Source organism: Amycolatopsis roodepoortensis, from assembly GCF_014873915.1.
Taxonomy (GTDB): domain Bacteria; phylum Actinomycetota; class Actinomycetes; order Mycobacteriales; family Pseudonocardiaceae; genus Amycolatopsis; species Amycolatopsis roodepoortensis.
Window position 1 is genome coordinate 3,305,626 of record NZ_JADBEJ010000005.1, and the last position, 57,671, is coordinate 3,363,296.

The 57,671-nt window shown below is 66.7% G+C and carries 48 protein-coding genes, 2 tRNA genes, 3 rRNA genes and 1 other RNA gene (2 of these 54 only partly in view); 18 read left to right on the forward strand and 36 right to left on the reverse strand.

All coding sequences use genetic code 11. The features are described from left to right. A protein-coding gene (hutH, locus tag H4W30_RS34725; RefSeq protein ID WP_192746434.1) for a histidine ammonia-lyase crosses the window boundary here: on the reverse strand, positions 1-1,129 show its 5' portion. The gene continues 398 nt to the left of window position 1, outside the view; 1,129 of the gene's 1,527 nt are visible here — the first part of the coding sequence; its start codon is at positions 1,127-1,129; its stop codon lies beyond the left edge, outside the window. 355 nt (positions 1,130-1,484) lie between these two features. On the opposite strand from hutH, the gene H4W30_RS34730 reads away from it, so the two are divergent. Continuing rightward, on the forward strand, positions 1,485-2,270 hold the full coding sequence (locus tag H4W30_RS34730; protein WP_192746435.1) for an IclR family transcriptional regulator: 786 nt from the start codon (positions 1,485-1,487) through the stop codon (positions 2,268-2,270). On the opposite strand, the gene H4W30_RS34735 is transcribed toward H4W30_RS34730, so the two are convergent. The 3 genes from H4W30_RS34735 to ssrA form a co-directional block, all read right to left on the reverse strand. Beyond that, positions 2,258-2,473, reverse strand: coding sequence for a hypothetical protein (locus H4W30_RS34735; RefSeq protein WP_125680489.1), 216 nt, complete (start codon positions 2,471-2,473; stop codon positions 2,258-2,260). The genes H4W30_RS34730 and H4W30_RS34735 overlap by 13 nt on opposite strands. 135 nt (positions 2,474-2,608) lie before the next feature. Beyond that, positions 2,609-3,346 carry an alpha/beta fold hydrolase gene (locus H4W30_RS34740; RefSeq protein WP_192746436.1) on the reverse strand — a complete coding sequence of 246 codons (738 nt, stop codon included), beginning with the start codon at positions 3,344-3,346 and terminating at the stop codon, positions 2,609-2,611. Between the two features lie 67 nt (positions 3,347-3,413). Then, positions 3,414-3,786, reverse strand: a transfer-messenger RNA (tmRNA) gene (ssrA, locus tag H4W30_RS34745). Between the two features lie 155 nt (positions 3,787-3,941). Between ssrA and H4W30_RS34750 the strand changes: the two genes are divergently transcribed. The 5 genes from H4W30_RS34750 (at position 3,942) to H4W30_RS34770 (ending at position 8,184) form a co-directional block, all read left to right on the forward strand. After that, positions 3,942-4,619 carry a sensor domain-containing protein gene (locus H4W30_RS34750; protein ID WP_192746437.1) on the forward strand — a complete coding sequence of 226 codons (678 nt, stop codon included), beginning with the start codon at positions 3,942-3,944 and terminating at the stop codon, positions 4,617-4,619. Beyond that, the gene (locus H4W30_RS34755) at positions 4,616-5,755 is read left to right on the forward strand and encodes a sensor histidine kinase (RefSeq protein WP_192746438.1); all 1,140 of its coding nucleotides are present in this window, start codon (positions 4,616-4,618) and stop codon (positions 5,753-5,755) included. Before H4W30_RS34750 ends, H4W30_RS34755 begins: the two co-directional genes overlap by 4 nt. Positions 5,756-5,807: 52 nt before the next feature. Then, entirely contained in the window at positions 5,808-6,449 is a 642-nt protein-coding gene (locus H4W30_RS34760; protein WP_192746439.1) for a response regulator transcription factor, read from the forward strand. Between the two features lie 82 nt (positions 6,450-6,531). Next, positions 6,532-6,765: a hypothetical protein gene (locus H4W30_RS34765; RefSeq protein WP_126737130.1), complete on the forward strand. Its 234-nt coding sequence runs from the start codon at positions 6,532-6,534 to the stop codon at positions 6,763-6,765. 93 nt (positions 6,766-6,858) lie between these two features. Continuing rightward, entirely contained in the window at positions 6,859-8,184 is a 1,326-nt protein-coding gene (locus H4W30_RS34770) for an acyltransferase family protein (protein ID WP_192746440.1), read from the forward strand. Here the strand turns inward: H4W30_RS34770 and H4W30_RS34775 are convergent. The 8 genes from H4W30_RS34775 to H4W30_RS34810 form a co-directional block, all read right to left on the reverse strand. Next, the gene (locus H4W30_RS34775; protein WP_192746441.1) at positions 8,174-9,070 is read right to left on the reverse strand and encodes an amidohydrolase family protein; all 897 of its coding nucleotides are present in this window, start codon (positions 9,068-9,070) and stop codon (positions 8,174-8,176) included. The two genes, H4W30_RS34770 and H4W30_RS34775, sit on opposite strands and share 11 nt — an antisense overlap. Continuing rightward, positions 9,067-9,549, reverse strand: a complete 483-nt coding sequence (gene smpB, locus H4W30_RS34780; RefSeq protein WP_192746442.1) for an SsrA-binding protein SmpB — start codon at positions 9,547-9,549, stop codon at positions 9,067-9,069. Before smpB ends, H4W30_RS34775 begins: the two co-directional genes overlap by 4 nt. A 51-nt stretch (positions 9,550-9,600) precedes the next feature. Next, the gene (gene ftsX, locus H4W30_RS34785) at positions 9,601-10,494 is read right to left on the reverse strand and encodes a permease-like cell division protein FtsX (RefSeq protein WP_192746443.1); all 894 of its coding nucleotides are present in this window, start codon (positions 10,492-10,494) and stop codon (positions 9,601-9,603) included. Between the two features lie 51 nt (positions 10,495-10,545). Beyond that, on the reverse strand, positions 10,546-11,235 hold the full coding sequence (gene ftsE / locus H4W30_RS34790) for a cell division ATP-binding protein FtsE (protein WP_005168409.1): 690 nt from the start codon (positions 11,233-11,235) through the stop codon (positions 10,546-10,548). 135 nt (positions 11,236-11,370) lie between these two features. Beyond that, positions 11,371-12,474, reverse strand: coding sequence for a peptide chain release factor 2 (gene prfB / locus H4W30_RS34795; RefSeq protein WP_037345950.1), 1,104 nt, complete (start codon positions 12,472-12,474; stop codon positions 11,371-11,373). A 66-nt stretch (positions 12,475-12,540) separates the two neighbouring features. Continuing rightward, positions 12,541-13,041, reverse strand: coding sequence for a PadR family transcriptional regulator (locus H4W30_RS34800; RefSeq protein WP_034322153.1), 501 nt, complete (start codon positions 13,039-13,041; stop codon positions 12,541-12,543). A gap of 272 nt (positions 13,042-13,313) precedes the next feature. Continuing rightward, positions 13,314-13,387: transfer RNA gene (locus tag H4W30_RS34805), tRNA-Met, on the reverse strand. Positions 13,388-13,470: 83 nt separating this feature from the next. Next, entirely contained in the window at positions 13,471-14,064 is a 594-nt protein-coding gene (locus H4W30_RS34810) for a TetR family transcriptional regulator (protein WP_192746444.1), read from the reverse strand. A 93-nt stretch (positions 14,065-14,157) separates the two neighbouring features. Between H4W30_RS34810 and H4W30_RS34815 the strand changes: the two genes are divergently transcribed. Continuing rightward, complete coding sequence (locus H4W30_RS34815; RefSeq protein WP_192746911.1) at positions 14,158-15,615, forward strand: FAD-dependent monooxygenase; 1,458 nt, start codon at positions 14,158-14,160, stop codon at positions 15,613-15,615. A gap of 230 nt (positions 15,616-15,845) precedes the next feature. Here H4W30_RS34815 and H4W30_RS34820 read toward each other — a convergent pair. Both H4W30_RS34820 and H4W30_RS34825 read right to left on the reverse strand, forming a co-directional pair. Beyond that, a tRNA-Met gene (locus H4W30_RS34820) sits at positions 15,846-15,919 on the reverse strand. 67 nt (positions 15,920-15,986) lie between these two features. After that, positions 15,987-18,983: a UPF0182 family protein gene (locus H4W30_RS34825; RefSeq protein WP_318780719.1), complete on the reverse strand. Its 2,997-nt coding sequence runs from the start codon at positions 18,981-18,983 to the stop codon at positions 15,987-15,989. A gap of 155 nt (positions 18,984-19,138) precedes the next feature. Between H4W30_RS34825 and H4W30_RS34830 the strand changes: the two genes are divergently transcribed. Further along, a complete protein-coding gene (locus tag H4W30_RS34830) occupies positions 19,139-19,687 on the forward strand; it encodes a PPA1309 family protein (RefSeq protein ID WP_192746445.1) in 549 nt (182 codons plus the stop codon). Positions 19,688-19,816: 129 nt separating this feature from the next. Here H4W30_RS34830 and H4W30_RS34835 read toward each other — a convergent pair whose 3' ends face one another. Continuing rightward, on the reverse strand, positions 19,817-20,821 hold the full coding sequence (locus tag H4W30_RS34835) for a YlbL family protein (RefSeq protein ID WP_192746913.1): 1,005 nt from the start codon (positions 20,819-20,821) through the stop codon (positions 19,817-19,819). Between the two features lie 203 nt (positions 20,822-21,024). Between H4W30_RS34835 and H4W30_RS34840 the strand changes: the two genes are divergently transcribed. Next, positions 21,025-22,374 (forward strand): zinc-dependent metalloprotease, encoded by a 1,350-nt coding sequence (locus H4W30_RS34840; RefSeq protein ID WP_192746446.1) that lies wholly within the window; start codon positions 21,025-21,027, stop codon positions 22,372-22,374. A 6-nt stretch (positions 22,375-22,380) separates the two neighbouring features. Here the strand turns inward: H4W30_RS34840 and H4W30_RS34845 are convergent, their stop codons facing one another. Beyond that, positions 22,381-22,944: a M48 metallopeptidase family protein gene (locus H4W30_RS34845; protein ID WP_007033866.1), complete on the reverse strand. Its 564-nt coding sequence runs from the start codon at positions 22,942-22,944 to the stop codon at positions 22,381-22,383. A 163-nt stretch (positions 22,945-23,107) separates the two neighbouring features. Here H4W30_RS34845 and H4W30_RS34850 point away from each other — a divergent pair, with 163 nt between their 5' ends. The 3 genes from H4W30_RS34850 (at position 23,108) to H4W30_RS34860 (ending at position 26,614) form a co-directional block, all read left to right on the forward strand. Then, on the forward strand, positions 23,108-24,142 hold the full coding sequence (locus H4W30_RS34850) for a hypothetical protein (RefSeq protein ID WP_192746447.1): 1,035 nt from the start codon (positions 23,108-23,110) through the stop codon (positions 24,140-24,142). A gap of 77 nt (positions 24,143-24,219) precedes the next feature. Continuing rightward, positions 24,220-25,560, forward strand: a complete 1,341-nt coding sequence (locus H4W30_RS34855; protein WP_192746448.1) for an ABC1 kinase family protein — start codon at positions 24,220-24,222, stop codon at positions 25,558-25,560. A gap of 142 nt (positions 25,561-25,702) precedes the next feature. Continuing rightward, positions 25,703-26,614 carry a hypothetical protein gene (locus H4W30_RS34860; RefSeq protein WP_192746914.1) on the forward strand — a complete coding sequence of 304 codons (912 nt, stop codon included), beginning with the start codon at positions 25,703-25,705 and terminating at the stop codon, positions 26,612-26,614. Positions 26,615-26,617: 3 nt separating this feature from the next. Here the strand turns inward: H4W30_RS34860 and H4W30_RS34865 are convergent, their stop codons facing one another. The 6 genes from H4W30_RS34865 to H4W30_RS34890 form a co-directional block, all read right to left on the reverse strand. Further along, positions 26,618-26,800, reverse strand: a complete 183-nt coding sequence (locus tag H4W30_RS34865; protein ID WP_378234879.1) for a hypothetical protein — start codon at positions 26,798-26,800, stop codon at positions 26,618-26,620. Further along, positions 26,794-27,663, reverse strand: a complete 870-nt coding sequence (locus H4W30_RS34870) for a class I SAM-dependent methyltransferase (protein ID WP_192746450.1) — start codon at positions 27,661-27,663, stop codon at positions 26,794-26,796. The genes H4W30_RS34865 and H4W30_RS34870 overlap by 7 nt, the downstream gene beginning before the upstream one ends. A gap of 105 nt (positions 27,664-27,768) precedes the next feature. Then, positions 27,769-28,020 (reverse strand): hypothetical protein, encoded by a 252-nt coding sequence (locus H4W30_RS34875; protein WP_126737722.1) that lies wholly within the window; start codon positions 28,018-28,020, stop codon positions 27,769-27,771. Continuing rightward, positions 28,017-28,400 (reverse strand): WhiB family transcriptional regulator, encoded by a 384-nt coding sequence (locus H4W30_RS34880; RefSeq protein ID WP_126737721.1) that lies wholly within the window; start codon positions 28,398-28,400, stop codon positions 28,017-28,019. Before H4W30_RS34880 ends, H4W30_RS34875 begins: the two co-directional genes overlap by 4 nt. A 167-nt stretch (positions 28,401-28,567) precedes the next feature. Continuing rightward, positions 28,568-28,834, reverse strand: coding sequence for a hypothetical protein (locus H4W30_RS34885; protein WP_192746451.1), 267 nt, complete (start codon positions 28,832-28,834; stop codon positions 28,568-28,570). 216 nt (positions 28,835-29,050) lie between these two features. After that, positions 29,051-31,138, reverse strand: a complete 2,088-nt coding sequence (locus tag H4W30_RS34890; protein WP_192746452.1) for an ATP-dependent DNA helicase UvrD2 — start codon at positions 31,136-31,138, stop codon at positions 29,051-29,053. A gap of 63 nt (positions 31,139-31,201) precedes the next feature. Between H4W30_RS34890 and H4W30_RS34895 the strand changes: the two genes are divergently transcribed. Further along, on the forward strand, positions 31,202-31,930 hold the full coding sequence (locus H4W30_RS34895; protein WP_192746453.1) for a DUF4191 domain-containing protein: 729 nt from the start codon (positions 31,202-31,204) through the stop codon (positions 31,928-31,930). A 105-nt stretch (positions 31,931-32,035) separates the two neighbouring features. Beyond that, complete coding sequence (locus tag H4W30_RS34900; protein WP_192746454.1) at positions 32,036-32,989, forward strand: hypothetical protein; 954 nt, start codon at positions 32,036-32,038, stop codon at positions 32,987-32,989. A 64-nt stretch (positions 32,990-33,053) separates the two neighbouring features. Here the strand turns inward: H4W30_RS34900 and H4W30_RS34905 are convergent, their stop codons facing one another. Continuing rightward, positions 33,054-33,539 (reverse strand): RDD family protein, encoded by a 486-nt coding sequence (locus H4W30_RS34905; RefSeq protein ID WP_185927434.1) that lies wholly within the window; start codon positions 33,537-33,539, stop codon positions 33,054-33,056. Positions 33,540-33,711: 172 nt separating this feature from the next. Here H4W30_RS34905 and glnA (H4W30_RS34910) point away from each other — a divergent pair, with 172 nt between their 5' ends. Continuing rightward, positions 33,712-35,136 carry a type I glutamate--ammonia ligase gene (gene glnA / locus H4W30_RS34910; protein ID WP_007033879.1) on the forward strand — a complete coding sequence of 475 codons (1,425 nt, stop codon included), beginning with the start codon at positions 33,712-33,714 and terminating at the stop codon, positions 35,134-35,136. 91 nt (positions 35,137-35,227) lie between these two features. On the opposite strand, the gene H4W30_RS34915 is transcribed toward glnA (H4W30_RS34910), so the two are convergent. The 5 genes from H4W30_RS34915 to H4W30_RS34935 form a co-directional block, all read right to left on the reverse strand. Then, complete coding sequence (locus H4W30_RS34915; RefSeq protein ID WP_044856402.1) at positions 35,228-35,662, reverse strand: acyl-CoA thioesterase; 435 nt, start codon at positions 35,660-35,662, stop codon at positions 35,228-35,230. A gap of 128 nt (positions 35,663-35,790) precedes the next feature. After that, a complete protein-coding gene (locus tag H4W30_RS34920) occupies positions 35,791-38,763 on the reverse strand; it encodes a bifunctional [glutamine synthetase] adenylyltransferase/[glutamine synthetase]-adenylyl-L-tyrosine phosphorylase (protein WP_192746455.1) in 2,973 nt (990 codons plus the stop codon). A 106-nt stretch (positions 38,764-38,869) separates the two neighbouring features. Further along, positions 38,870-40,000 (reverse strand): inorganic phosphate transporter, encoded by a 1,131-nt coding sequence (locus tag H4W30_RS34925; RefSeq protein WP_192746456.1) that lies wholly within the window; start codon positions 39,998-40,000, stop codon positions 38,870-38,872. A 93-nt stretch (positions 40,001-40,093) separates the two neighbouring features. Continuing rightward, positions 40,094-40,849 carry a type 1 glutamine amidotransferase gene (locus H4W30_RS34930; protein WP_192746457.1) on the reverse strand — a complete coding sequence of 252 codons (756 nt, stop codon included), beginning with the start codon at positions 40,847-40,849 and terminating at the stop codon, positions 40,094-40,096. An 84-nt stretch (positions 40,850-40,933) separates the two neighbouring features. Further along, a complete protein-coding gene (locus H4W30_RS34935) occupies positions 40,934-41,386 on the reverse strand; it encodes a rhodanese-like domain-containing protein (RefSeq protein ID WP_192746458.1) in 453 nt (150 codons plus the stop codon). 107 nt (positions 41,387-41,493) lie between these two features. Here H4W30_RS34935 and H4W30_RS34940 point away from each other — a divergent pair, with 107 nt between their 5' ends. Beyond that, positions 41,494-41,940, forward strand: a complete 447-nt coding sequence (locus tag H4W30_RS34940) for an Lrp/AsnC family transcriptional regulator (RefSeq protein ID WP_192746459.1) — start codon at positions 41,494-41,496, stop codon at positions 41,938-41,940. A gap of 122 nt (positions 41,941-42,062) precedes the next feature. Here H4W30_RS34940 and rrf read toward each other — a convergent pair. The 6 genes from rrf to H4W30_RS34970 all read right to left on the reverse strand — a co-directional run bounded on the left by rrf (position 42,063) and on the right by H4W30_RS34970 (position 51,889). Then, positions 42,063-42,179: ribosomal RNA gene (rrf, locus tag H4W30_RS34945) — 5S ribosomal RNA — on the reverse strand. Positions 42,180-42,263: 84 nt separating this feature from the next. Beyond that, a 23S ribosomal RNA gene (locus H4W30_RS34950) occupies positions 42,264-45,399 on the reverse strand. Positions 45,400-45,722: 323 nt separating this feature from the next. Beyond that, a 16S ribosomal RNA gene (locus H4W30_RS34955) occupies positions 45,723-47,239 on the reverse strand. The 16S, 23S and 5S rRNA genes sit together here, the layout of an rRNA operon. Before the next feature lie 395 nt (positions 47,240-47,634). Next, positions 47,635-49,197, reverse strand: coding sequence for an amidase (locus H4W30_RS34960; RefSeq protein WP_192746460.1), 1,563 nt, complete (start codon positions 49,195-49,197; stop codon positions 47,635-47,637). A gap of 14 nt (positions 49,198-49,211) precedes the next feature. Next, positions 49,212-50,555, reverse strand: coding sequence for a type I glutamate--ammonia ligase (gene glnA, locus H4W30_RS34965; RefSeq protein WP_016331613.1), 1,344 nt, complete (start codon positions 50,553-50,555; stop codon positions 49,212-49,214). 68 nt (positions 50,556-50,623) lie between these two features. Then, the gene (locus tag H4W30_RS34970) at positions 50,624-51,889 is read right to left on the reverse strand and encodes an MFS transporter (RefSeq protein WP_192746461.1); all 1,266 of its coding nucleotides are present in this window, start codon (positions 51,887-51,889) and stop codon (positions 50,624-50,626) included. 88 nt (positions 51,890-51,977) lie between these two features. Between H4W30_RS34970 and H4W30_RS34975 the strand changes: the two genes are divergently transcribed. After that, entirely contained in the window at positions 51,978-52,646 is a 669-nt protein-coding gene (locus H4W30_RS34975; RefSeq protein WP_192746462.1) for an LppX_LprAFG lipoprotein, read from the forward strand. Between the two features lie 78 nt (positions 52,647-52,724). Here the strand turns inward: H4W30_RS34975 and H4W30_RS34980 are convergent, their stop codons facing one another. Both H4W30_RS34980 and H4W30_RS34985 read right to left on the reverse strand, forming a co-directional pair. Further along, positions 52,725-54,284 (reverse strand): alpha/beta hydrolase, encoded by a 1,560-nt coding sequence (locus H4W30_RS34980; RefSeq protein ID WP_192746463.1) that lies wholly within the window; start codon positions 54,282-54,284, stop codon positions 52,725-52,727. A 52-nt stretch (positions 54,285-54,336) separates the two neighbouring features. Continuing rightward, positions 54,337-55,908 (reverse strand): alpha/beta hydrolase, encoded by a 1,572-nt coding sequence (locus tag H4W30_RS34985; protein WP_192746915.1) that lies wholly within the window; start codon positions 55,906-55,908, stop codon positions 54,337-54,339. A 149-nt stretch (positions 55,909-56,057) separates the two neighbouring features. Between H4W30_RS34985 and secA2 the strand changes: the two genes are divergently transcribed. Further along, positions 56,058-57,671, forward strand: partial view of an accessory Sec system translocase SecA2 gene (secA2, locus tag H4W30_RS34990; RefSeq protein WP_192746464.1) — the 5' portion only. Its footprint extends 714 nt past the window's final position; 1,614 of the gene's 2,328 nt are visible here — the first part of the coding sequence; it begins with the start codon at positions 56,058-56,060; its stop codon lies beyond the right edge, outside the window.

Genomic DNA, 57,671 nt, shown 5'->3' on the forward strand with positions numbered 1-57,671 from the left:
CGAAGGCGAGGAACGGCGGCAGGCCGTGCGACCGGGCCTTGTCGAGCATGCGGTCCGTGCGGCGTTCGGCGATGCTCGCGACGTCCGCGAGCGGGATGGCGAGGAAGTCGAGCACGTACGCGACCGGGGCGCCGTGGAAGTTTCCGTTCGACTCGACACGGCCGTCGGACAACACGACCGGGTTGTCGACCGCGGAGTGGAGTTCACGCTCCGCGACGAGTTCGGCGTGCGTGAGGCTGTCGCGTGCGCCGCCGTGCACCTGGGGCGCGCAGCGGAGGGAGTACGCGTCCTGGACGCGGTTGCAGTCGGGGCCGCGGTGGCTCTCGACGATCTTCGAGTCCTGGAGCGCCGTCCACATGCGGAGCGCGCTCCTTGCCTGCCCGGGATGCGGACGCAGCGCCTGGAGATCGGCCGCGAAGGCGCGGTCGGTGCCGAGGAGCGCTTCGACGCTCATCGCCGCGGTGATGTCGGCGGTGTCGAGAAGCTTGCGAAGGTCGGCCGCGGCCAGCAGGAGCATGCCGAGCATGCCGTCGGTCCCGTTGGTGAGGGCGAGGCCCTCCTTCTCCGCGAGAACGACAGGCTCGATGCCAGCGTGCTTCAGCGCTACGCCCGCCTGGACGACTTCGCCGTTGTACTCGACTTCGCCCTCTCCCATCAGCGCGAGCGCGACAGCGGCCAGAGGCGCGAGGTCGCCGGAGCAGCCGAGGGACCCGTATTCGTGAACGAGCGGCGTGATCCCGGCGTTGAGCAGGGCCGCAAGCGCTTGCGCGGTCTGCGGCCGGATGCCGGTGTACCCGCTGGCGAGGGTGCGGAGGCGCAGCAGCATCAGCGCGCGCACGACCTCGGTCTCGACGACCGGGCCCGCGCCCGCCGCGTGCGACCGGATCAGCGACCGCTGAAGCGCGGTGCGGCTTTCGAGCGGGATGTGCCTGGTCGCGAGCGCCCCGAAGCCCGTCGAAACGCCGTACGTCGGCGACTCGGCGTGCGCGAGGTTGTCGATGTGCTGCCGCGTCGCGGCGAGGTTCTTCTCGGCCGCTTCGCTGACCGCGACGGGCGAGTGGTCACGGGCGACCGCGACGACCTGTTCGGGCCGAAGCGGTTCGGAGCCCAGAAGTACGGTTTCCGGCATAGCCCCATTGGACAACGCCATGCCCGCTGGTGGGCGGCGCCAACCGGTGGTTGTGTCTGGTATCCAAGACACGCACGGTGGGAGCAAGGGACCTTTGCTACCGCTTTCGCCATCGAGGTCGAGTTGTGTGGAAATAGAGACGTTGAGTGTCCCTATATCCACACACCCCGCACTCCGCGTAGCGGCGCCTACCGACCGTGTGGATTTTGGTGCGTTGGATGACCCGAAACCCACACAGTCACCGCTCCCACCTGCGAAAAGAGAGCAAGGGACCTTTGCTACCGCTCTCTCAACGTTGAGGCAAGTGGTAGCAAAGGTCCCTTGCTCCCCCGCCGAAACGAAACAGGAGGTCGACATGGGCGAGAGCAGCGAAGTACCAGCCCTGCGACGCGGCCTCGGCATCCTTCGCGCCCTCGCCGCACGGCCGGGCCCGGTGTCGGCGGCCGCGATCGCGCGCGAGCTCGGCCTCCCGCGCTCGACGACGTATCACCTGCTCGCCGAACTGGAGGCCGCCGGATTCGTGACGCACTTGCCCGCGGAGCGCCGCTACGGCCTCGGTATCGCCGCGTTCGAACTCGGCTCGGCCTACCTGCGGCACGACCCGTTGGAGCGGCTCGCGCTCCCGCTGCTGCGCAAACTCGCCGACCGCGTCGGCCACACCGCGCATCTGGGCGTGCTTCACGGCAACGAGTCGCTCTACCTGGTCAAAGAGCGCCCCACGCGCCCGGAAACGCTGGTGACCGAGGTCGGCGTCCGGCTGCCGGGCCAGCTCACGGCGTCGGGCAGGGCGATGCTGCGGCATCTGCCGTCGCCGCATGTCCGCGCGCTCTTCCCGAACGCGTCGGCTTTCGTCCTGCGCACCGGTCGCGGCCCGCGCACCCTCGCCGAGCTGCGCCGGACGCTGAACGCGGAGGGCAGGCTCGGCTGGGCGGTCGAAGACGGACACGTCACCGAAGGATTCGCCTCGGTGGCCTGCCCGGTCTTCGACCACGGCGGCCGGCCGATGGCCGCGATCAGCGTGACCCTCCGCCACCTCTGCCCGGGAGCCGAGGGGTGTGAGGAGACTTGGCCGGACCTCGCCGAGGAGGTCCGTCTGACCGCGGCCGAACTGACCACCCGGATCGGGGGTCAGATGCGCTGAGCGTGCTTCTTCTGGACTCCCTCGAGCCCGAGCATCGCCAGCAGTTCAGCACAGTCGAGGGCGTCCGAAGCGTGCCCTGCGACGGTTCGAGCGGCTCGGCCGTTCTGCAGCGTGAGGCGGACTTCTTCCTCCGCTCGCACACCGGCCATCCGGCTCTGGTCTTCAGCGGGGTCGGGACGACTGGAATGCCTAGCCCAGGTCATCTGCCACCTTCTTCCGGCCCTCCGGCGACACGGGGTCGTTTCGAAAGAGGGCCATGGTCGGACACTCAGCATGACATCCCACCCCGCGACAGTTCCCGGCGCGGGTGAATTGAGACAAAAAAGATCTAGATTTCGCTACTCTCCGTGATTCAGAAATTCTTCCAAAAGCCGGTTGAACGGCGCGCCGGTGTCGGGCACCAGATGCCCCATCCCCCGCACGACGTCCCGGCGCGCTCCGGTCCCGTCCGCGATCGCGTCGGCGATGATTTCGTACTCCGGCCGATGGTCCCCGGTGATCACGAGCATCGGGAAACCCGCGGACGCCAGCACATCGAGCGGCAGCTCCGCGTCTCCCGGCGGCCGCATCCCGACCAACGCGCGGGCGCCACGCCGCAGCGTCTCCGGTACCGGATCGGGGATCGGCAACGGCACACCGGCCAGCGGGAAGAACGCCTTGAACACTTCGCGAGGATCGTCGAGCGGCCCGTCGAGGAACCTCCGCAGCTCGGCGTCCCACGCGTCGACGACCTCGTCGCCACGGACGATCCCGGCCGCTGGCGGTTCGACCACGGTGAGCGTCCGGACCATCTCCGGCCGCCGTGCGGCGGCGAGCATCGTGACGATCGCGCCGTACGACAGCCCGACCAAATGCGCGGGCTCGTCGAGCACCTGCTCCGCGATCAACTCCGCGTCGGCTTCGAAATCCTGTACGCCGTCCGGCGATTTCCCGTGCCCGGGACGATCCGGCGCGAGCAGCGTCCACCGCTCGGTCAACGGGCGCTGAGCCCGCCACGCCTCCCGGCCGCCGAGCAGCACGCCGTGCACGAGTACGACACGCGGACCGGATCCCCACTGGTGCACATGAAGGCGCATGCTCAGGAGCCTAGGCCGACGCAAAGAAGCGGCCTCACCCCCTCAGGGGCAGGGCCGCTCCGTCGACCAGTGGAGGTGCCGGGAATTGAACCCGGGTCCTCTGGCGCATCACCAGGGCTTCTCCGTGCGCAGTCCGCTATGTCTCTACTTGACCCCTTCAGTCACGCGAACAAGCTGAAGTGACGGGCCCAGCCACTGTTTGTTTCCCAACCACACCCCGCGGCCGGGTGTAGCGGTAAGCCTCCTAGCTGATGCCGGTGACCGGGTCGGAGGCGACCCCGGACCGACAGAGTTGCTCTACTGCTTAGGCAGCAAGAGCGAACTCGCGCTGGCTCTTAGGCTCGGCGCTTATTGGTTTGCGATGACGCTTACGGTGGTCTCTCGCCTGCACCGGCACGCTTCTCCTGATTCAACGTCCAAAGTCGAAACCGTTCACCCCCTTGGTGGGATACAACCTGTACATCATAACGCGGACGGCAACCGGGTTAATCCCGCAGGTGGGGCTAGCCCTACCTGGGAGATGCCCGCGCGCACCATGTCACCGGACGCCCGCGGACGCGATGCTGGACTCCTCGAACAGGAGAGGAGCACGACCATGAGTTCGCTGGCGGCCGAGCGGGAGCTGAGCAGGTCCGATCCGTCGTTCGGCGGCTCGCTGGTCTACCTGCTGATGAACCTGCCGATGGGCGTCCTGGCCTTCGCACTCCTGATGTCCTTCATCTCGGCGGGCATCGGCACGGCGATCGTCTGGATCGGGTTGCCGCTGCTCGCGCTGGTGATCCTGACGGTCCGCGGCGCGGCCCGAATGGAGCGCGCCCGGGTGTACGCGCTGCTCGACCGCTACATCGACCTGCCGTACCTCCCGTTGCCCGTCGCCGGCCAGTCCGTGCGCTGGAAGGCGCGGCTGAAGGACGGCTCCACCTGGCGCGACCTCGGGTACTTCTTCCTGCTCTTCCCGCTCGGGATCATCGAGTTCGTCCTGGTCACGGTGTTCTGGTCGACCAGCCTCGGCCTCGCCGGCCTGCCGATCTACTACCGCTTCCTGCCCGGTGGCGAGTACCGCTTCCCGACCTGGGAGAACGCGTGGTTCACCGTCGATTCGACGGTTTCGGCCCTGCCTTGGGCGGCACTCGGCGTGCTCTGCATCGCCCTCTCGGTAGCGTTGACGAAGGCGCTGGCCGGGATGCACGCCCGGCTGGCGACGGCGCTGCTCGGGCCGACCCACGCCCAGCGCCGCCGTCTGGAGGATTCATGGGGCGAGGTTCACGGATGACGATCGACCAGCAGGTACAGCAGGTGGGGATCCCCCGCCCCCGGCCGTTGAGGTCGATCGTCTACATGATCGTCAGCTTCGTGTTCCGGCTTCTCCAGTTCGTTCTCATCGTCACCGGCCTGGCGGTCGGCATCGCGACGGCGGTGGTGTGGATCGGCTTCCCGATCCTCATGGCCACGACCAGCTTCATCCGCTGGTCCGCCGACCGCGAGCGCGGCTGGGCGCGCACGATGCTCGAGACCCCGCTCGAGCCGGTCGAGCGTCTTCCGGTCGAGGGGCTTTCGCTGGTCAAACGCTGGCTGACCCGCTTGACCGACGCGACGACCTGGCGCGACCTCGCCTACCTGATGGCGGCGTTCCCGTTGGCCTGTCTGGAGCTGCCGATCGCGATCGCGTCGATCGTGCTCCTGCCGATGGCGATCTGGGTGACCCCGTGGGTCGGATGGCTGCACGGCAACCTGGCGTACTCGCTGCTCGGCCCGAACCGCGCCGCGAAGCTGGAACAGAAGGCCGAGCGGCTGCAGGCGTCGCGGGCTCGCGGTGTCGACGCCGCCGAGGCCGAACGCCGCCGCATCGAGCGAGACCTGCACGACGGCGCCCAGCAGCGCCTGGTCGCCGTCGCGATGAGCCTCGGCCGCGCGAAGTCGAAGTTCGACCAGGACCCGAACGCGGTACGCGAACTGATCGACGAAGCACACCTCGACGCCAAGCTCGCGGTGTCCGAACTGCGCGATCTCGCCCGCGGGATCTACCCGGCCGTGCTCGGCGACCGCGGTCTCGACGCCGCCTTGTCCGCGCAGGCCGCGAAATCGCCGATCCACGTCGACGTCGAGGTGGACGTCGAACCGCGGCCGCCGGCGGCGGTCGAGACGACGGCCTACTTCATCGTCGGCGAGACGCTGACGAACATCGCGAAGCATTCGGGAGCGACCGAAGCGAGCGTGAAGGTGTGGCGCACCGAAGCGATGGTCATCGTCGAGATCACCGACAACGGGCACGGGGGCGCCGAAGTCCGGCCAGGTGGCGGCCTCGCCGGGCTCGCCGACCGGGCGGCAACGATCGACGGCGTGATCACCGTCGTCAGCCCGCCCGGTGGCCCGACGGTGATTCGCGCGGACCTGCCGTGCCAATGGTGACCCGCTCGTGAGTGAATAGGCTCTGCCATTCACTCACGACGCTGGGGGCAGCATGCGGGTTGTCATCGCCGAAGACGCGGTTCTGTTGCGCGCGGGGGTGATCCGCCTGCTCGCCGACGAGGACATCGAGACCGTCGCCGCCGTGGACAACGGCGAAGACCTGCTGGTGGCGGTCAAGGAACATCGGCCGGACCTCGCGATCGTCGACGTGCGAATGCCGCCCACCTTCACCGACGAGGGCCTGCGCGCGGCACTGGGCGCCCGCGAGGTCATCCCGGGCCTGCCCGTCCTCGTGCTCTCCCAGTACGTCGAGGAGAGCTACGCCGTCGAGCTCCTGTCCGGCGGTGCGGGCGGAGTCGGTTACCTGCTCAAGGAACGCGTCGCCGACGTCGCGGACTTCCTCGACGCGGTCAAGCGGGTCGCCGGCGGCGGCACGGCCATCGACCCGGACGTCATCGCGCAGCTGATGGCCCGTGGCCGCAAGAACCCGCTGGACGCGCTCACCGCCCGCGAGTCCGAGGTGCTGGGCCTGATGGCGCAGGGCCTGTCGAACACCGCCATCGCGAACTCGCTCGTCGTTTCGCACGGCGCGGTCGAAAAGCACATCGGCAACATCTTCTCGAAGCTCGGTCTCGAAGCCAGTTCGGTGGAACACCGCCGGGTCCGCGCGGTGCTCACTTACTTAGGACGCTGAAGTAGCTCTTGGTGGCGAAGCCGTCACTCACCTAACATGGGCAGACTGTCAGGTGAGTGCCGAGCCGAACCGAGGAGGACCCATGACCGACAGGCCCTCCCACAGCGCGCGCTTCTTCGGCGGCCCACTCGACGGACGCGTCCAGGAGTTCGGTGACACCGAGCCCGTCGCGGGCACGGTCCTCAAACACGTCCATCTGCACGACGGGCCGAAGATCGAGACCCGCTACGAACTCGGTCTCGCCGAGGACGACTGCTGGGAGTTCCGGCTGTGTCCCGCCCCGCTCCCGGAGCCCGAGACCGACGGCGTGGGGTAGGGAAAACTCCACCTTCCGAGGGCGAAAACAGGAAGATCGATACGGCGGCCCGCACCGCTGTTTTCGCGGCCTCCAAGCACCAGGCTCTTTTCCATGCACACAAGCGGGAAGCAGGGCCGGGACAGGTTCCTGGACATCGTCCGAGCGGTCGCGATCCTCGCGGTCGTCGTCCAGCACTGGGGAATGCCGGTGCTCTCCTACGCCGACGGCCATCTCTCGACCGGGAACGCCCTCGCGACGCCCGGCTGGTGGGTCATCACCTGGCTCAGCCAGGTCATGCCGCTCGTCTTCTTCGCCGGCGGCGCGGCGAACCTGATCTCGTTGAGCCGCGCGGAAAGTTCCCGTTCCTGGCTCGCGGCGCGGCTCAAGCGGCTGATGATCCCGGTGCTGCCGCTGGTGGCCGTCTGGCTGTTCGTCCCGGACATCCTGCGCGGGATGGGCATTCCGGAGCAGCCGCTGCAGGTCGGTGGCGCGATCGCCGCCCAGCTCCTGTGGTTCCTGGCCGTGTATGTGCTCACCGTGCTGCTCACCCCGATGCTGGCCACCGCGCACCGCCGCTGGGGTCTGAAGGTCCCGCTCGTGATGCTCGCCGCCGCCGTCCTCGTCGACGTCGCCCGCTTCAACGACCTCGGCCTGATCGGTTTCGCGAACGCCGTCTTCGTCTGGATGGCCGTGCACCAGCTCGGTTTCCACTACACGCAAGGCCGTCTCGGCTCGCTGAGCCGCAACGCCGCGCTGGGCATGGCAGGTATCGGATTCGGCATCACCGCGCTGATGGTCGCCTTCGGCCCGTACCCGGCCAGCATGATCGGCATGCCGGGCGCCCCGGTGTCGAACATGAGCCCGCCGACCGTGCTGCTGGCTTTCCTCGCGATCGGCCAGATCGGGCTCCTGCTGGCCTTCAAACCGCGGCTGAACGCCCTGGCCGCCCGGCCGAACCTCGACGCCGCCTTGAAATGGATCGGCCCGCGGTTCATGAGCGTCTACCTGTGGCACATGCCGGCGCTGATCGTCGTCTCCGGCGTCGCGGTCTACGGCCTCGGTTACGAAACCCCCGAACCGGGTTCCGTGCTGTGGCTGACGATGCTCCCCGCGTGGCTCGGCGCTTGCGGCCTCGTGCTCCTCGGTCTGCTGCGGATGTTCGCCCGCTTCGAAACGCAGGGTTCCGGCCCCGCGTCGACCGCCAACACGCCTCAGCTGGTGGTGGCCGGGCTGGCGATCGCGGGCGGTCTGCTCGGGCTGGCCGCGCACGGTTTCGCCCCGCTGAGCGACGGTCTCGCCCAGGGTCCGGCGCCGTGGGTGGCGCTGGCGACGGTCGGTTTCCTCCTGGCGGGCAAGCAGATCCAGGTCTCGGAGCTGGGAACGCGGCTGCTCGGCCGCGCCGTCTCGGTCACCGAGGTGGCACAGCTCAAACGCTGAGCAGTTTCGCGGGGGTGTCGTGCAGCACCGCCCGCAGGAACGGCTCACCCAGGCGATCGTCGGCGGCCCAGCCGGCGATCGCCTGCAGCTGTGTGGCGTACGAGTACGGGATGTTGGGGAAGTCGGTGCCGAGCACGACGCGATCGGGGAACTCGGCCAGCAGGTCCTGCCAGTCCGGCGGGAGCGGATTGCCCCGCGACGTGAACTCCACCCCGACCATCGTGGTGTCGAGGTACACGCGCGGATACCTCCTGGCCAGCTCGAACGCGAAGTCGATCTCCGGCATGCCGGCGTGCGCGAGCACCAGCGTCAGGCTGGGATGCCGGACCAGGATCTCTTCGAACAGCCGTAGCCCGGTGTAGGCACCCCTCAACGGACCGTGTCCACAGTGGACGACCACCGGGACACCGGCGTCCGCCAGCGCGCCCCAGACGCCGTCCAGCAGCTCGTCACGCGGGTCGTAGGCGCCGACCTGGACGTGCGCCTTGAAACAGCGGGCTCCCGCGCGCAGCGCACCGTCCACAACGGCCAGCGCGCCGGGCTCTGGGTAGAACGTGCCGGTCGGCACCGCCTCGGGGACTCGTTCCGCGAACTCCAGAGCCCACGAGGTCAGCCATTCGGCCATACCCGGCTTGTGCGGATAAACCAGCGGCGCGAACTTGCGCACGCCGAACGAGCGCAGCGTTTCGACGCGTTCTTCTTCAGAAGTGCGGTAATGCACCGGCCAGGCCATGCCGTAGTGCTCCTCGGCCTGGTCGAAATAGGCCCACACCTTGTCCATGACCGGCTTCGGCAGGAAGTGCAGGTGAAGGTCCACGAGCCCGTCGATGCCGAGCGCCGAGATCCAGCCGGGGATCTCGGCGTCCGAAGCGGGCCCGTGGATCAATCGTTGTACCGGCCCTTGAGCGCCCGGCCCATGGCCCGGCTGATGGTGCGCTCCGCGTCGCGCTTGGCGATGTCCTGCCGCTTGTCGTAGGACTTCTTGCCCTTCGCCAGCGCGATCTCGACCTTGACCTTGCCGTCCTTGAAGTACATCGACAGCGGGACCAGCGAAAGACCGCTCTCCTTGGTCTTGCCGATGAGCTTCTCGATCTCCTGGCGGTGCAAGAGCAGCTTCCGGGTGCGTCGCGGCGTGTGGTTCGTCCACGTGCCCTGTACGTACTCCGGGATGTGCACGTTCCGCAGCCAGACTTCGCCGTCGTCCACCGTGGCGAACGCGTCGGCCAGCGATGCCCGTCCTTCACGCAGGCTCTTCACCTCGGTACCGACGAGCACGAGACCGGCTTCGTAGGTGTCGAGGATGGAGTAATCGTGGCGAGCCTTGCGGTTCGACACGATCACCTTTTGTCCGCGTTCCTTGGGCATGACGGCGACTCTACGTGAGTTTCTGTGTTCGGGCAGGTGGTTATCGGGCGGCTAGTGGCGCACGTACAGGCGCAGCGTCACGTAGCCGGTGATCGCCGAGATGACGATCGACACGGCGAGCAGGATCGGCGCCACCGGGAACAGCAATTCGAGCATGCCGACCGCGGGGAACACGTCTCCGGTGAGCACCAAGTCGAGCAACAGCACCTTGGTGAGGATCAGGAAGACGATCCCGATGATCGCACCGACCAGGCCGGCGACCACCGCCTCCAGGAGGAACGGGAGCTGCGTGTACCACCGGGTCGCGCCGACCAGCCGCATGATGCCGACCTCGGTGCGCCGGGTGAACGCCGACACCTGGATCGTGTTGGCGATCAGCAGCAGCGCGGCGATGGCCATGATCAGCGCGGCACCGAAGGCCAGGTTCCGCACACCGTTGAGCGCGTTGAACACGCGGTCGAGCGCCTTCTGCTGATCGTCGACCTTGGAGACGCCCGGCTTGCCGGTGTACTCCTGGATGATCGCCTGGCTGCGCTCCGGGTTCTTCAGCTTGACGTGCAGCGACGCGGGCAGCGCCTCCGGCCCGGTCAGCGCGAGCAGTTCCGGCTGGCTCTCGAACATCTTCTTGAACCGCTCGTAGGACTGCTCGCGGTTCTCGAAGACGACCGACTCGACGCCTTCGTTGCCCTGCAGCTCCTGACGCAGCGACTGGCAGGCGGACTGCGAGCAGTTCGGGTCACCCGCGCTGATGTCGTTGACCAGATAGACCGAAACCTCGACGTCGGCGAGGAAGTTGGCCTTCATCTTGTCGATCGTGCCGACGGCCAGCAGACCGAAGCCGAGCATGGCGAGGGAGACCGCGGTGGTGAGGATCATCGCGATGGTCATCGTGACGTTCCGGCGCAAGCCGGTGACTACCTCGCTGAAGACGAAACTGGCGCGCATCGGGGTTGATGTCCCTTGGAAGTCGTGGGTTACGGAGGAGGGCGGGGCCGGTCAGCGGCCGATGCCGTAGACGCCTCGGGCGTCGTCACGGATGACCTTGCCGAGCTGGAGCTCGACGACCCTTCGCCGCATCGAGTCCACGATCGAATGGTCGTGGGTGGCCATCAGCACCGTGGTGCCGGTGCGGTTGATCCGCTCCAGCAGCAACATGATGTCCTGGCTGGTGTCGGGGTCCAGGTTCCCGGTCGGCTCGTCGGCGAGCAGCACGAGCGGGCGGTTCACGAACGCGCGGGCGATCGCGACGCGCTGCTGCTCACCACCGGAGAGTTCGTTGGGGAGACGGTCGGCCTTGCCGTCGAGGCCGACGAGTTCGAGCACCTCGGGCACGACCTTGCGGATCGTGGGGCGCGGCTTGCCGATGACTTCGAGCGCGAAGGCGACGTTCTCGGCGACGGTCTTGTTCGACAGCAGACGGAAGTCCTGGAACACGCAGCCGATGGTCTGCCGCAGCCGCGGCACGCGGCGCCGGGCGAGCTTGGCGACGTCGAAGTTGGAGACCATGACGCGACCCTTGCTCGGCACCTCTTCGCGCAGCAGGAGACGCAGGAAGGTCGACTTCCCGGATCCCGAGGGACCGATCAGGAAGACGAACTCGCCTTTGTCGATCTCGACCGACACCCGCTCAAGGGCGGGACGGGTCGAGGTCTTGTAGACCTTGGAAACCTCTTCGAGCCGGATCACGGTTCGGCATACTACCCATGCCCGTCGTTAAGCCCGGGTAGCCCGGTCCCGGCGGCCAAGCGAGCAAGGGACCTTTGCTGTCACTCTCTCCCGGAAAGTGATAGCAAAGGTCCCTTGCTCTCTCACGCAGGGTTGTTACGCGGCTCCGGACTGCTTGCGCCAGCGGATGCCGGCCTCCAGGAAACCGTCGATCTCGCCGTCGAGCACCGACGACGGGTTGCCGACCTCGAATTCGGTCCGCAGGTCCTTGACCATCTGGTACGGGTGCAGCACGTAGGAGCGCATCTGGTTGCCCCAGCTGGAGCCGCCGTCCTTGAGCGCGTCCATCTCGGCGCGCTCCTCCTCCTTCTTCCGCTGCAGCAGCCGCGCCTGGAGGACCTTCATCGCGGCCGCCTTGTTCTGCAGCTGCGACTTCTCGTTCTGACACGAAACGACCACGCCGGTCGGGATGTGGGTGATCCGCACCGCCGAGTCGGTCGTGTTCACGCTCTGGCCACCGGGGCCGGACGAGCGGTACACGTCGACGCGGATGTCCTTCTCGGGAATGTCGACGTGGTCGACCTCCTCGACCTCGGGCATGACCTCGACGTGTGCGAAGGAGGTCTGGCGGCGGCTCTGGTTGTCGAACGGCGAGATGCGCACCAGCCGGTGCGTGCCCTGCTCGACCGAGAGCGTGCCGTAGACGTAGGGCGCGCTCACCTTGAAGGTGGCGGACTTGATGCCCGCTTCCTCGGCGTAGGAGATGTCGTAGACGTCCGTCGGGTAGTTGTGGCGCTCCGCCCACCGCAGGTACATCCGGAGCAACATCTCGGCCCAGTCGGCCGCGTCCACGCCGCCCGCCTCGGACCGGATGGTGACCACGGCGTTGCGCGGGTCGTATTCACCCGACAGCAGGGTGCGGACCTCGAGCCCGTCGATATCCTTGGTGAGCGCCGTCAGCTCGGACTCGGACTCGGCCACGCTGGCGGAGTCGCCCTCGGCCTCGGCCAGTTCGTAGAGGACGCCCAGGTCGTCGAGCCGCTGCCGCAGCTCGGAGATGCGTCGCAGCTCACTCTGCCGGTGGGACAACTGGCTGGTGACCTTCTGCGCCGCTTCGGGGTCGTCCCAGAGGTTCGGGCTGGATGCCTGTTCCTCCAGCTCGGCCACCTGGGCACGCAGCGCATCCAGGTCCATCACCGACTCGATCTGCGTCAGCTTGCCGGCCAGGTCCTTCAGTGCCGCATCGAACTCATCACTCACGTCGGCCAAGGTTACGGCAAAACCCACGACCGGTTGCGGGGAACCGGCCGTGGGCACCTGTCCGGGTCAGGACTGGGGGATGGAATCCAGCAGTTTCAGTGCGGCTTTCGCCTGCGCCTGCGCGAACTCGGCGACGGCCTTGGCGTACGGGCCGTCGGCTGCCTTGGTGGCGGCCTTGGCCTCGTCGAGCTGCTGCGTGTAGCTCGCGCGGGCCGACTCGAGCAGGGCCGAGCGCTGCTTGACCGTCAGCGAACCGGCGTGCACGAGACGCAGGATCAGCGGGCTGCGGAGGTGGTCAGGACCGGCTTCGGAGGTCAGCCACGTCTTGAACGCCTTCTTGCCCGCCGCGGTGATGAGGTACTGCTGGCTCGACCGCGGGCCCTGCTTGCCGAGGCGGACGAGGCCCTCCTTCGACAAGGCGGGGAGCTCGCGGTACACCTGGCTGCGGGTCACGCTGAAGAAGGCGCCGAAACGCTCACCCGCCCCCGCGACCAGTTGCCCGCCCGTGGCGGGACCGTCGTGGAGAAGACCGAGCAGTGCGGCGGCTGTTGCATTCAATTCGGACACGTCCTCTACGGTCCCACTTTTCGGAACCTGTGTCCACTGTGGTCAGCACATCTGTCCATTGTGGCTAGTGATATGCGCTCATTCGGCCCAACACACTACGCCTGTCCACAATGGACCGGACACGCTACGCAACCGGCGACGGCCACGGACAGCGGTACCCGTCCCCCGCCCCGGCCAACGACAGGGAGTGATCGCCGCGCGAACCACGGAATCCCGGAAACGAAGAAGCGCGGATCTGCGATTTCCGCAGATCCGCGCTTCGTTTTCTTCAGTAGCGGGGACAGGATTTGAACCTGCGACCTCTGGGTTATGAGCCCAGCGAGCTACCGAGCTGCTCCACCCCGCGTCGTTGTGTTAATAGATTACATGGGGGTGAAACCGGCTTTCAGGCGGGTACCCCTAACTTCCCGAAGAGCCTTTGACCAGGTGTTATGGCACGACTTTGTCATCGAGCCAGCCGAAGACGCCGTTGAGCACCATGGTCAGCCCGTCGGCGAACCTGCCCTCGATGTCCTCGTCGAACACCCAAGCCGTGGGCGTGACGTCGTAACGCGGGTCCCGTTCGCCCGGAACCGGGTAAACGGCCTGCTCTTCGATGGTGAAACCGATGACGTAGCTGTACACGGTGAACAACGCTCGTCCGGCCAGGTGCAGTTCGAGCCCCGCGTCGACGCGCCCTTGAAACGGATTGTCACCGAGAAGACTGTCGTCGGTCAGGAAAGTCCCGGAGAAGACCTTCGCGCCGTCACGGTAAGCAAGCATCATCCGGCGTAAGGCCCGTGACGCCAGCTCGAGAGCTTCCCGCTCCCCCGTTCCCTCGGGCACACGGCCCGGCATCGCGTCCGCGTACATCCGCGTCGCCATCTCGTCGAGCAGCTCCTGCTTGTTCTTCACGTGCCAGTACAGCGCGGGCGCCTTGACGCCGAGTTCCTGCGCGATCAGGCGGAGCGTCAGCCCGTTGAGCCCGACGTCGTTGAGCAGCCGAAGCCCGGCGCGGACGATGTCCTGCCTGGTCAGACCCACTTTTATCCCTCGTTCCAGCGGAAGCACCTTGACAATTTAACGATGTTAAGGGCACGCTGGCCGCAGGTCAATTTAACGTCGTTAAGGAGTGGTATGAACAACCTGGGGACGGACGTGGTCGTGGCCGGAGCGGGGCCGACGGGGCTGATGCTGGCCCACGAACTCGCGCTCGCCGGCGTCGATGTCGTGGTCCTGGAACGGCATCACGAGCGCACGGGACTGTCGAAGGCGCTGAACCTGCAGCCACGGACCACGGAAATGCTGGAGCTGCGCGGACTTCTGGACGGCGCCGAAGAGCGTTCGTTCGCGACGGTGCAGGACGGGCATTTCGCGATGATCCCGATCGGCTACGACGGCTGGGACACTCGATTTCCTTTCCAGCTGGGGATTCCGCAGGCACAGGTCGAGGCGTACCTGGAGGAACGGCTTGCCGCACAAGGGACAAAGGTGGTCCGCGGCGCAGAAGTAATCGATTTCGTGCAGGAGAAGGACTTCGTCTCTGTTCGGTACCGAACAGACAGTGGCGAGAACCGGCTGCACGCAAAGTTCCTCGTCGGCTGCGACGGCGCTCGAAGTGTTGTACGCAAACGACTCGGCGTGGACTTCCCCGGTGTGGACGGTGAAGGCTTCGGGGTGGTCGCCGACGTCCTGTTCGACAAGATCCCCGCCGGTGCGCAAAAACAGTGGCGAACGATGCGGAACGTCGGCGAGCCGACCGGGGCGACCACGTTCAAAGGCCTGATTCCGCTGGGAGAGCCGGGTCTCTACCGGTTCGTGTACGGCGATCGGGCCTCGCGCCCCAAGGACATCCGGTCCGCCATCTCGCACGACGAAGTCCGGCAGGCCCTGCTCGACTCGTACGGTGAGACGGCGACAGTGTCGGAAATCCGCTGGGCGTCACAATTCTCCGACGCGGCGCGGCAGGCGGAGCGCTACCGCGTCGGGCGGGTACTGCTGGCGGGCGATGCCGCGCACATTCATTTCCCGGCAGGTGGCCAGGGGCTGAACCTGGGTGTGCAGGACGCCATGAACCTGGGTTGGAAGCTCGCCGCGACAGTGCGCGGCTGGGCCGGTGACGACCTGCTCGACACCTACGAGGCCGAGCGGCACCCTGTGGGCGCTCAGGTGCTGCACAACGTCGCAGCTCAGCTGGGGCTGACTCCGCGCTCTCACGAGTCTCGCGCGCTTCGTGCCCTCTTCGGCGACCTTGCGGAGCTGCCCGAGGTGAGCCGGTACCTGTCTGGCATGGTCTCCGGCCTCGGGATCCGCTACACGACGCACGGGACGTCGCATCCCGCGCTCGGGTCGCGGCTCACCGACCAGGACGTCCCCACCGAAGCCGGCCCGCTGCGTCCCAGCACCCTGTTCCGCGACGGCGGCTTCGTGCTTCTGACGACCACTCAGGCCCACGTCGATACCGCCCGGGCTCACGCGTACTCACCCCGTCTGACCACCCAGCTGGTCACGACCCTGCCGTGGCCCTCGACGGATGCCGTCCTGTACCGCCCCGATGGCTATGCCTGCTGGGTCGCCCCCACCCCCACGCGATAGCAAAGGTCCCCGCTCCCCCACCGGCGATAGCAAAGGTCCCCCGCTCCCCGCGGTGGTAGCAAAGGTCCCCCGCTCCCCCGCCCCCGGCACCTCGGGCACCCACCCGACCGACGCCCGGGGGGTCCAGGGGGCGGAGCCCTCCTGGCGGGGGTCCGGGGGTTCGACCCCCGGGGCAAATACGAAAGAGGCCCGCGTCTGCGTTTTCCGCAGACACGGGCCTCCTACCTCTGTAGCGGGGACAGGATTTGAACCTGCGACCTCTGGGTTATGAGCCCAGCGAGCTACCGAGCTGCTCCACCCCGCGTCGTGACACCTACCTTACGCCTGCGTTTCGAGCAGACGCAAAGCAGGTGCCCTTTAGGTAAGCGACGTCACCCTCCGGGCTGGCCGGAGGTCGGGGGCGCACCGGACGCCGGCGGGCTGGCCTTGGCCGACTCGTAGGCCTTGGAGGCGGCTTCGAGCGCGGCCAGGGCGGCGCCCTGGTCGGCGTAGTTCCCGGATTGCTGGGCGGCGCGGAACTTGACCCAGGCGTCGTGCATGTCGCCCGCGGCCTTGTCGAGCGCCGGGTTTCCGCTGGAGGGCGGCTGCGGCGTCGTCGTGCCCGGCGGCGGAGGCGTCGTGGGTCCGGGGGTGCCGCCGGTCTGCGGCGGTGTGACCCCGGAGCCTGTGCCCGCGCCGAAGACCTGGTCGAGCGCTTCGTTCAGCGTCGGCGCGAACCCGATCTTGGTGCCGTAGGAGACCAGGACCCGCGCCAGCTGCGGATAGCTCAGCTGGTTCCGTTGCCGGATGTAGACCGGTTCCACGTAGAGGAAGCCGTTGGCGACGGGCAGCGTGATCAGGTTCCCGTAGGTGACGGTGACGTTCGGGTTGTTGAACAGCGTCCGGTCCTGCGCGACCCGTGGGTCACTTTGGAATCTGTTCTGGACCTGGACGGGACCGTCCACCTGGGTGGATCCGCTGGCGCCTGTCGGCAGTCTGAGGACGCGCATCTTCCCGTAGTCCTCGGGATCCGAAGACACCGACATCCAGGCCGCCAGATACTGCCGTTGGAGACCGGTCAGCGAACTGGTGAGCTGGAACCGCGACTTGGTGTCGCCCGGCGCGGTGGCCAGGACGTAGTAGCCGGGCTGGTTGGCGATCCCGGATGCGGACGCGTTCACGCCGCCTTCCTGCGTCGGATCCTGCGGAACGCTCCAGAAGGCCTGCTGGGCGTAGAACTCCGCGGGGTTGTTCACGTGGTACTTCGACAGGAGTTCCCGCTGCACCTTGAAGAGGTCTTCGGGGTAGCGGAAGTGGGACCGCAGGTCCGGCGAGATCTCACTGCTCGGCTTGACCAGCCCCGGGAAGACCTGCTTCCAGGCGTTGAGCACCGGCTCGTTGTCCTCGACGCCGTACAGGGTCACGGTGCCGTCGAACGCGTCGACGGTGGCCTTGACCGAGTTGCGGATGTAGTTGATCGAGGAGTTCGCCTGGCGGGTGGTGCCGCTGAGCGAGTCGTTGGTCGCCTGGCCGAGCTGGGTCTGCTGGGCGTACGGGAAGTTGTTCATCGTCGTGTAGCCGTCGACGATCCACTTGATCTTGCCGTCGACGACCGCCGGGTACGGGTCGCCGTCGAGCGTCAGCCACGGGGCGATCTTGGCGACCCGGTCGCGCGGTTCGCGGTTGAACATGATCTTCGATCCGTCGCCGATGGCGTCGGAGAAGAGGATGTTGCGCTCTCCGTACTCGGCGGCGAAAACGAGGCGGTTGAACCAGTTGTCGATCGGCACGCCGCCGGAACCCTTGTAGATGTAGGCACGGTCGACGGCGGTGTCGTACTCGCCGGGCGCCTGCCCCGCCTTGCCGCCGACGATCGCGTACGCGGCGTCGGTCGCAAGCTCGCCGTAGTAGATGCGGGGCTCGTCCACCTTGATGCCCGGCTTGCTCGCGTCGGTCGACCCCGCGCCCGACGGGTTCTGGGTGTCGCTGGTGGTGGCGATCGGGTAGCCGCCGTCGGAGTTGGCGTCCTTCAGCGCGCGGTCGATCGTGTTGGCCGGCGCGGCGACGAAGCCGTTTCCGTGCGTGTAGACGAGGTGCTTGTTGATCCAGTTCGTCTGGTTGCCGGTGAGACCCTCGGTCTTGATCTCCTTGGCCGCGACGATGTAGTCCTGCGTGACCCCGTTGAGGGTGTAGCGGTCGATGTCCAGCTTGGACGGGAAGCCGTAGAAGTTCTCACGGCCGACGCGCTGGGTGAACGTGTCGCTGAGGACGTTCGGGTCGAGGAGCCGGATGTTCGGGACGGTCCCCTTGTCCGCCTTGATCTCCGCGGAGGTCGCCTCGGACTTGCCGGTGTAGTCCTTGTACTCGACGTTGGTCAGGCCGAACGCCTGACGGGTCGCGTCCATGTTGCGCTGGATCGACGCGGATTCCTTCTCGTTCGCGTTGGGACGCACCGAGAACTGGTCGAGCACCGCGGGCCACGCGACACCGACGAGCACGTTCGACAGGATCAGCAGCACCAGCGCGATCGCGGGCAGCTGCAGGTTGCGGAGGAACGCGCCGGCGAAGAACGCGACGGCGCAGATCACCGAGATGCACAGAAGGATCAGCTTCGCGGGCAAGACGGCGTTCAGGTCGGTGTAGGTCGCACCGACGAACAGCGGTGCCCCGCGATCCGAGAGCAGCAGGTTGTAGCGGTCGAAGAAGTACTCGACCGCCTTCAGCAGCACGAAGATGCCGATGGTGATGGCGAGCTGCGCGCGGGTCGGGCCGGCGAGCTGACCGCCCTTACCCGCGAGCCGGATGCCACCGAAGATGTAGTGCGAGATCAGCGCGCCGAAGAACGCGATGACGACCGAGATGAACAGCCAGCCCAGAAGCCAGTTGTAGAACGGCAGGTCGAAGGCGTAGAAGCCGACGTCGTTGCCGAACTCGGGGTCGGTCTGCCCGAACCGGGTGCCGTTCAGGAACAGCTGCACGACCTGCCAGTCGCTCTGCGCGGACGCGCCGGCGATGAGCCCGGTGAGCACCGGGATGCCGATACCGAACAGGCGGATCCGGCCGACGATCGCCGACCGGTAGCGCGCGAGCGGGTCGTCGTTGCCGGAAATCGGCACGAAGACGGGCCTGGACCGGTACGCGATCATCAAACTGATCGCGAGCGCTCCGCCCACCAGGAGCCCTACGGCGAAGAACAAGATCACACGAGTGATCAACACCGTGCTGAACACCGTGCGGGCGCCGACCTCGCCGAACCACAACCAGTCGACGTAGGTGTCCAGCAGTCTCGCGCCCAGCAGGAGGGCCACAATGACTACGGCGGCGATGATGAGCAGTATCCGGCTGCGCCGGGACAGCTTCGGCAGGCTCACGGGGGGCCGAGTGGCCACTGCACACGCTCCTGGTTTGGTGAACTTTTCGCGGGGGCGCGCGTCCGCGTGCGTCCCCTGATGCTCTAACTCTACGGATGCCGTCGGAAGTTCCCGGAACCCGCCCAAACCGGACTCGGAAGGCCGCTGCCCGGGCCGCCTGGAACGATGTGCCAATGGCACCGAGTGAGCAGCAGGGCGTGGCCGGCCTGGCCCGCGAAGTCGAGGAGTTCGTCGCCTCCGGAGGATGGGATCAGCCGCCGCAGTTGTTCGCGCTGGTCCCGACCGCGGCGCTGCTGGACGAGCAGCCCGAACTGGCCGGTCAGCTCGACGCGTCGGCCCCGCTGACGCCGGTCGCTCAGGAGGCTCTGCCCGACGGTGACCTCGGTGAAGCGCTGGCGCAGATCGCATGGCCCGATCTGGTGCTGGGCTGCGCGCTCGCGCAGGAGATCATCGTGCTGCCGCCGGACGCCGAGGCCGAGCTTCCCGTCGTGCCCGAGACCGACGCCGAACGCCTGCGTCAAGCTGCCGCCGACCACCCGCGCCGGACCGAAGCCCGCCTCGTCGCGGCTGTGCTGCGGGATGGTGCCGGAGCGTGCGTTATGCGGCTTCGCGGTGCCGGGCAGCCCTCCGAACCCGATGACGTCCCCGTCGACGAGATCATCGAGAACCCGGAGCTGGCGCCCAACCTGCTCGAAGCCCTGAAGGCCACCCTGCTGCCCTGACCTGCGAAAAGAGAGCAAGGGACCTTTGCTACCGCCTGCCCAGGTACGCGGCGAGCGATAGCAAAGGTCCCTTGCTCTCCTCAGCCAAATCCGTGAGGCGGTAGCAAAGGTCCCTTGCTCCCCCGGCGGTCAGCAGGAGGCGGTCGGCCTACCCGCCTTGAGGTTGTCGAGCTGCGTGATCGCCTCGTCCAGGGTGGACACCTTGATCAGGTTCAGCCCTTCGGGCGCGGCGGTCTTCGCCTCGGCGCAGTTGTGCGCGGGCACGAGGAAGTCGGTGGCGCCGGCCTCGCGAGCGCCGACCACCTTGAACGAGATGCCGCCGATCGCGCCGACGTCACCCTTCTCGGAGATCTCGCCGGTCCCGGCGATGTGCCTGCCACCGGCGAGGTCGCCGGGCTCCATCTTGTCGACGATCGCAAGCGCGAACATCAGACCCGCCGAAGGACCGCCGACGTCCTGCAGCGAGATCTTCACGTCGAAGGGGACGTCAGCACGGTCCACCGCGGTCAGGCCCATGAAGCCCTCCGGCCCATCGGGCCGCTGCGCGAGCGTGAGCGGCACGGTGCGTTCGGCCTGACCGTCGGATTTGAAGGTGATCTGGACCGTCTGCCCGGGCTTCGTCCCGTTCAGGGCGGCCCGCACCTCGGTCGCCTCGGTGACCGTCTTCCCGTTGACCACCAGAAGCCGGTCGCCGGGAGCGAGCACCTTGTCCGCGGGACTGCCGGAGACGATCGTCTTCGCGAGCACCTTCACCGGGAACTTGCGGCGCAACGCGGCGACCTGGGCGGCGGTCTGCGAGTCCTGCAGCTGCTGGATGTTCTCCTGGCGAACCTGCTCGTTGGTTTCACCCGGCTTGAAATATTCCTCGCGCGGCGCCAGCGCGTACCGGCCGCTCGCCCAGAGCCCGAGCGCGTTGAACAACGTGATGCCGCCATCGCGCAGGGAGACCGTCGTCATCCGCAGCTCGCCGGAGGTCTGGAAGACCTCGTGCCCGTTGACCTGGATCACGGACTGTCCGGCGGCGTCCTTGCCGAGCGTGTCGTAAGTCGGCCCGGGGCTGATCGCCACATACGGCACCGGGATGAAGAACCCGACCAGCGCGAAGACGACGAACAGCACACCGCTGACCAGCAGCGTCCAACCGCGCCGGGTCAGCCGCCGTTCGGAGCGGTCCTGGTCACCCGCGGAGCCCGCACGGCTCCGCGCTCCTGTGGTCTCCTCCGAGGGCTCTGTCACGCGTGACAGCGTACGGTGACCGTGTTCGCTTCTCGGTGAAGGCCACGCTCATCACTCCACTTGACGAGCTGTGAAACCCGGGACCCGCGTACGGTGGTGCCATGAGCAAACCCCCGTTCGGCTTCGGACCGCCCGATCCCGACAAACGAGGCGAGAACGAGCCGTCGGACTCCGGCGGCCAGCCCTCCGGCGCCGAGGCCTTCAATCAGCTCGGTCAGATGCTCAGCCAGCTGGGCCAGATGCTCAGCCAGGCCGGCAGCTCGACCGGGCCGGTCAACTATGACCTGGCGAAACAGATCGCGTTGCAGAACCTGAGCAGCAGCGGCAGCACCGACGTCCAGCTCGGCTTTTCGTCGTCCAGCGGCGGCGACTCGAGCACGGCCGTCCGTGACGCCGCCCACCTGGCGGAGCTGTGGCTCGACGCAGCGACGATCCTGCCCGCCGGAGCCACGACCACGGTCGCCTGGTCCGCGCGTAACTGGGTCGAGAAGACCCTGCCCACCTGGCAGCGCCTCTGCGACCCGGTGGCCCAGCAGGTCTCGGGCGCGTGGGTCCAGGCCCTGCCCGAGGAGGCCAAACAGGCCGCCGGCCCGCTTCTCTCGATGATGGGGCAGATGGGCGGGATGGCCTTCGGCTCCCAGCTCGGTAACGCTCTGGCTCAGTTGGCTTCCGAAGTGCTCACCTCCAGCGAGGTCGGTCTCCCGCTCGGCCCCGCGGCCACCTCCGCGCTGCTGCCGGCGAACATCGAGAAGTTCACCGAGGGCCTGGAGCTGCCGACCAGTGAGGTGCTGGTCTTCATCGCCGCACGCGAGGCCGCCCACCAGCGGCTGTTCGCCCACGTCCCCTGGCTTCGGCAGCGCCTCTTGGCCACCGTCGAGGAGTTCGCGAGCGGGATCTCCGTCGACACGTCGGCGCTGGAGCAGCTCGCGGGCCAGATCGACCCGTCGAACCCGGCCAGCATCGAAGAGGCCATGTCCTCCGGCCTTCTCGAGCCGCAGACCTCGCCCGAGCAGAAGGCGGCCCTGAACCGCCTGGAGACCCTGCTCGCGCTGGTCGAAGGCTGGGTCGACGTCGTGGTGGCCGAGGCCATCGGCGACCGGCTTCCGGGCGCGGACGCGCTCCGGGAGACGCTGCGCCGCCGCCGGGCCACGGGTGGCCCCGCCGAGCAGACCTTCGCCACCTTGGTCGGGCTGGAGCTCCGGCCCAGGCGGATGCGGGCGGCCTCCTCGCTGTGGAAGCTCGTCGGCGACCAGCACGGCATCGAGAAGCGGGACGGCCTCTGGTCCCACCCCGACCTGATGCCGACCGCCGACGACCTCGACGAGCCGCTCGACTTCTCCGAACGCCTCGGCGACGGCGAGTCGACACTCGAAGGCATCGACCCGATCGCCGAGATCGAGCGCACCGAACGCGAGAAGAACAAGCCCAAGGGCGACGAAGAAGAGAACTGAGGCACGTCAGTCCTCCGCCGCGATGCCCCATCCGGCGGCGGAGGACAGACCCTCCAGGTAGCCGATGGCGCGTTCGGTCTTCGGGTAACGGCGAACGAGCTCCCAGAAGGCCGCGTTGTGCCCTGGCTCCTTCAAATGCGCGAGTTCGTGCACGAGGACGTAGTCCAGCACCCATGCCGGCACCCGGCGCAGACGATCACTGACCCTGATCGTCGCGTCGACCGGTGTGCAGGACGCCCACCTCGTCCTCATCGGCGGTACCCAGCGAACGCTCGCGGGTATCGCCTTTCCGTCCAGATACTTCGCCGAGAGCACGGCGCAGCGCGCCAGCAGCGCCTCGTCCGACGCCTTGGGCGGCGCGGCCTGCCGCGGGCCTTTGCGCAGCAGCTTGCGCTGCATCTCGGCAACCCAGTGCTTCTCCTCGGCCCGGGTCATCCGGGCAGGGATCAGCACGACGAGGGTGTCCTCGTCCCAGTACGCGGTGACGGTCCGGTGGCGGCGTTGGCTACGCCGTACCTCGACCTTGTGTTCGGGAGTGTCCGACGGATTCGTCGTGTCCCGGCCCCTCAATGAGGGCGTCCGTGCTTCGACCACTCGACCACGGTAAGGCCAGTCACCGACAACTCCGAGAGCCGAAAGGTCACAGCCTCCAGTTGTCCACAACGGGGTCAACCTGTGGATAACTCCCGTTTTTCCGGGCGGGTGGACGGCAGCCGGGTGCGATCCTGCGATCATGAACCTGCGCGAACCGGACCTGCGATCGATCATCCTGCCCGCCTTTCCCACCCTGCTTCCGGGGCTGGATGTGCTGGAACGGGGAAACGGCGAGATCCAGATCGGCCTCGACCCCGCACACGCCGTGGTGATCGCCGGCGTCGCCACCGAGGTGGCCGAAGCCCTCCGCGGGCTGGACGGGAAACAGGCCGCGGACGACATCGTGCTCGCGCAGAGCGAACACGACGAACAGCTGCGCGACCTGATGACGGACCTGACGGCCCGAGGTCTCGTGACGGATGCGGGCCAGTCCGACCGGCAACCGAGACCGAGGGCCGAGACAGGGCTCTGGTCGCTTCGTGCCCGCCACCATCAAACGGCCATGACGGCCCGCCGCAAACGGTCCGCGGTGGCGATCCACGGCGACGGCAGGCTGGCGGTGGCCATCGCCGTCCTGCTCGCCAACGGCGGAGTCGGGCACATCGACGTCCGGGCTTCGGGCACGGTTCTCGAAGCCGACCTGGGCTCGGGCTACACCGAAGCCGAAATCGGCTTGCCGCGCCGCGACGCGATGGCGCAAGTCGTGCGCCGCGCCAGGGCGAGCACCGTGACAACGCGGCTCTACTCGGACCGCCGGCCGGAACTCGCCCTGCTCACCGACGCCGTGGTGCCCGCTCCCGAAGTGGTGGACGAACTCGTCCGCGACGGAATCAACCACCTGCCGGTCCGCGTCCGGGACGGGGTCGGCATCGTGGGACCTTTGGTGGTGCCCGGCCGCAGCAGCTGCCTGCGCTGCGCCGACCTGCACCGGGCGGGCCGCGACGAGTCCTGGCCGAGGGTGGCGAGCCAGCTCGTCGGCCGGGTGCAGCGAGCCGATCTCGGCTCCGTTCAGGCCTGCGCCGCGCTCGCCGCCGCGCAGGCGCTCAGGCTCCTGTCCCCGAGCGATCAGGCGCCGCCCGCGTGGAACGCTACGCTGGAGATCGACTTCTTCGACGGCAAGATCCGGCATCGCGACTGGCCGCCGCACACCGCCTGCGGATGCGGCGCTCGTTGATACGGCGAGCGACGTAGCCCACACGCACACCCTCAACAGGCTGCGCGGGCGCAGTGAATCAAGGCAGAATCGCGAAGGTGACCGACTCCCGCAACGCCGAGGACCGTGAAGCCGCCATCCCCCGCAACGGGGCCGCGCGAACGGCGAAGCTGGCCAGTATCCCGCTCGGCATAGCGGGGCGGGCGGTCGGCGGCTGGGGCAGGCGCCTGACCGGGCAAAGCGCCGACGAGGTCAACGCGACCCTGTCCGCCAAGGCGGCGGAGCAGCTCTTCGAGGTCCTCGGCACGCTCAAGGGCGGCGCGATGAAGTTCGGCCAGGCGCTGAGCGTCTTCGAGGCCGCGGTGCCGGACGAGATGGCGAAGCCCTATCGCGAGGCCTTGACGAAGCTTCAGGCCGCCGCGCCGCCCATGCCCACCCGGCAGACCCATCGGGTCCTCGCCGAGCAGCTGGGGCGCACCTGGCAGCAGCGGTTCGCGGCCTTCGACGACGAGCCGGCCGCTTCGGCGAGCATCGGCCAGGTCCACCGCGCGACCTGGCACGACGGCCGCGAAGTCGCCGTCAAGGTGCAATATCCGGGAGCCGACGACGCCTTGCGGAGCGATCTCCGGCAGCTCCAGCGTTTCAGCAGGTTGTTCCAGGCGTTCGTGCCGGGGACCGAGGTGAAGCCGCTCCTGGCGGAGCTCGCCGAGCGGATGAACGAAGAGCTCGACTACCAGGCCGAAGCGCAGAACCAGCGTGCTTTCGTCAAGGCGTTCGAGGGGGTGCCCGGGTTCCTGATCCCCCGCGTGGTCGCCAGCGCGCCGAAGGTCGTCGTCACCGAGTGGGCCACCGGCACTCCGCTGTCGAAGATCATCGCCGGCGGCGACAAGGAGACACGAGACCGCGCCGGCCGCCTGCTCACCGAATTCCACTACTCGTCGCCGGAACGAGCCCGGCTCCTGCATTCGGACCCGCATCCGGGCAACTTCATGCTGACCGCCGACGGCAGGCTGTGCGTCATCGACTTCGGCGGGGTGTCCCGGCTGCCCGAGGGGATCCCGCAGCACCTCGGCGAGATGACCAGGCTGGCGCTCGACGGCGAGTCCGCGAAGCTGATGCGGCTGCTCAGGGAGTCCGGCTTCATCCGGGGCGACGCGGATCTGCGGGCCGACGACGTGCTCGCCTACCTGGCACCGTTCACCGAACCGCTGGCGGGCGACACGTTTCACTTCACCCGCCGTTGGATGCAACGACAGGCGGGCCGGGTCGGCGACACCCGCGGCCGCGACTTCCGGATCGGCCGTTCCCTCAACCTGCCGCCCGAGTACCTGATGATCCACCGGGTGACCGCCGGATCGACCGGCATCCTGTGTCAGCTCGACGCCGAGATCCCCGCCCGCGCGATCGTCGAACGGTGGCAGCCGGGCTTCGCGGCCTGAGAAGTTATCCACAGGGAACGGTGCGACTGAGCCCAAAACCGGTCCGCTCGGGCGAGTTGTCCACAAGTTGATGGAAGTGGTTCCACCCGGTCGGCCCAGCGGCCATCCTCGAATCATGACCACTACACGAAGCGCCCGTCTCATGGCGCTCAGTAACACCAGCGAATCCGGGATCATCACCAGCCGCGAGCTGCGGCAGGCGGGCGTCACCGCGCGCCACGCCGCGAAGCTCTGCGGCCCGGGTGGTCCTTGGCGAAGGCTGATGCCGGGCGTCATCCTGTTGCGCGACTCCGCGCCCACCCGGCTTCAGCTACTACAAGCTGCTGTCGCGCGGTTCGGTCCGGAGGTCGTCGTGACAGGCGCCGACGCGCTACGCGCACGAGGTGTCGGCTGCCCGCTGACACGGGAGGTCCATCTCCTCGTCCCCGACTACCGGCGCGTGCCGGCGGAACCGGGCATGCTGCCACGAAGAACCACGCGGATGCCGTCGCCGACCATGATCGACGGCGTCCCGTTCGCCCCGGCGGCCCGGGCGGCGCTCGATCTCGCCCGACTGGAACTCGACCCCATGCGAATCGACGAGCTGATCTCGCTGCCGCTGTATTGGGGGCTGTGCACGCTCGACGAACTCAGCGAGGAGCTCGATTCCGGTAACCGGAGAGGTTCGGCGGCGGTGCGCGCGGCTCTGCGACGCGTCGACCCCGAAGAGACGTACGCGCATGGGCTGGCGAAGAAGGTCCTCAGCGGCTGCCCGCTGCCCTCGCCGTCGTGGAACACGACGCTCTGCGACAGACGAGGGCGCCCCATCGGCACCGCCGACGCCTGGTGGGACGACATCGGCATGGCGTGGCAATTCCGGCCCCCGAAACAGGGCGCCGCGAACTTCCACCCGCTGGCGCTGACCGCGACCGGGACCGTATTGGTCCGCTGCACGATCGACCAGCTGAAGAAGGTCCCGCTGGAAGTCGCGGCAGAGCTCGTCAGGGCGTACGGCGAAGCGACGCGGACGCCGAGGCCGAAGGTCCGCACGATCGGCCGGATCGACGCCGCCTGAGGCTCACCAGTACTCGTCCGGCAGCTTTCCTTCGATGTCACGGGTGTGGCGGCGAGCGCAGGCGGGGCACATCCAGCGCACGACGTTCTTCTCCCGGGTGGAAACCCAGGCGAGTGTCTGCGCTGGCTCCTCGTCGCCACCGCGGATGCGGCCGCACAACGAGCAAGTGATCTGCTCACTCACGATCGACGTCCACAATGGATGGTCTTCGCCCCTTGGAGGAACAGATCCCGGCGAGCGCCAAGGAAGGCCGGGTTCGCCGGATCCACCAGCGCGGCCGCGGTCTCGTGGTCGTCATCGTCGAGCCGGTCGCCCGCGACCTCGTTCAGCCAGGTCACCCGCTCGATGACGAACTCGCGTAGCAGTTCCGGGCCGGGCGCCGGGTGGTGGATGAGCACCCCGAAGGAATCGACGTCGACGAGGCCGGCTCGCTGCAGCGCGATGTTCCAGCCGTAGGGCATGGAAACCGAGTCGGGGATTCCTGCCCGCATCTCGGCGAACCACTCGCCGCGCGCGGCGAGCAGCCTCTCCTCGAGCCCCGGGCGGCCGATGCCGAGATCCCAGGGGAGGCAGTTGAAGTCCAGGCCGCCCTCGGAGATGGCGACCAGCCCGCCGGGACGGGCGAGCTGGGCGAGGTTGTCGATGGCCGCCTGCTGATCGGGCAGGTGGTGGACCACGCGGGAAGCCCAGACCAGATCGGCGGCGGGGAGCTTGCCGGGCAACCCCTCGTCGGCCACGTCGGCGTGGACCGTCTCGACGACGGCCCTGTCCCCAGCAGCCGCGCTCACGGTTCGGTGCGCTTCGGCGAGTAGCTGTTCGGTCGCGTCGACCAGCACGATCTTGGCGCTGGCGGCGGAGAGCTCCTCGGCGAAGAGCACACTCATCCCGCCTGCGCCGCAGCCGACGTCGAGGATGGTCAGCTCGTCCGGCATCCCCTGCAGCAGCCGCCGAGCCGCCGCCCGCATCGGCTCGGCGTCAAGTGCTTCGGCCATGCGAAGCGAACGAAGCCGATCGGACCAGTCGATGTCGTCATGCGTGTGTACGGCCATTCCTCAAGTGAACACCACGCCGAGCCGCGCCACGTCCCAAAAGGGGAGCGGGGGACCTTTGCTATCGCGGCGCGGTAGCAAAGGTCCCCCGCTCCCCCTGAGTGGTCAGGCCTGGAAACGCTCAGCTCGCCGGGTCGCCCACCGGGCGACCTTGGTCCACCTGCGCGCGGCGCGTGGGCCGCTTCGAGCCCGCTGCGCGCGGACTCCCTCCTCGAGGTCTCGTATTCGGGCCCTGGACAGTTCTTCATAAAGCAACATTTCGCTGGTCTCCTCGACCTTGATCTCGTTCAATTCGGTCGGCGCGTGAGTTCCCGTCCGCGCCTCGTAATCCCTGGTGGTGATGAGTTCGACGGTCATGCCGCGGCGCTCCGCTCGACCTTGCCCGCGACCGGGCGAGCCTCGGCGGCGGGCTCGACGACCGCGTTCTTGCGGGGACGGCCACGAGGCCGCTTCCGCGCGACGACGACGCCGCGCTCGAAGATTTCGCCACCCCAGACGCCCCACGGCTCACGCCGCGAAAGGGCGCCCGCAAGGCAGGCGGAACGGACCGGGCAGTCCGCGCAGAACGCCTTCGCTCGCTCGAGCTCTGCCGGCGACTCGGCGAACCACAGGTCCGCGTCGCCCGAACGGCAGGGAAGCATCGACTCGGGCGAGTCGATGGCGTCGAGCAGGTCGACGACGCCTGCGTCGGCGAAGGGCAGGGCCTCCCCCGGCGCGAAAGCTATGGCCGATGACATAAGTGCACTCCTCTGTGCCGTAACGGATTTCGTACTCACGGTGGAACTGGACAACGCTGAACCCTAATTAGGTTGTGCAGCCAACTTGTTTGTGCAGCAAAAAACACGAAGGCCGCGGATCCGGTAACCGGTTCCGCGGCCTTCGTGAGCCTCTGGTCCTGACTAGGTCAGGAACTTCGCTCCCGTTGGTACAACGGAACACGGAACTGCTTGATGACCGGCAGATCGACGCCACCGTTCACGTACGCCCCACCAAAGGCGGCAGCGTGCGTGAAGGTCTCGTCGGCGGTGACCCAGCGCCGGTTGAGACGCTGAGTGCCGCGGGCGGCAAGGATGCTCACGGGCATGAAGATGCCCTGGCGCTGTGCCTGCGGGACTTCCGCGACGCAGGACAGACGGGTGCCAGGGTTCGTGAGCTTCATGTTGATCCTCATTTCACTGACACCACCTTTCTCTGTCGCGCGCGAGCCGCCCTGCGGTCTACGCTGTGTTGTAGATGTTCTTCCCCAGGCCGGGCGCTTCCCGCCCGGTACCTGCAGGTTATTGCCCCCGGCCGCGCCAGGGCAACTTATTTTCCAGAAAATCCGTCGAAGTTGCGAAGATCGGCTCTGAGCAGCAGGTTCGCCGCGTGGATCAAGCCTGGGACGCGGTCAAGTCTCCACCGAGGCCCGCACGACGTCGAGAACCTCCGCTCCGAAGCGCTCGAGCTTCGTCGCTCCGATCCCGGAGATGGCACACAACGCCGTGTCATCGGTAGGGCGCTGCTCGGCGATGGCGACGAGCGTCGCGTCCGTGAAAACGACGAAGGCCGGCACCTTGAGTTCCCGCGAGCGCTCCCCACGCCAGGATTTCAGCTTCTCGAGCAGCTGCTCGTCCACGTTGGACGGGCACCGGGAACACCGGCCGAGCTTGATGTCCAGTGTCTCCAGCAGCGGCCCGCCGCACACGCGGCACCGGGCCTTGTTACCGGCCTGCTTCGGCTGCTGCGATCGGGCGACCCTCGCGGCCGGATGATCTTCGGGGATGAGGCCGTAGAGGAACCTGCTGCGTCGCCGATTACGGCGATTGCCCGACGTCCTGGCCAGTGCCCACGACAGCGACAAGTGCACTCGAGCTCGTGTGACGCCGACATAGAAGAGGCGGCGCTCTTCTTCGATTGCCGCGTCGTCGCCGTCGGCGTGGAGGATCGGCATGGTCCCCTCGGCGAGCCCCACGAGGAACACGGCATCCCATTCGAGACCTTTCGCCGCGTGAAGCGAGGCCAGGGTGATGCCCTCCACCGTCGGTGGATGCTGCGCTGTCGCCCGCTGTTCGAGCTCCGCCACGAATCGAGGAAGATCCGCGTCTTCGACCGTGGAAGCCAGTTCCTCGGCCAGCTCGACGATCGAAAGAAGCGCGTCCCACCGCTCTTTCGCCGCGCCTCCGGCAGGAGGCTGGTCGGTGAGCCCCACTTTCGCGAGGACCGAGCGGACACGGGTCACCAGCTCGCCGGTGTAAGCGTCGGTCGACGCCATCCGCAGCGCGGACATGGCCTGCCGGACCTCGGCCCTGGCGAAGAACCGCTCGCCGCCGCGAACCAGGTACGGGATGCCCATTTCCGCCAGAGCCTGCTCGTAGGCCTCGGACTGGGCGTTGACGCGGTAAAGCACCGCGATCTCGCTGGCCGCCACTCCGCTGTCGAGCAGGTCACGGATCCTGCGCGCGACAGCCGCGGCCTCGGCGGTCTCGTCGTCATACTCCGCGAACCGCGGGGCGGGCCCGGAAGGACGCTGGCCGATCAGCTTCAACCTCGACCCCGCTGGACGGCCGCGCGCGGCACCGATCACTTGATTGGCGAGAGCCACGACTTCCGGCGTCGACCGATAGTCCCGTTCGAGCCGCACGACCGTCGCCTCGGGGAACCTCCGCGTGAACTCCAGGAGCGGCCGGGGAGAAGCACCACCGAACGAATAGATGGTCTGGTTGGCATCACCGACGACGGTCAAATCGTCACGGCCGCCGAGCCAGGCGTCGAGCAGCCGCTGCTGAAGCGGGGTGACGTCCTGATACTCGTCGACGACGAAGCAGCGATAACGCTCGCGGAACTCCTGGGCCACCACCGTGTGCTCCTCGAGGACCGCCGTGGTGTGCAGGAGCAGGTCGTCGAAGTCGAGGACCTGCGCGGCGTTCTTGACCTTCTCGTAGTTGCGGTAGACCTCCGCGACCTGCGAGGCGGGCGCCGGTGTGTCCCGCTGTGTCCGTGCGGCTACCGCGGGATAGTCGTCCGGCGATACCAAAGAGGCCTTGCTCCACTCGATCTCACTGGCGAGGTCGCGCAGCAGTTCCGTCTCGGTGCCGAGGCCGGCCTTGTTGGCGGCTTGGCTGATGTAGCGGAACTTGTTCTCGAGCAGCTCCCAAGGCCGGTCCCCGACGACCTGAGGCCAGAAATATCGCAACTGGCGGCGGGCGGCGGCGTGGAACGTGAGCGCCTGGGCGGCGTCCACACCCAACCCCCGGAGACGAGTGCGCATCTCCCCCGCGGCGCGGGTCGTGAAGGTGACGGCGAGGACCTGACCAGCGGCGACGTGGCCGGAACGGACCAGGTGGGCGATGCGGTGGGTGATCGTCCGGGTCTTGCCGGTCCCTGCTCCTGCGAGGACACAGACCGGCCCCCTCGGCGCGCAAGCGGCGGCGCGTTGCTCGGGATCGAGCCCATCGAGCAGGCCTGGACGACTCTTCGGGGACGATGCGCTAACCACGTCCCGATCCTCGCAGAGTGCCCGCCGGGTTCGGCGCAGGGCACGCAGCCGTATCCTGGTCACATGGCGGGAAAGCAGGACAAGGAAGCAGCGAAGCTGGCCAAGAAGGAGAAGCGTGCCGCGAGCAAGGCTCGCCGCGGGCAGATCTTCGAAGCCTTCAAGATGCAGCGCAAGGAAGACAAGGCGCTCATCCCCTGGATGGTCGGATCGCTCCTGGTCATCACCGGTGTCGTGTTCGGCATCGGGTTCATCTTCGACGTCCACTGGGTCTTGCTGCCGCTGGGCATCCTGCTCGGTGCGCTCGCCGCTGTGATCATCTTCGGCAGGCGCGTCCAGAAGACCGTGTACTCGAAGGCCGACGGGCAGCCGGGCGCCGCGGCGTGGGCGCTCGAGAACATGCGAGGCCGCTGGAAGGTGACGCCGACCGTGGCGGCCACCACCCAGCTCGACGCCGTGCACCGAGTTCTCGGTGGTCCGGGTGTCGTGCTCGTCGCCGAGGGTGCGCCGCACCGCGTGAAGTCCCTGCTCGCGCAGGAGAAGAAGCGCGTGTCCCGCTTGATCGGTGAGACACCGATCTACAACGTGATCATCGGCAACGAAGACCAGCAGGTGCCGCTGAAGAAGCTTCAGAGCCACCTGATGAAGCTGCCGCGCAACCTCAAGCCCGCCCAGGTCGACGCGCTGGAAGCGAAGCTGGCCGCACTCGGCAGCCGCGGTGCCGCCATGCCGAAGGGCCCGATGCCCGCCGGCGCGAAAATGCGCAACGTCCAGCGCACCATCCGTCGCCGCTGACGAAACGAGGATCAGGGGTCCTTTGCTACCGCCGCGTGCGATAGCAAAGGACCCCTGATTCGTCTCCGGCCGAAAATTGTCGGTGGGTGGTCGCATGATCACTGTGTGAACGGAACCTCAAGCGCCCGGCAGAAGGCGCTGGCAGCGATGTTCCCGGACGGCGTGGCCGCCCGGGCGAAACTTGTCGCCCTCGGACACTCCCACTCAGCGATCTCGCGACGTTGTCGCGAAGGCGGCCCTTGGCGCCGCCCGATTCCCGGCGTCATCCTCCTGACCAATGCCACGCCGACCAGGCACCAGCTCCTGAAGGTCGCGCTGACCCACGCGGGGCCGGAGGCGATGCTCACCGGAGTACCGGCCGCGAGGCTGTACGGGGTCCGAAGACTCCCGCCAGAAAGACGGGCGCACACCTTGATCCCACACCGGAGCAAGGTCGCCACCTGGGGATTCGCGGTCGTAGAACGAACGATCCACCTACCGGAGCCGGTGGAGATCGATGGGTTGCCTGTCGCTCCGCTAGCCCGAGCTCTCATCGACGCGGCTCGACGTATGGACGAACTCCAGTCGGTGCGGGCGATGATCCACGACGCGGTCCATCGTGGGCTCTGCACTCCAGAAGAACTTCGAGACGAGCTGGCCCAGGCCAGCACGATCGGCTCCGCGCTCCCTCGAATAGTCGTCAACGCCCTTCAGGACGGCGTCGACTCTGCCGTCGAGCAGTGGCTGGAATCTGCAGTCGAGCGCAGCGGCTTGCCCCAGCCCGTGTGGAAGGCAGAGCTACGGACTCCCGACGGGGTGGTTGTCGGCATCGCTGATGCCTGGTGGCCGCGGGTCGGCGTCGCACTGCAAGTCCGCCACAACGAGGTCGCTCTCGGACCGGACAAGGTGGCCGAGATGCCAGCCCTCGTCGCTCCAGGCCTCATCGTCGTACAGGTGAGTCCGGGGCGGCTACGTGACGAGCCGCTGGTGGTGATCCAAGAGCTGCGAGCGGCCCACCGCCGGGCCCGACAACGACCGCCTCCAGATCTCGGAAGCGTCCCTGCGGCTCCTGCGGCCTGACCATTGCCGGTCCGGCTGCCGGCTTCTTCCGGCGAGAGCAAAGGTCCCTTGCTCCCACCAGCGGTCATCGCATGCGGATTACAACGGTTCCGGTCAGTCGGTCGAGCCAGCTTCGTCCGTCGATGTTGCGGATCGCGGCTGGAATGATCACGAAGGTCAGCGCCCCTCGCACGACGGCACGCCACACACCGACCATTTGCGCGCCGTCGAGCCTGGCGACGCGGATTCCGACCACTGCCATACCGGGGGTGAACCCGAAGAAGGCCGCGGGAATGACCGTGATCGCCGCCCAGACGCCGACCGACCAGAGGTTGAAGGTCTGCATGACGGCCGGGTCCTGCAGGCTAGGCGTCACGAAGAGGGCGGTGACCAGCGAGGCGAGGACCAGGTCGATGAGCAGCCCGAGAAGGCGCGCGCCGCCGCCCGCTACCGAGCCGACACCCGACTGAGGCAAGCCGAGTCGCTCACCACGCCACCGCTGCGTACCCTCGCCACCGGCCGTCGTCTCATCGCCGGCTCCGGGCAGCCATTCTCCGGTCCATCTCGCCACCCATCCAGGGTATGCCGGTGGCGCGGGCCACATTCGCCCTGGTCGACTACCCGATATCGCCGCCCCGTTAACACCGGCGAAACATACGGGTGACGGTCGGGCAACACCGCGCTCTTAGCGTGAGCCGAAGAGAGTACTGCCGCCGGCAACGAACGAGAAGGAGTCACCGAGGGTGCCCACTACTCCAGACGACATTCAGCGCCTTATCGCCGACGAGAACGTAGAGGTCGTCGACGTCAGGTTCTGCGACCTGCCCGGCGTTATGCAGCACTTCACCGTTCCGGCGAAGGCGTTCAACGAAGAAGCCTACGAAGAAGGCCTCGCCTTCGACGGCTCCTCGGTGCGTGGTTTCCAGTCGATCCACGAATCCGACATGCTGCTCCTCCCGGACCCCGAGACTGCGCGTATCGACCCGTTCCGCAAGGCGAAGACGCTCTCGCTGAACTTCTTCGTGCACGACCCGTTCACCCGTGAGGCGTACAGCCGCGACCCGCGCAACATCGCGCGCAAGGCCGAGCAGTACATCTCCGAGTACGGCGTCGCGGACAACGTGTTCTTCGGCCCCGAGGCCGAGTTCTACATCTTCGACTCGATCCGGTTCGACTCGGCCGAGCACGCCTCGTTCCACGAGATCGACTCCGTCGAGGGCTGGTGGAACACCGGCGCCGACGTGCCGGGCGGCAACCAGGGTTACAAGACGAAGTTCAAGGGCGGCTACTTCCCCGTTCCGCCGGTCGACCATTTCGCCGACCTGCGCGACGAGATCGTTCGTAACCTGCAGGGCTCCGGTTTCGAGATCGAGCGCGCGCACCACGAGGTGGGCACCGCCGGCCAGACCGAGATCAACTACAAGTTCAACACGCTGCTGCACGCCGCGGACGACCTGCAGCTGTTCAAGTACATCGTGAAGAACACCGTGTTCGCCGCCGGCAAGACCGCGACCTTCATGCCGAAGCCGCTCGCCGGTGACAACGGCTCGGGCATGCACTGCCACCAGTCGCTGTGGAAGGACGGCACGCCGCTGTTCCACGACGAGTCGGGGTACGCGGGCCTGTCCGACACCGCCCGCCACTACATCGGCGGTCTGCTCAAGCACGCACCGAGCCTGCTGGCCTTCACCAACCCGACCGTCAACTCGTACCACCGGCTCGTGCCCGGCTTCGAGGCCCCGGTCAGCCTGGTGTACTCGCAGCGGAACCGGTCGGCTTGTGTCCGTATCCCCATCACGGGGAACAACCCGAAGGCCAAGCGTGCCGAGTTCCGGTGCCCGGACTCGTCCGGCAACCCGTACCTCGCGTTCTCGGCGATGATGATGGCCGGTCTCGATGGCATCAAGAACAAGATCGAGCCGCCGGAGCCCATCGACAAGGACCTCTACGAGCTTCCGCCGGAGGAGGCCCAGAACGTCAAGCTCGTTCCGGGCGACCTCGGTGCGGTTCTCGACACGCTGGAAGCCGACCACGACTACCTGCTCGAGGGTGGCGTGTTCACCCCCGACGTGATCGAAACGTGGATCTCCTACAAGCGTGAGAACGAGATCGACCCGCTGCGGCTGCGCCCGCACCCGTACGAGTTCTCGCTGTACTACGACGTGTGATCGTGCGGTAGGAAACACCAAGAGCACGCCGGTGGTGAGGTGCGGAATCGCCCTCACCACCGGCGTTTCTTGTTTGGACTAGGTAGTACGGCTACTCCGAAGTGGAAAGAACCTTCAGGTCGACGCCCGCTCGCTCGATCCGGCCACGCGGGTCGTCCACCAGTTTGCGTCGCTCGAGATCCATCAACCCCAGCGTGCACGTGATTTCCGCTGAAAGGGTGCCGTCGACCTTGTAGATGTTCGAGTCCATATGGAAGGTCTTGCCGGTGCCGAATTTGGCGTCGCAGGTCACGTCGACGACGTCGCCCGCCCGAAGCTCGCGCCGGAAGACGATGTGGGATTCGAGCAGCACGAAGGCAAGATTCGCATCACGCATGCCCGCGTTGAGGCCGCCGGCGAGTTCCATCAGCTCAAGTCTGGAGACCTCGCCATACGAGTGATAAACCGCATGGTTGAGGTGGCCGAGGGTGTCCAGCTCGTAATGACGCACCTTGATCCGGGTGCGAAATGGCTCGCGCACAGTCACCGGTCCACTGTAGGCGCCACCCGCCGTCCGCGATGCCGAGTGTGAGCAAGGGACCTTTGCTACCACCTCGTCCGCTCACGACAAGCGGTAGCAAAGGCCCCTTGCTCCCCTACCGCAGGTCAGAGCGGTCAGCCCTGGTAGAAAAGGGTCTCCACGACCGCATGGGCACGTCGCGTCGTTCGCCGGTAGGCGTCGAGGAATTCGCCTGGATCATCATCGGCCGAGTAGCCGAGCACTCGCGCGACCGCGGCGAGGTCGCGACCAGAGCTGGGAATTTCGTCGACCGCCTTACCTCGGACCAGCATCCCGGCGTTACGGACGCGCGTCGCCAGCAACCAGGCCTCGGTCAGGGACTCGATCTCGGCGGGCTCGGCGAGCCCCGCCTCCGCGGCGGCCTTCAGGGCCTCGATCGTCGAAGTGGTCCGGAGCCCCTCGACCTCATGTCCGTGACGCAGCTGCATGAGCTGCACGGTCCACTCCACGTCGGCGAGCCCTCCACGGCCGAGTTTCGTGTGCCGGGTCGGGTCGGCGCCCTTGGGCATCCGTTCCGTCTCCACACGCGCCTTGATCCGCCGGATCTCCCGCACGCGAACCGCATCGAGGCCCGCCTGCGGATAGCGGATGGGGTTGATCATCTCGATGAACCGTGTACCGAGGTCGTCGTCACCGGCGATGAACCGAGCGCGAAGCAGCGCCTGCGATTCCCAGACCTCCGCCCACCGCCCGTAGTAGCTGCGGTAGGACTCGAGAGTTCGCACCAACGGGCCGCTCCGCCCCTCCGGCCGGAGATCCGCGTCGACGACCAGTGCCGGGTCGGGGCTGGGGGCACCGAGGATCTTGCGGACCGTCTCGGCGACGGAGGAAGCGAACTTCGCTGCTTCGGAGTCCGACACACCCTCGGCGGGCTCGCACACGAAGAGAACGTCCGCGTCGGATCCATAGCCGAGTTCGGCCCCGCCCAACCGCCCCATGCCGATGACGGCGATCTTCGCGGGGGTCTGGCCGAGTTCGGCCTGGCGCTGGCGAAAAGCAGCCGCCAAGGCACCTTGAAGCACGGCGACCCACACACTGGACAGCGCCTCGCACACTGCCGGGACGTCGAGCAACCCCAGCAAATCCGCCGACGCGATCCGGAGCATCTCGTGCCGGCGCAACGACCTCGCGGCCGCGACCGCGGCGTTCAACCCCGGCTGACGCCGCACAGCGGCTCTCAGTGAAGTGGCAACTTCCGCCGGGGTACGGCCGGCCAGCCGCGCCGGATCCCCGAGCAACTGCAGTACTTCCGGCGCCCGGGCCAGCAGGTCAGGAACCAGACGTGACGTGCCGAGCAGGAACGCGAGCCGCTCAACGACGGCACCTTCGTCCCGAAGAACCCGTAGGTACCAGGGCGTCGCCTCAAGCGCTTCCGAGACCTTCCGGTAGGACAGAAGTCCACGGTCAGGGTCCGGAGTGTCGGCGAGAAGGTCCAACAAGACCGGCAGCAGAGCTTGCTGGATGGCCGCCCGACGGGACATTCCCGCAGTCAGCGCTTTGATGTGCTGCAAGGCCCCATCCGGCGCGGCGTAGCCGAGCGCGGAGAGGCGGCTCTCGGCCTGTTTCGTGGTCAGCCGTAGCGCTTCCGTCGGCACGTTCGCGACCGACTGCAGCAGCGGCCGGTAGAAAAGTTTCTCGTGAAGACGCCGGATGCTCTGCAGATGGCGGCGGAACTCCGCCACCAACACATCCCCTTCACTTCTGCCTCGGGCCGGCCGCACGCCGCTCGCTCTCGCGATCGTGCGCAGCTCGCTGACATCCGAAGCGGCAGGGAACAAGTGCGTACGCCGGAGCCGGCGAAGCTGGAGCCTGTGCTCGATGGTCCGGAGAAACTCGTAGGAAGATGCGAGCTCCGCAGCGTCCTTCCGGCCGACGTACCCGCCGTCCCCCAGGGCAGCGAGCGCGTCCATCGTGGACGGGGAACGCAGCTCGGCGTCGATCCGGCCGTGGACCAGTTGCAGCAACTGCACGGCGAACTCGACGTCGCGAAGGCCGCCGCGCCCCAGTTTGAGCTCCCGTTCGGCGTGCGCGGACGGCACATGGCCTTCGACGCGGCGCCGCATCTTCTGGACCTCGGGAACGAAGTTCTCCCGATCGGCCGCAGCCCACACCTTCGGTGCGACCATCTCCGCGTACTGCCGTCCGAGCTCGGCATCGCCTGCGACCGGCCGCGCTTTGAGCAATGCCTGGAACTCCCAGGTCTTGGCCCACTTCTGATAGTAGGCGGCATGGCCATCGAGGGTTCTGACCAAGGCGCCCGCCTTGCCCTCCGGGCGCAACGCCGCGTCGACCTCGAAGCATGCCTTGCCGACCACACGCATCATCGTGCTGGCCAGTCTCGTGGAGATCGAAAGATCTCCATCTCCGACGAAGATGACATCCACGTCGCTCACATAGTTCAGCTCACGACCGCCGCATTTGCCCATCGCGATCACGGACAGGTGGCCTTCGGCAGCGGCACCCACCTCGGCCTCTGCGACCAGCAGCCCAACCGTCAGCGCGGCCTCAGCCAACGTCGTGAGTTGGGCTCCGATCTCGGCATAAGGCGGCTGGCGGAGACCAGGTTCGACGAGATGCCCGAGGTCGGCCGCAGCTATTCCGAGCAGCAGTTCGCGGTAGCCGATGCGAAGAGCCTGCTCCGACTCGAGCCCGGTGAGTAGCTCGCCGTCCGGTCGCAGATGGGCGAGAAGACTGTTCACATACTGATCTGGGGCGACGTTCTTCTCGCCCTGGAGGGTCTTCCAGCAGTCGGGGTTCGCGACCAGGAAGTCCGCGAGCGCGCTCGAAGTGCCAAGAACGCCGAGCAACCGGCCGCGGAAGGTCCGGTTGGCGCGGAGCGCCTGGTCGAGCTCATTCCAGGTAGCAGGGTCGGCTTCCCTGATCCGGTCCAGTCCGCTCAGGGCAAGGTCGGGATCCGCAGTACGGGAAAGTGCCGACATCACGTCGGTGGCGGAGCCGTCCGGGCCGGATTCGGTCCACCAACCGGCAGCACGCAGCTGCCCGTCAGCTCGGGGGTCGGTGAAGCCGTATCTCGCCACGGAAGCGGTCGGCCTGGCGCGCTCAACCATCGGCTTCCACCGTAGTCGCCCTTCCGCCCATGGCCAGACGGACGCGCAAGGGAGCAAGGGACCTTTGCTACCGCGTGGAGACCGGTAGCAAAGGTCCCTTGCTCTCCTAAGCGGCGACCTTGCCGACTTCCTGTTCGGGAACGGTCGGGGCTGGGCTCGCGAAGCTGCCTGCGTTGACGGGGCTCCGCCGTGAAAGGAGGTAGATCCCGATGCCGATCGCCAGGCCCGCGACACCGACGGCGATCGTGCCCACCGTGCCCGTCGAGGTCACGAGGCCGGCCGCGGCACCGACGATGGCGGCGGCGGGCAGTGTGAACAGCCAGGCGATCACCATGCGGCCGGCCGTGCGCCAGCGAACCGGCGATTCGTTTCTGCCCACACCGGAACCGACGATGCCGCCGGAGCAGACGTGGGTCGTCGAAAGCGGGAAGCCGAAATTCGTCGAGGCGAGAATGACCGCGGCCGAGCTTGTCTGCGCGGCGAAGCCCTGCGGGCCGTCGATATCCGTTAAGCCCTTACCCAGCGTGAAGGTGATTCGCCAGCCACCCAGGTACGTGCCGAGCGCGAGTGCCAACGCCGCGCTGACGATCACCCAGAGCGGCGGCCCTGCCCCGGCGGGGAGGGTTCCGGCGGTGATCATCGTCAGCGTGATGACGCCCATGGTCTTCTGCGCGTCGTTCGTGCCGTGGGCGAGCGAGACCAGCGAGGCCGAGATGATCTGGCCGACCCGGAAGCCGGCGGTACGACCGCGGCGGACGAAGATCCGGTAGACGAAGTACGTCACGATCATCGCGACGAGACCGGCCAAGACCGGCGATAGTGCCGCTGGGACCAGCACCTTCTCGACGATCTTTCCGAAATGGACGGAGTCCGTTCCGGCCGACACCCAGGTGGCGCCGATCAGTCCGCCGAACAGCGCGTGGGACGAGCTGGACGGTAGCCCGACGAACCACGTGATCAGGTTCCATACGATCGCCCCGACCAGGCCGCCGAACACGATCGCCGGCCCGATCTTGGAGTCGTCAACGAGTCCATTCGAGATGGTCTTGGCCACCTCGACCGACAGGAAGGCTCCGACCAGGTTCAGGACCGCGGAGATCGTCACCGCGACCTTGGGACGCAACGCCCCGGTGGCGATCGACGTCGCCATCGAGTTGGCCGTGTCGTGGAACCCGTTCGTGAAATCGAAAATTAGGGCCGTGACGACGACGAGCACGACCAAGACTGAGGGCTCCACCCCGACCTCCGAACCCTTCGAAATTCCCTCCGCAAGGTACCTGACGGCACGACCTGGGTGTTAATAACCCATACACATTTGAGACATAAGCCGTTAAGCCATCGGCAATGTACGTTGACGGTCCGCAGCCGGGGCGAGGTCACCGGACACCAGACGGACGAAGCGATGAGCGAACGGCCGCCAGGTTTCGGTGATGTCGGCATGCACCCGAGCGAGGTTGTCGGGGGTCAGTACGTCCGGCCGGGTGAGTTCTGCCATTTCCGGCGACTGTCGCGCCCAGTCGAGGACCACATCCGGCGTCGTCTCGATATGGAACTGGACACCGTAGGCACAACGGTCGAATCGGAAGGCCTGGTAGGCATACCGCGGCGAGGAGGCGAGGAGCTCAGCACCTGCGGGCAGCCGGGTGATCGCGTCGTTGTGAAACTGCAGGACGTCCTGCATCAGCGGTAAGTCCGCGAAGAGCGGGTCGGTCCAGGCAGCGTCCTTCTTGGACACAAGGCTGGGGCCGACCTCAGGGCCTTGATCACCTGTGCCGACGCTGCCGCCCAGCGCCACAGCCAGCAGCTGACCACCGAGGCAAATCGCGAGCGTCGGGATGCGCGCGCCCGCGGCCTTCGAAAGAAGCTTCCGCACGTCCGCCAACCACGGATGTTCGCCGTCGTCATTGGCGCCCATCCCACCACCGAGGCAGACCACGCCCGCGTACCCGTCAAGATCGGTGGGGAGTGTCTGATCGGGCAGCAGCCGGATGTCGAGCTCTGCGCCGGCCTCGGTGAGCCAGTCACCGAGAGGGCCGATCGGGTCTGATGCATCCGGCTGGATGACGAGCAACTTGAGAGCGGTCACGTCCCCAGCCTACGACCGCCGGGAGAGCAGGGGACCTTTACTACCGCTCGGGGTGGCGGTAGCAAAGGTCCCCTGCTTCTCCGGTCAGCAGGCGCAGCGGGGAGTGGGCGTCGAGGTGATAGCGGGTACCGAGGCGTCCCGGTCGACGGGATAGCCGGCGGCTTGCCAGGCGGCGATGCCGCCGGAGAGACGCTTGACCTTGAAGCCGAGCTCCGCGAGCTTCAACGCCCCCTTGGTCGCGGCGTTGCAGTGGATGCTCTCGCAATAGCAGACGTAGACGAGTTCGCGGTCCAGGCCGCTGACCGACTCGGCGGTCATCTCCCGATAGGGGAGGTTGATCGCGCCCGGGATGCGAGCCAACGCGAAGGCTTCAGGGGCCCGGGTTTCGACGACCAGGTACCCGTTCCGAGAACCAGAGGTGAGATCTCGGACCAGATCATCCGGGTCGACCTCGAGGGCGAGCTCGGCGCGCAGGTGCGCGGCCGCGGTCGCGCTGTCCAAGGCCGGAAACATGAGTACACGGGGTTCGGTCGTCATAACTCAATCCTGCTGGCCGGTGATCGTCCACAACATCGGATAATCCAGGTCTTGCCGGGGGCTAGCCTGGAGTTTCCTGGTGGGCACGACGATCAACCTGGAGTTCTGTGAACCTCGACGATCTCGACTGGCAGCTACTCGAACTGCTCCAGTCCGATGGCCGGTTGACCTTCTCGGAACTCGGTCGGCGCGTGTCGCTGTCCGCGCCCGCGGTGACCGAGCGGGTTCGCCGGCTCGAGGAGAAGGGGATCATCACCGGATACTCGGCCAACGTCGACGTGGCGAAGCTCGGGTTACCGATCGAGGCGATGGTGCGAGCGAGGGTTCGCAGTTTGGACACGGCCCGCTTCCGCGAAACCATTCTCGCGCTTCCCCAGGTGCTCGACGCCGATCACGTCACGGGTGACGAGTGCTGGCTGGTGCGAGTCGCCTGCCGGAGCACTGCGGAGTTGGAGGAGCTTGTAGAGCGGATGCAGCGCTATGGGGAGACGACGACTTCTCTCGTCTTCTCGTCGCCTGTTCGGCGGCGCGCGGTAGGCCGACGGCCCTGCTGAGCGGCGCCGCGGGAGCAAGGGACCTTTGCTACCACTTGGCGAGGGCAGACATTAAGAAAGGGTCCAGGCCCCGGGAGAACTCGTGGTTCTCGACCGGGGCCTGGACCCTTCTTTTAATGTTAGTCCGGCGGTGTCCTACTCTCCCACAACCCTTCGGTTGCAGTACCATCGGCGCTGTCAGGCTTAGCTTCCGGGTTCGGAATGGGACCGGGCGTTTCCCTGACGCTATAACCACCGAAACACTGTGAAACACTCCCCCACAACCTCACAACGAGGGGGTTGTGTGGTGTTTCAGAGCTGTAGAGTGGATGCGTAACATCTTTGTGGGCAAGTCCTCGGCCTATTAGTACCAGTCAACTCGACAACACATTACTGTGCTTCCATTTCTGGCCTATCAACCCAATGGTCTGTTGGGGGCCTTAACCCACAAGGGGTGGGATACCTCATCTTGGAACAGGCTTCCCGCTTAGATGCCTTCAGCGGTTATCCCTTCCGAACGTGGCCAACCAGCCATGCCACTGGCGTGACAACTGGCATACCAGAGGTTCGTCCGTCCCGGTCCTCTCGTACTAGGGACAGCCTTCCTCAAGTATCCTACGCGCGCGGCGGATAGGGACCGAACTGTCTCACGACGTTCTAAACCCAGCTCGCGTGCCGCTTTAATGGGCGAACAGCCCAACCCTTGGGACCTACTCCGGCCCCAGGATGCGACGAGCCGACATCGAGGTGCCAAACCATGCCGTCGATATGGACTCTTGGGCAAGATCAGCCTGTTATCCCCGGGGTACCTTTTATCCGTTGAGCGACACCCCTTCCACCAGGTGGTGCCGGATCACTAGTCCCGACTTTCGTCCCTGCTCGACATGTCTGTCTCACAGTCAAGCTCCCTTGTGCACTTGCACTCAACACCTGATTGCCAACCAGGCTGAGGGAACCTTTGGGCGCCTCCGTTACTCTTTAGGAGGCAACCGCCCCAGTTAAACTACCCATCAGGCACTGTCCCTGAACCAGATCATGGTCCGAGGTTCAGATTCCCAATCCGACCAGAGTGGTATTTCAACAACGACTCCACCAACACTAGCGTGCCAGCTTCACAGTCTCCCACCTATCCTACACAAGCCGAACCGAAAACCAATACCAAACTATAGTAAAGGTCCCGGGGTCTTTCCGTCCTGCCGCGCGTAACGAGCATCTTTACTCGTAGTGCAATTTCGCCGGGCCTGTGGTTGAGACAGCCGGAAAGTCGTTACGCCATTCGTGCAGGTCGGAACTTACCCGACAAGGAATTTCGCTACCTTAGGATGGTTATAGTTACCACCGCCGTTTACTGGCGCTTAAATTCTCAGCTTCACCCCGAAGGGTTAACCGGTCCTCTTAACGTTCCAGCACCGGGCAGGCGTCAGTCCATATACATCGTCTTGCGACTTCGCATGGACCTGTGTTTTTAGTAAACAGTCGCTTTCCGCTGGTCTCTGCGGCCACCCACCCCTAGTCCGCAAGGGACTTCAGAGTGTTTGGCCCCCCTTCTCCCGAAGTTACGGGGGCATTTTGCCGAGTTCCTTAACCACAGTTCACCCGATCGCCTTAGTATTCTCTACCTGACCACCTGTGTTGGTTTGGGGTACGGGCCGTGCACGCACTCGCTAGAGGCTTTTCTCGGCAGCATAGGATCACTCTACTTCGCCTCAATCGGCTACGCATCACGTCTCAACCTATATGGAATGCGGATTTGCCTACACTCCGGTCTACACGCTTACACCAGTACTACCACTCACTGGCGGAGCTACCTTCCTGCGTCACCCCATCACTCGACTACTACGGAATCAGATCCCACGCTCCACACTCGCGTATCCACCCGAAGGCTTCAACACGAGGCTTTGGGTGGTTAGTATCAACCGCCTCATCCTGGGCGCACGTGCTCGGGTACGGGAATATCAACCCGTTATCCATCGACTACGCCTGTCGGCCTCGCCTTAGGTCCCGACTTACCCTGGGCGGATTAGCCTGGCCCAGGAACCCTTGGTCATCCGGCGGCAGAGTTTCTCACTCTGCATTCGCTACTCATGCCTGCATTCTCACTCCCACACCCTCCACGACTGGCTTCCGCCGCCGCTTCCCTGGATGCAGGACGCTCCCCTACCCATCAACACGACTAGACACTTCCTCAAGGAAAGTGCCGATCTATATGTGTCAATGACACAGCTTCGGCGGTGTGCTTAAGCCCCGCTACATTGTCGGCGCAGGACCACTTGACCAGTGAGCTATTACGCACTCTTTCAAGGGTGGCTGCTTCTAAGCCAACCTCCTGGTTGTCTGGGCAATCCCACATCCTTTCCCACTGAGCACACACTTAGGGGCCTTAGCTGGTGTTCTGGGCTGTTTCCCTCTCGACGACGAAGCTTATCCCCCGCCGTCTCACTGCCACACTCTCACACCACGGTATTCGGAGTTTGGTTGATTTCGGTAACCCGGTAAGGCCCCTAGACCATCCAGTAGCTCTACCCCCGTGGAGAAACATGTGACGCTGCACCTAAATGCATTTCGGGGAGAACCAGCTATCACGGAGTTTGATTGGCCTTTCACCCCTACCCACAGCTCATCCCCTCAGTTTTCAACCTAAGTGGGTTCGGCCCTCCACGTCGTCTTACCGACGCTTCAGCCTGGCCATGGGTAGATCACTCCGCTTCGGGTCTAGACCACGCGACTCAATCGCCCTATTCAGACTCGCTTTCGCTACGGCTACCCCACACGGGTTAACCTCGCCACGCAGCACTAACTCGCAGGCTCATTCTTCAAAAGGCACGCCATCACCTCAACATCACAAGGATGTGCTCGGGCTCTGACGGCTTGTAGGCACACGGTTTCAGGTACTCTTTCACTCCCCTCCCGGGGTACTTTTCATCTTTCCCTCACGGTACTAGTCCGCTATCGGTCTTCAGGAAGTATTTAGGCTTACCGGGTGGTCCCGGCAGATTCACAGCAAATTCCACGAGCTCGCTGCTACTCGGGAACACCAAACAAACGATCCACAACATGTTTTCGCGTACGGGACTCTCACCCACTCCGGTCGCCCATCCCAAGGCGTTCCACTAACACGCGTAACCGTTCCGAGGACTGTCAGATCCTCGACGCTGGGTCCCACAACACCACACACACAACGCCTGACAGCTTGACATGTGCATGGTTTAGCCTCTTCCGCTTTCGCTCGCCACTACTCACGGAATCACGGTTGTTTTCTCTTCCTACGGGTACTGAGATGTTTCACTTCCCCGCGTTCCCTCCACACACCCTATATATTCAGATGCGGGTAACACCACATAACTGGTGCTGGGTTTCCCCATTCGGAAATCCTCGGATCACAGCTCGGTTGACAGCTCCCCGAGGCATATCGCAGCCTCCCACGTCCTTCATCGGCTCCTGAAGCCAAGACATCCACCATGTGCCCTTAACAACTTGACCACAAAGATGCTCGCATCCACTCTACAGTTCTCAAACACCACACCAGAAACAAACAACCCTGGAGCTCGTGTAAGCCCCTCGGCGTGTTGCCTCAGGACCCAACAGCATGCCAGCGAACAATCCCTCCGACTCCCCAGAAGCACCCGTTCCACGCACCCAGAGGTGCAGTACTAGAGCGTCCCAGCAGAAGCCGGCGACACCATAACCAGTAGTTCCACAATTCCTTGAGCAACCAGAACAAGCACACATTCGGCACTTGAGTCCTGGCCACTCCACCACCGTTGGTCCGGGTATCCCGGCGGGGTGGATGTGTTGCTCCTTAGAAAGGAGGTGATCCAGCCGCACCTTCCGGTACGGCTACCTTGTTACGACTTCGTCCCAATCGCCAGTCCCACCTTCGACCACTCCCCCCCTTACGGGTTGGGCCATGGGCTTCGGGTGTTACCGACTTTCATGACGTGACGGGCGGTGTGTACAAGGCCCGGGAACGTATTCACCGCAGCGTTGCTGATCTGCGATTACTAGCGACTCCGACTTCACGCAGTCGAGTTGCAGACTGCGATCCGAACTGAGACCGGCTTTAAGGGATTCGCTCCACCTCGCGGTATCGCAGCCCTCTGTACCAGCCATTGTAGCATGTGTGAAGCCCTGGACATAAGGGGCATGATGACTTGACGTCATCCCCACCTTCCTCCGAGTTGACCCCGGCAGTCTCCCACGAGTCCCCGCCATGACGCGCTGGCAACGTAGGATAAGGGTTGCGCTCGTTGCGGGACTTAACCCAACATCTCACGACACGAGCTGACGACAGCCATGCACCACCTGTACACCAACCACAAGGGAAGCCCTATCTCTAGGGATGTCTGGCGCATGTCAAGCCCAGGTAAGGTTCTTCGCGTTGCATCGAATTAATCCACATGCTCCGCCGCTTGTGCGGGCCCCCGTCAATTCCTTTGAGTTTTAGCCTTGCGGCCGTACTCCCCAGGCGGGGCGCTTAATGCGTTAGCTACGGCACGGACAACGTGGATGTCGCCCACACCTAGCGCCCAACGTTTACAGCGTGGACTACCAGGGTATCTAATCCTGTTCGCTCCCCACGCTTTCGCTCCTCAGCGTCAGTATCGGCCCAGAGACCCGCCTTCGCCACCGGTGTTCCTCCTGATATCTGCGCATTTCACCGCTACACCAGGAATTCCAGTCTCCCCTACCGAACTCAAGTCTGCCCGTATCGCCCGCACGCTCCACGTTAAGCGTGGAGTTTTCACGAACGACGCGACAAACCGCCTACGAGCTCTTTACGCCCAATAATTCCGGACAACGCTCGCACCCTACGTATTACCGCGGCTGCTGGCACGTAGTTAGCCGGTGCTTCTTATCCAGGTACCGTCACTTGCGCTTCGTCCCTGGCGAAAGAGGTTTACAACCCGAAGGCCGTCATCCCTCACGCGGCGTCGCTGCATCAGGCTTGCGCCCATTGTGCAATATTCCCCACTGCTGCCTCCCGTAGGAGTCTGGGCCGTGTCTCAGTCCCAGTGTGGCCGGTCACCCTCTCAGGCCGGCTACCCGTCGTCGCCTTGGTAGGCCATTACCCCACCAACAAGCTGATAGGCCGCGGGCTCATCCTGTACCGCCGGAGCTTTCCACCAAACCCCATGCGAGGCTCAGTCATATCCGGTATTAGACCCAGTTTCCCAGGCTTATCCCAAAGTACAGGGCAGATTGCCCACGTGTTACTCACCCGTTCGCCACTAATCCACCCCGAAAGGCTTCATCGTTCGACTTGCATGTGTTAAGCACGCCGCCAGCGTTCGTCCTGAGCCAGGATCAAACTCTCCAACAATGTCAAATTTGATCGAGGCAAAAATACTTGCTCTCAAAGGAACCTCACACGAGGTTCAAATACATAAGCTCTACTGGCTTAGTTCACTAGCACACTGTTGAGTTCTCAAGCAACACGCTTTGCTTCAAGCGATATTCACAAGCTTTTGGTCGAGCATGCCGAATCCTACGCTGTTAGTCGTAGGGGGTCGGCGGCCGCTCGTGGGCCGACGCTGAACATTACCTGGTCCGGTTCGCGGTGTCAACCCGCTCGGCCCTGGTTCCTTGCCTCGGGGCTTTCGGCCCCGGCGGCGCGGTGTTCCTGGCGACGAAGAGAAGATTACATGCCCCGGAACCCCCTGAAAACAGGGGGGTCACTTAACGACATCGCCGCAGGTCAGCCGGTACGCACCACCGTCATCCGACGGTCTTCAGGTAGCGGGGCGGTTTACGGGCGGGCGCGACACGTTCGAAGTCGGCCGCGTAGGCGAGCACCTGGGCGTCCGACCACTGCCCCGCCATGAACGAGACGCCGACCGGGAGTTCGCCGACGAACGCGGCCGGCACGGTCACCGCGGGGTAGCCCGAGACAGCGGCCGGCGTCGACGACGGGATCACGTCGTTGTCGCCGGTCTTGCAGTCGGTCTTCCAGGCGGGCGGGTTCGTGGGCGCGGCGATCGCGTCGAGGCGGTACTTCGCGAGGGTTTCGTCGATCGAGCGCTTCGCCAGATCGGTGAGCTCGCGGCGCATGGCCTGGTAGCCGGGGTCGGACGGGCCGGGCGCGGCGAGTGCCTGCTCGAAAAGCTCCTGCCCGGCGAAGCAGGTCTGCTCCAGCGGGTCGGACCTGTTGTAGGCGATCAGCGCGGCCAGGTCGCGCGGACCTTCGGGACGCGTCGCCAGGTAGCGATCGATGTCCCGGTGGAACTCGGTGAGCAGGGCCGGGAACTCCAGTTCGCCGAGCCTGGCCTGGTACGGCGGCGTCACCTCGACGACCTCGGCGCCCGCCTTGACCAGCGAATTCCTGGTCTTCGTCATCACCGCGTCGACATCCGGGCCGAGGGCCGGCAGGCGCCAAAGACCGATCCGGGAACCCTTCAGCACACCGGGCCGCAGGTGCGCGGCGTAGTCGGTCGGCTGATTCGGCGGGTACGCGCCGGTAGCCGGGTCACTCGGGTCGCGGCCCTGGAGCGCGGACAGGGTCAGCGCGACGTCGACGACGTGCCTGGCCATCGGGCCTGCGGTGTCCTGTTCGGCCGAGATCGGCACCACGCCGGTACGGCTGACCAGGCCGAGGCTCGGTTTGTGCCCCACCGTCGCGGTCATCCCGGCGGGGCAGACGATCGAGCCGTCGGTCTCACTGCCGATCGCGACCTGGGCGAGTGACGCGGCGATACCGGCGGCGGATCCGGCGGACGACCCACAGGGGTTGCGATCGAGCACGTACGGGTTGTTCGTCTGCCCACCGACGCCCGACCACCCGGAAGTGGGTTTGGCGGCGCGGAAGTTCGCCCATTCGGACAGGTTCGCCTTGCCGAGGACGACCGCGCCGGCGTCGCGCAGACGGCGGATCAGGGTCGCGTCCTTCGCGGGCTTGCTGCGCAGCGCGCGCGAGCCCGCCGTCGTCTGCATGGAGCGGGTGTCGACGTTGTCCTTCACCAGGACGGGGATGCCGTCCAGCGGTCCGCGGGTCTTGCCGGCGCGACGCCGGACGTCGCTCTCCGCGGCTTGCGCGAGCGCGGCCGGATCGACCGTGATGACCGCGTTCACCTTGCGGTCGACCTTGCGGATGCGATCGAGATAAGCCGAGGTCAGGCCGACCGCGGTCAGCCGTCCGGCGGACATCCGGGCCTGGAGCGCGGGGATGTCGGCGGAGTCGAGATCGAGTGGCTTCCCGGTGGCGGACGCCGCCGGCGCGGCACTCGCCGCGATGGTCACGGCGACCAATGTCGTCAGAACTCGGAACACCGGTCGCCGCACCATCAGGTCTCCTTCGTCTAGAGAACCGGAAGCAGGGTCCGCAGCTCGTACGGGGTCACCGCGCTGCGGTAGTTATCCCATTCAACACGTTTGTTGCGAAGGAAGAAGTCGTAAACGTGCTCTCCGAGCGCTTCGGGCAGAAGTTCCGATTTCTCCATCTCCGCCAGCGCCTCCCCGAGGTTCTGCGGGAGCTGGGCGTATCCGGCCGCCCGGCGCTCGGCGTCCGAGAGCTGCCAGATGTTGTCCTCGGCGGGAGGCGGGAGCTCGTAGCCCTTCTCGATGCCCTTGAGCCCGGCGGCCAGGATGACCGAGTACGCCAGATAGGGGTTGCACGCGGAGTCGAGCGTGCGGATCTCCACACGGCGTGACGACGCCTTGCCCGGCGAGTACATCGGCACCCGGACCAGCGCGGAGCGGTTGGCGCGACCCCACGAAACGGTCGTCGGGGCCTCACTGCCGCTGATCAGGCGTTTGTAGGAGTTCACCCATTGGTTGGTGACCGCCGAGATCTCCTTCGCGTGGTGCAGCAGCCCCGCAACGAAGGCCTTGCCCGTCGCGGACAGCTCGTACGGGTCCTCCGCGTCGTAGAAGGCGTTGCGATCGCCCTCGAACAGGCTCACGTGGGTGTGCATCCCGGAACCCGGCTGATCGGTGAACGGTTTCGGCATGAAGGTCGCGCGGACGCCCTGAGTGAGCGCGACCTCCTTGACCACGTAACGGAAGGTCATCACGTTGTCGGCCATGGTCAGCGCGTCGGCGTACCGGAGATCGATCTCCTGCTGACCGGGCGCGCCCTCGTGGTGGCTGAACTCGACCGAGATCCCCATCGCCTCGAGCGTCTCGATGGCGTGGCGGCGGAAGTGCGTCGCGGTCGCGTGGCTGGCCTGGTCGAAGTAGCCACCGTTGTCCGCGGGCTCGGGCTCACTGCCGTCATCCGGCAGATTGGAGAGCAGGAAGAACTCGATTTCGGGGTGGACGTAGCAGGTGAAACCCGCTTCGCCCGCCTTCGAGAGCTGCCTGCGCAGGACGTGCCGGGGGTCCGCCCAGGACGGGGAACCGTCCGGCATCGCGATGTCGCAGAACATGCGTGCCGAGTACGGGCCGCCGTCCGGGGTCTCCCAGGGGAGGACCTGGAACGTGGCGGGGTCGGGCTTCGCGACCATGTCCGACTCGTAGACGCGGGCGAATCCTTCGATGGCCGATCCGTCGAAGCCGATCCCCTCGCTGAACGCGCCCTCGAGCTCGGCGGGCGCCACCGCGACGGACTTGAGAAACCCCAGCACATCCGTGAACCAGAGCCTGACGAAACGGATGTCGCGCTCTTCCAAGGTACGGAGCACGAACTCCTGCTGGCGATCCATGGCCGCACCCTAACGAGAACGTGTTAACGACATGTTTCGCGACGCGCCGTTCGGCCGGAAGTGGTGGATCACCCCACGAGGACCGGTTCGGGTTTGGCCGCCTTGGTGATCGCCAGCGAAGCGACCGAAGCGATCACGGCGAGGCTCGCCGCGATGTACCAAGCGAGCGCGTAGCTGCCCGAGGAATCGCGGATCGCGCCGGCGCCGAAGGCCGCGAGACCGGCGCCGAGCTGGTGGCTGGCGAAGACCCAGCCGAAGACGATCGGCCCGGCGGCGCCGTATTGCCGGACACAGAGCGCGACCGTGGGCGGAACCGTCGCCACCCAGTCGAGACCGTAGAAGATGATGAACGCCCACATGCTCGGTTCCACCGTTCCGCTCAGCAGTTGCGGGAGGAGCGCGAGCGAAACACCACGAAGGGCGTAGTAGACGCCAAGAAGGATCCTGGGATCGACGCGGTCGGTGAGCCAGCCGGAGGCGATCGTGCCGACGACGTCGAAGATCCCGACGAGGGCGAGCAGCCCGGCGGCGGTCGTCTGCGGCATGCCGTGGTCGTGTGCCGCGGGCACGAAGTGGGTGCTGACCAGGCCGTTCGTCGTGGCGCCGCAGATCGCGAAGCCGACGGCGAGCAGCCAGAACGTCCTCGTGCGCGCCGCCGAGCCCAGCACCGAAAGCGCGCGGCGGACGGAACCACCCGTGCGGGTGGGAGGGGCGACTTCGCCGGGCTCCGCGCCGTAAGCGGTCATTCCGATATCGGACGGGTGATCGCGGACCACCAGGAGAACGACGGGCACGACGGCCAGTGCGGCGATGGCAATGACGAGCGACGCCGTCCGCCAACCTTCGTCGACGGCGAGGTTCGCCACGATCGGGAGGAAGATCAGCTGGCCGGTGGCGCCCGCCGCGGTGAGGACCCCGGTGACGACGCCGCGGCTGCGGACGAACCAGCGGGCGGCGACCGTCGCGGCGAAACTCATCGCCATCGAGCCGGTGCCGACGCCGACCAGGACGCCCCAGCAGAGGATGAGCTGCCAGCTCGCGTTCATGAACACCGTGCCGCCCGCGCCGATCGCGACGACGAACAACGCCGTCGAGGCGACGCGTCGCATGCCGAAGCGCTCCATGAGAGCCGCGGCGAAGGGCGAGAAGAGGCCGTAGAGGACGAGGTTCACGGAGACGGCCGATGCGATCGTCGCGCGCGACCAGCCGAACTCGTTGTGAAGCGGGTCGATGAGCACGCCGGGAGCCGCGCGGAAACCGGCGGCGGCGAGCAGGGCGATGAATGCGGCGGCGGCGACGAACCACGCGCGGTGGAGCCGGGTCTCGGATTGCACGGGTACAGCGTCGTGGTCGGCGGCGACCGGCGAAAGCGGCCGGAAGGACACTGTGCGAAAGATTCGGGCCAAGCCATAGGCTTCGGTCATGCGCTGCCGTCACCTCGTGCCGGCGCTGCTGCTCACGATCGGGCTCATCGGCGGCTGCGCGGGGTCTCCCCCGCTACCGCCTGCCCAGGACTACGTGAGCGCGGCGGCCGACTCCCTCGTCTCGTTGCGCAGCGTGCGATTCACGCTCGGGGTAAACGGGGTCGTCACCGGGTTGCCAGTGCGCGGGCTCGACGGCGAAGTCAGCCTCGACGGTGGCGCGGTCGGTAAGGCCGACCTGCAGGACGACTCCGGGCGACGGAAGGTCGAGTATCGGCTGTCGGGCTCGGAGATCACGCTCAGCGGGCCTGGCGGGAAGCAGGTGCTGCCGGCTTCGGCGCCGTACACGCCCGAAGCGATGCTCGGGCCCGAAGGCGGGCTTCGGCGGCTGCTGACCGGGGCGACCGACCTGCGGGGCGAGCGGTGGGAGCGGGTGCAGGACACCGAGTCGTTCCGGATCGCCGCGAAGGTGCCGGCGGCGGTGATCGGCGGGATCGTGCCGGAGATCAGGTCGCACGTGTTCGTGAAGCTGTGGATTTCGCGGGACGAGCCGCGGCGGCTGGTGCGGGTGTGGCTGCAGGTGCCGCCGACGAGGCCGGAGGAGTTCGCGGTGATGTTGGAACTGGCGTTGACCAGGCACAACGCGGTGGTCGTCGGGCCAGGGCGGTAGCAAAGGTCCCTTGCTCCGCTTTGGCGGGAAATGCCTGTTCAGCGGGGCCGGTGGTAGCAAAGGTCCCTTGCTCCCCCGCTAGGAGCAGCGGGCGTCCGGGGCGGGCAGTGCGCCGTCGATCAGGTAGGCGATGCCTGCTCGGTCGACGCACTCGTTCCCCTCGAGGAACACGGTGTGCTGCGCTCCCTCGAACGTGAGCAAAGCTCCCTTGAGGTCCCGCGCCAGGTTCACCCCGGACGCGTACGGGGTCGCGGGGTCGTCGGTGGTCGAGATGATCAGGGGCTTCGGCAGGCCGGCGATATCCGGTTTGTGCACCTCCGAGGTGGCGGGCACGGGCCACACCGAGCAGATGTCGAGCTCGCTCATGTCCGGGGTGCCACCGGCGAGGAACGGCGCGCCCTGGAGCATCCGCTGGTGGGCGCGTTCGATGACCTGCCTGTCGGCGATCCGCGTGCTGTCGACGCAGCGGACCGCGAAGTACACGTCGAGGATGCCGGTGTACCGGCCGTCCGTCTCGCGGCCGTAGTAGTTGTCCGCGAGCGCGACCAGGGTCTTGCCGCTCCCCCGCTTCAGCTCGGCGAGCCCGTCGTTGAGGAACTTCCACGCGTCCTGCGAATACAGCGCGGCGCTGGTCCCGGTGATGGCGTCCTCGAACGAGAGTTTGCGGGTCCCGGCGGGCACCGGTTCGGTGATCAGTGGCCGCACCAGGTCCTGGAACGTCTTCGTCACCGCGCCCGCGTCCCGGCCGAGCGCGCATTCCGCGCGAACGGCGCACCATTTGCCGAATTCGGCGAACGTGTTCTGGAAACCGGCCATCTGCGTTACCAGCGACTCGGCGGTGTCAAGTTGGGGATCGACCGCGCCGTCGAGGAGCAACGCCCGCACCTTGTCCGGATAAGCCTCGGCGTAGGCGGTCCCGATCTGCGTGCCGTAGGAAAAGCCCAGGTAGCTGAGCTTCTCGTCGCCGAGCGCCGAGCGCAGGACGTCGAGATCGCGGACGACGTCCCTGGTCCCGATGTTGGCGAGGAGCTCTTTGCCGTGCTTCGTGCGCTCGGCGCACTTCGCGGCGTACGCCTTGGCGTCGGCGAGTTGCTTCGCGATGCCGCCGGGTGTCGAGTCGCTTTCGGAATCCTCCGCGCGGTCCGCGTCGCGTTCGGCATCGGTGAGGCAGACGAGCTTCGGTTCGCTTGTCCCCACTCCGCGCGGATCGAATCCGACGATGTCGAAGCGTTCGGCCAAGGCAGCTGCGGGGCGGGACTTCGCGATCCGCGCCGCGGCCGAGACGCCTGAGCCGCCGGGGCCGCCCGGGTTGAGCACGAGGGAGCCGATCCGACGGCCGGTGTTCTTCGTCTTGTGCCGGAGGACGCCGATCGAGATCGTCTCGCCGTCCGGCTTCAGGTAGTCGAGCGGCACTGTGAGCTTCGCGCAGTCGAACGCCTTGTCCGCGTGTGAGGCGCACTCACCCCACGCCAGCTTCTGCTCGGAGAACTTCTTGAGCGCCTTCGGGTCCGGGGTGGGTGACGCCGTGGTGGTCGGCGACACCGGCGGCGCCGGCTGCGGTTGTTGAGGCTGCTGCGCCGTGCACGAGGCGACGAGCACGGCGGCAACGAGCACGGCCGGGAGGCGGCGAAGGCTCATCTCGCGATCTTCGCAGCGTCCCGGCCGCTCAGGGGCCTTCGCGCCGAACTCGTTACTTGGCGGCGCAGCGCGTGCCCTCGTCCGGCAGGGCGCCGTTCACCAGGTAATCGATGCCGATCCGGTCGACGCACGACACGCCCTGGAGGAACACGGTGTGCTGGTTGCCCTCGAACGTGAGCAAAGCTCCCTTGATCGCTTTCGCGAGGTTGACGCCCGCCTGATAGGGGGTCGCCGGGTCGTTCGTGGTCGAGATGACCAGCGTCTTCGGCAGCCCTTCGACGTTCGGCTGGTGCGGTTCGGACGTGTTCGGCACCGGCCAGAAGGCGCAGGCGTCACGCGCGGAACCGTCCGGCCTGCCGTCGTCGAGGAACGGCGCCGCCTCCGCGTACCGCTTCTGCGCGTCGAGGATCTTCGCCGGATCGGTGACCCGCGGGTCGTCGACGCAGCGGATCGCGACGAACGCGTCCTGCGTCGTCCCGTAGCGGCCGTCGGCGCCGCGTTCGTTGTAGAGGTCGGCCAGTTTCTCCAGGCCGTCGCCGCGCTGGCGTTTCAGGTCGTTGAGCGCGGAGTTCAGCGGTTCCCAGAGATCTTCCTGGTAGAGGGCCTGTATCACGCCTGTCGTCGCGTCCTCGTACGACAGCTTCCGGCCGTCGCTGACCGGCACCGGGAAGTCGATCAGCGGGCGCACCAGATCCTGGAACGCCTTCGTCACGCCGGCGGCGTCGCGCCCGAGGGCACAGTCCTCGCGCGCGGCACACCAGTTCGAGAACTCCCCGAACGCCTTGCCGAAGCCCTGCCCCTGCGCGACCAGCGACTCCACCGCGTCCTGCTCCGGGTCGACGGCTCCGTCGAGCACCAGCGCGCGGACGTTCGCCGGGAACGCCTCGGCGTAGGCGGATCCGATCCGCGTGCCGTAGGAGTAGCCGAGGTAGCTCAGCTTCGGTTCGCCGAGGACGGAGCGCAGGATGTCCATGTCCTTGACGACGTCACGCGTACCCAGGTTCGCGAGCATCGCGGCGCCGTGTTCGGTCCGCTCGGCGCACTTCGCCGCGAAGTCCTGGGACTCGGTCTCCTGCTTTTTCACTCCCTCGGGTGAGCCGTCGGTCTCGCTGTCGTCCGCGCGGTCCGCATCGCGTTCGGCGTCGGACAGGCAGCGGATCTGCGGCTGGCTCGCGCCGATGCCGCGCGGGTCGAAACCGACCATGTCGAAGCGTTTGCCCAGCTCGTTCGTCGCCGTCCGGGAGGCGAGACCGGCCGCGGCCTGCATCCCGGAGGCGCCGGGGCCGCCGGGGTTGACCACGAGCGCGCCAATCCTTTCGTCGGTTTCCAGCGCCTTCCGGCGCAGCAGGCCGAGCGTGATCGAGTCGCCTTCGGGCTTGGCGTAGTCGAGCGGGACGGTCAGCCGCGCGCACTGTGCGTCCTTCACTCGAAACGCCGCTTTCGCGTCATCGGATGTCGCGTAGGGTGCACAGTCGGCCCAGGTCAGGCTCTGTCCGTAGAACTTCTCGAGTCCGGCGGGCACCTGCCCGGTCGGGGCGTGCGACTCGGTGGCCGGAGGCGGCGGCTGGGTTCTACCCTCTCCCGACGAGCACGCGGCGACGGTGGCCGCGAGCAGGCCGGACAGCGTGATCGCGGCGAATCGACGGGCACGGGACCTGGCGCTGACATGAGTGGACACGGTTGGATCGTGCCATCGGCCGTGGAACTCGGCCGCACCACCACCGCGTTGGTGGTACGGGTGCGGACGGCAGAAGAACAGACGGGAGCACAGGGGTGGCAGCACTGATCAGCCGGGTGGGCAAGAAGCTGCGCCGGATCATCCAGCGGCCGGGCAGCGTCGAGCTGACCCGCTACGAAGCGCTGCTGCCGGCCATCGAGAAGCTCGAGCCCGAGTTGGAGAAGCTCTCCGACGAGGAGCTGACAGAGCGGGCCGGCAAGCTTCGGGAAGCGTCTTCCTTCGGCAACGACCAGCTGATCGAGGTCTGCGCGCTCGGTCGCGAGGCGGCTCGGCGGGCGCTCGGCGAGCGCGCCTTCGACGTCCAGCTGCTGGGCACGATGGGCCTGCTCAGCGGGCACATCGTGCAGATGGAGACCGGTGAGGGCAAGACGCTGGCGGGTGCGCTGGCCGGCGCCGGGTACGCCCTGCGCGGGAAGCACGTCCACGTCGTCACGGTGAACGACTACCTCGCCCGCCGTGACGCGGAGTGGATGGGCCCGATCTACGACCTGCTCGGCGTCTCCGTCGGCTGGGTCGAGCCCGCGCACTCCCGCGACGAGCGCCGCGAGGCGTACGCGAAGGAGGTCACGTACGGCGCCGTCAGCGAGATCGGCTTCGACGTGCTGCGCGACCGGCTGGTGACCCGCGAGGAGGACCTGGTCCAGCGCGAGCCCGAGGTCGCGATCGTCGACGAGGCGGACTCCGTGCTGGTCGACGAGGCCCGCGTGCCGCTGGTGATGGCGGGGTCGATCGACCACACCGACGCCGACGAAGAGGTCGCGAACATCGTCCGGCGGCTGCGGCTCGGGCTGCACTACGAGACCGACGCCGACGGCCGCAACGCCTGGCTGACCAAGGCGGGCGCTTCGGTGGTCGAGAAGGCCCTCGGCGACGACATCAACCTCTATGACGAGACGGGGTCGGACAGGCTGCCCGCGGTGAACGTGGCGCTGCACGCGCACGCGCTGCTCACCCGCGACGTCGACTACCTCGTGCGCGACGGCAAGGTCCAGCTCATCAACGCCGCGCGCGGCCGCGTCGCGGAACTGCAGCGCTGGCCGGACGGCCTCCAGGCCGCAGTCGAAGCGAAGGAGCAGGTCAAGGCGACCGACCGCGGTGAGATCCTCGACTCGATCACCGTGCAGGCGCTGCTCGCGCGGTACCCGGAGGTCGCGGGGATGACCGGTACCGCGGTCGCGGTCGCCGAGCAGCTGCGTGAGTTCTACAAGCTCGAGGTCGCGGTCATCCCGCCGAACACGCCGAACATCCGTGAGGATCAGGAGGACCGGATCTTCGGATCGCCGTCGCAGAAGCTGCGCGCGATCGAGGAGGAGATCCGGCGGGTGCACGAGACCGGGCGGCCGATCCTCGTCGGCACCCAGGACGTCGCCGAATCCGAAGAGCTGGCCGAGAAGCTGGCGAAGGTCGACCTCGAATGCGTCGTCCTCAACGCGCGTAACGACGCCGAGGAAGCCGCGATCATCGCCGACGCCGGAAAGAAGGGCGCGGTCACCGTCTCGACCCAGATGGCCGGCCGAGGCACGGACATCCGGCTGGGTGGCAAGGACGGCGAAGGCCGCGACGAGGTCGTCGAGCTGGGCGGCCTGCACGTGATCGGCACGGCCCGCTACCCGTCGAGCCGGCTGGACGGCCAGCTGCGCGGCCGGTCC

Bases quoted from the DNA above. Each gene is read 5' to 3' on its own strand.
- H4W30_RS34730 (WP_192746435.1), top strand. From the start codon at position 1,485: ATGGGCGAGAGCAGCGAAGTACCAGCCCTGCGACGCGGCCTCGGCATC.
- H4W30_RS34735 (WP_125680489.1), bottom strand. From the start codon at position 2,473: ATGACCTGGGCTAGGCATTCCAGTCGTCCCGACCCCGCTGAAGACCAG.
- H4W30_RS34740 (WP_192746436.1), bottom strand. From the start codon at position 3,346: ATGCGCCTTCATGTGCACCAGTGGGGATCCGGTCCGCGTGTCGTACTC.
- H4W30_RS34750 (WP_192746437.1), top strand. From the start codon at position 3,942: ATGAGTTCGCTGGCGGCCGAGCGGGAGCTGAGCAGGTCCGATCCGTCG.
- H4W30_RS34755 (WP_192746438.1), top strand. From the start codon at position 4,616: ATGACGATCGACCAGCAGGTACAGCAGGTGGGGATCCCCCGCCCCCGG.
- H4W30_RS34760 (WP_192746439.1), top strand. From the start codon at position 5,808: ATGCGGGTTGTCATCGCCGAAGACGCGGTTCTGTTGCGCGCGGGGGTG.
- H4W30_RS34765 (WP_126737130.1), top strand. From the start codon at position 6,532: ATGACCGACAGGCCCTCCCACAGCGCGCGCTTCTTCGGCGGCCCACTC.
- H4W30_RS34770 (WP_192746440.1), top strand. From the start codon at position 6,859: ATGCACACAAGCGGGAAGCAGGGCCGGGACAGGTTCCTGGACATCGTC.
- smpB (WP_192746442.1), bottom strand. From the start codon at position 9,549: ATGCCCAAGGAACGCGGACAAAAGGTGATCGTGTCGAACCGCAAGGCT.
- ftsX (WP_192746443.1), bottom strand. From the start codon at position 10,494: ATGCGCGCCAGTTTCGTCTTCAGCGAGGTAGTCACCGGCTTGCGCCGG.
- H4W30_RS34815 (WP_192746911.1), top strand. From the start codon at position 14,158: ATGAACAACCTGGGGACGGACGTGGTCGTGGCCGGAGCGGGGCCGACG.
- H4W30_RS34830 (WP_192746445.1), top strand. From the start codon at position 19,139: ATGGCACCGAGTGAGCAGCAGGGCGTGGCCGGCCTGGCCCGCGAAGTC.
- H4W30_RS34840 (WP_192746446.1), top strand. From the start codon at position 21,025: ATGAGCAAACCCCCGTTCGGCTTCGGACCGCCCGATCCCGACAAACGA.
- H4W30_RS34850 (WP_192746447.1), top strand. From the start codon at position 23,108: ATGAACCTGCGCGAACCGGACCTGCGATCGATCATCCTGCCCGCCTTT.
- H4W30_RS34860 (WP_192746914.1), top strand. From the start codon at position 25,703: ATGGCGCTCAGTAACACCAGCGAATCCGGGATCATCACCAGCCGCGAG.
- H4W30_RS34870 (WP_192746450.1), bottom strand. From the start codon at position 27,663: ATGGCCGTACACACGCATGACGACATCGACTGGTCCGATCGGCTTCGT.
- H4W30_RS34875 (WP_126737722.1), bottom strand. From the start codon at position 28,020: ATGACCGTCGAACTCATCACCACCAGGGATTACGAGGCGCGGACGGGA.
- H4W30_RS34880 (WP_126737721.1), bottom strand. From the start codon at position 28,400: ATGTCATCGGCCATAGCTTTCGCGCCGGGGGAGGCCCTGCCCTTCGCC.
- H4W30_RS34885 (WP_192746451.1), bottom strand. From the start codon at position 28,834: ATGAGGATCAACATGAAGCTCACGAACCCTGGCACCCGTCTGTCCTGC.
- H4W30_RS34895 (WP_192746453.1), top strand. From the start codon at position 31,202: ATGGCGGGAAAGCAGGACAAGGAAGCAGCGAAGCTGGCCAAGAAGGAG.
- H4W30_RS34920 (WP_192746455.1), bottom strand. From the start codon at position 38,763: ATGGTTGAGCGCGCCAGGCCGACCGCTTCCGTGGCGAGATACGGCTTC.
- H4W30_RS34935 (WP_192746458.1), bottom strand. From the start codon at position 41,386: ATGACGACCGAACCCCGTGTACTCATGTTTCCGGCCTTGGACAGCGCG.
- H4W30_RS34960 (WP_192746460.1), bottom strand. From the start codon at position 49,197: ATGGTGCGGCGACCGGTGTTCCGAGTTCTGACGACATTGGTCGCCGTG.
- glnA (WP_016331613.1), bottom strand. From the start codon at position 50,555: ATGGATCGCCAGCAGGAGTTCGTGCTCCGTACCTTGGAAGAGCGCGAC.
- H4W30_RS34975 (WP_192746462.1), top strand. From the start codon at position 51,978: ATGCGCTGCCGTCACCTCGTGCCGGCGCTGCTGCTCACGATCGGGCTC.
- H4W30_RS34980 (WP_192746463.1), bottom strand. From the start codon at position 54,284: ATGAGCCTTCGCCGCCTCCCGGCCGTGCTCGTTGCCGCCGTGCTCGTC.